This window comes from Liquorilactobacillus nagelii DSM 13675 (assembly GCF_019444005.1).
Classification (GTDB): Bacteria; Bacillota; Bacilli; order Lactobacillales; family Lactobacillaceae; genus Liquorilactobacillus; species Liquorilactobacillus nagelii.
The window spans coordinates 1-57,671 of record NZ_CP049304.1; the positions used below are offsets into that span (position 1 = coordinate 1).

Here is a 57,671-nt window from a genome sequence, read left to right on the forward strand (position 1 = left end):
TTACCAGATGGAGCTGGTCTTTCATCATCAGCATCAATTGAGCTGCTGACTGGAGCTATGGTTGCAGCATTGTTTAATTTAAAAATTCCAATGTTGGATTTAGTAAATTTGGACAGAAAACTGAAAATGACTATATTGGAGTTAACTCTGGAATTATGGATCAATTTGCAGTTGGAATGGGGAAAAAAGATCAAGCAATATTATTAGATACTAATACGTTAGAATATTCATATGCTAGATTAAATTTGGATCAAAATGTAATCGTTATTATGAATACGAATAAGAAGCGAGAATTAGCTGATTCGAAGTATAATGAACGTCGTCAAGAATGCGATAATGCTCTGGCAGACTTACAGCAAAAATTATCAATCAGTTCTTTAGGCGATTTAACAATTTCAGAATTCGATCAGGCTGCTTATTTGATTAAAAATAAAGTTGAACGGCAACGAGCACGACATGCAGTTTTTGAGAATCAACGGACACTTGAAGCAAAACAAGCACTTGATAATGGTGATTTAATGCAATTTGGTCATCTGATGAACGCGTCTCATATATCCTTAGAAGATGATTATCAAGTGACAGGGAAAGAATTAGACACATTGGTACACACTGCTTGGCAGCAAAAAGGAGTTCTCGGAGCTAGAATGACTGGAGCGGGTTTTGGTGGTTGCGCAATTGCTTTAGTAGCTGAGGATTCAGTAACTGATTTTAAAAGAATGTGCCGTGTCTATCAAGAAAAGGTTGGTTATGTTCCTTCATTTTAACGTAGCAAAAATAGCTGATGGAATAGTGAGTTTAAGTAAGTAGGTGAAATAAATGGAGAGAAAGACATTAATTTCGGCTTTTGTTGAGCAAATTATTGCTAAAACAGATTTTAGTCAGTTGGATCAGATTTATTTGTATATCGGATTTTGAATTTAGTTGATGGTGTTGATAAAACAGCGATTATACTGATAAATCATTAATTGAATTGGCGGATTTATTAGTTAACCTTGGTGACACTGAACGAACTGCTGGACAAAAAGAGCTGCTAAAAACTGAACTGCTGAACTTTTTAGTACCAGCACCAAGTAAAGTTAATCAAATTTTTGGAATGAATATCAGCAACAAGGAGTTAATTCAGCTCTAAAGTATTATATCAGTTGAATCAAGCAAGTAATTATATTAAGACAGCTGAGATTAGCAAAAATAAATACTTTCGTTATCAATCAAAATATGGTGAATTGGAGATTACAATTAACCTTTCAAAACCTGAAAAGGATCCGCGTGATATTGCTCGGTTACAAAAGCTTGCTCCGACTAGTTATCCACAATGTCAATTATGTTTTACTAATGAGGGCTATCAAGGAAGAATTGGATACCCTGCGCGCAGCAATCATCGAATAATTCGCTTTGATTTGCTTAATGAGACATGGGGCTTACAATATTCACCATATGCCTATTTTAACGAGCATTGTATTTTTGTTGATCAAAAGCATCAATTAATGAAGATCGATCGATTGACCTTTAGGCGCTTATTAACTATCTTAGATATTTTTCCTGCCTATTTTGTTGGTAGTAATGCAGATTTACCGATAGTCGGTGGTTCAATTTTGAGTCATGAACATTTTCAAGGCGGTCGTCATGAATTTGCAATGGATCAAGCTAAGATTAGACAAACGATAACATTTACAGATTTTGCTCATGTTAAAGCCGGAATCGTTGATTGGCCGATGTCGGTTATTCGTTTGTCTGGAAAAAATGAGGAAGAATTAGTTGAGCTAGCTACTAAAATTCTGAACAGTTGGAAAAATTATAGTGATGAAAAAGTTGCAGTAATTGCAGCTTCAGATCACCAGCCACATCACACTATTACCCCAATTGCTCGTAAACGAGGGGCAGAATATGAACTAGATTTAGTTTTGCGTGACAATCACTGCACCAAAGAATTTCCGGCGGGTGTTTTTCATCCTCATCCAGATGTTCAGAATATTAAACAAGAAAATATTGGATTAATTGAGGTTATGGGATTGGCAATTTTGCCGCCACGTTTACAAAGAGAACTAGCTGAAGTTGAAAGGTATTTGTTACATCAGCCGAATCAAATAGCGGAAAAGCACTTGCATTGGACTGAAAAAATTTTACAACAATACGATGGTAAAATAATTGCAGAAAATGTTACGTCAATTGTCAAACAAGCTCTGGGAGCAACTTTTGTTCGGGTGCTGGAAGATGCAGGTGTCTTTAAAAATGATTCTGTAGGACAAAAGGCATTTAATCGTTTTGTAGATTATGTGAATGAATAAAAAGGAGGTAAAGCGGATGCAAGTTGAGAAAACTTTAATTGGTAATTATCAGGGACAAGATGTTTACAGTTACAAGATTGTCAATGATCAGCAAAATTATATTGAGATTTTCTCTTATGCTGTTACTTGGCATAGCTTCGTAATGAATGGCAAAAATTTGTTGGTTCATTTTGATCAGTTGGCAGATTACTTTGGTACTCCGACATATTTATGTCAAGCAGTTGGACGAGTAGCTGGTAGAATTACAGGTGGCAAGGTAACGTTAAACAACCAAAACTTTCAGTTACCGCAAAACGAAGGAGAAAATACACTGCATGGCGGTCCAAGTGGCTTTTCTTCATATAATTGGCCAGCTAAGATTATTCAAGGTAAAGATAAAGTAGAAATTTGCTTTTCTAAAAAGATTACGTCGGCTGACGATGGGTTTCCTAATGGGTTAGACGTTGAGATAATAATTAGTTTTGACAATTTGAATCAAGTGAGAATGATCTTTAAAGGAAAAGCCAATGGAACGACTATTTTTAATCCAACTAATCATGCGTATTTTAATTTGAATGTCGAGCAAGCTAATTTGAATAACCACAAATTACAAATTGCAAGTAGCCAGCGATTGGAACTGAATCATGCAAAACTGCCAACAGGTAAATTACTCGATAATTCTGATAGTGGTTATGATTTTTCAACTAGCAAAAACTTACTGAAGTCTTTAACTGAAATTAAGCAAAATGAGCTTGATGATGCTTTTATTATTTCGACAAATAAAGAACAACCGGTGGCAACCCTATCTAATCAAGCAACAAATGAAAAAATTCAAATTTTTTCTAATCGGCAAGGATTGGTTGTTTATACGGCAGATTTTAATAATGATGGAGTTTTTGATGCGCTTGCTTTGGAAGCTCAGTCGCTGCCAGATGCAGTTAATCATCCTGAATGGGGAGAAAACACTGTCTTAACAGATGGTCAAAGCAGTATCGCTGAAATAGTTTATAAATATAGTGATTAAAAATAGTTTAGCATAAGTTGTTTAAGTCAATTTCTAACCTAACTACCTTTTATTGGCAGAAACTGGTAAAATAGCCAAAGGTGGAAACTAAATTTCACTGGTTAGAATTAAATAAACTGAAAACTTTCTTGATTAAGGAAGCTGCAACTTAGCTTTTACTTTAATGAAGCTAATTGTTTAGGGAGGAATTAATTATGGCAATTTTAGTTCTCGGAGGAGCAGGGTACATTGGCTCACATACAGTAGATCGACTGGTAGATCGCGGCGTTGATGTCGTTGTTGTTGATAGTTTGGTTACTGGTCATCGGGCAGCTGTTAACTCCAAAGCTAAATTTTATCAAGGAGATATTGCAGATCAGCCATTTATGCGAGATGTTTTTAAAGAAAATCCAGCAATTGATGCAGTGATTCATTTTGCAGCTTTCTCTTTAGTGGCTGAATCAATGAAAAAACCATTGAAGTATTTTGACAATAATACTAGTGGAATGATCAAACTGCTTGAAGTGATGAATGAAGTCGGAGTTAAGAAGATTGTCTTTTCATCAACTGCAGCAACTTACGGAATTCCAGAACAAGTTCCGATTAAAGAAACCGATCCACAACAACCGATTAATCCATACGGCGAAAGCAAACTGATGATGGAAAAAATCATGCGTTGGTCGGATCAGGCATATGGCATTAAATTCATTGCTTTACGTTATTTCAATGTTGCCGGAGCAAAACCGGATGGCAGTATTGGCGAAGATCATAATCCAGAAACTCATTTGCTGCCAATTGTTTTACAAGTAGCCGCTGGTACGCGTGAAAAGCTGCAGATCTTTGGTGATGATTACGACACACCGGATGGGACAAATGTTCGCGACTATGTTCATCCATTTGATTTAGCAGATGCACATATTTTAGCTGTTGATTATTTACGCCAAGGTCATGATAGCACGGCCTTTAACTTAGGTTCATCAACTGGTTTCTCCAATATGGAAATTTTAAAGGCTGCTCGAGAAGTAACTGGCAAACCAATTCCAGCTGAATTAGCTCCACGTCGACCAGGTGACCCTGATACCTTGATTGCTGCTTCGGACAAAGCACGGAAAGTTTTAGGATGGAAACCACAGTTCGATGATATTCATAAAATCATTGAAACTGCTTGGAAGTGGCATGCTACTCATCCAAATGGATACCAAGATCGTTAATTAGAACTTGCACAATTCTTAATCGATATTAAACGCTGTTTTAAAGCTATTTGCAATCTTGTTTTTGATTGTAAATAGCTTTTTTGTGTAATTCCGTACTAAATGCATAAAAAAACATTCTTTGACTAAATGCATTTCCTTTGTAACAGTAATTTCTTTTTGTGAAACTAATAATTATAAATAAAATGATGAATAATTATTGAAAAAAGATAATCCGAGGACTACAATTAATTTACGAACAAAAGTAAACGCTTACATAGATGCAGGAGGATGATAGTTATGAAAGCAGCAAGAATTTATGGTCAAAAAGATATTCGAATTGAAGATATTGAAATTGCTGATCCTAAGCAGGACCAAGTTCAAATAAAAGTTAAATATTGCGGGATTTGTGGTAGTGACTTGCATGCTTACCTAGAGGGATGGGGGTTGCCAACACAACCACATCCATTGACGAAACGGACTGTTCCGGTAACATTAGGCCACGAGTTTTCTGGTGAAGTTGTTAAGGTCGGCAGTAAAGTTACAACACTTAAAGTTGGTGATCATGTTGCAGTTGAGCCATTAATTGCTTGTGGCAAGTGCGAAAACTGTCGTAAAGGTGATTATAATTTTTGTAATCGGGTTCAAGCAGAAGACGGAGCAGGAAATTTTCTTGGCTTTTCCGATGATGGTGGATTTGCGGAATATGCTAATATTAAAGAAATTTTTGCACAAAAAATGCCTGAAGGTCTGAGCTATGAATTAGGAGCTTTAGCTGAACCGACAGCAGTTGTTTTTGAAGCGATAAAAAAATGTGGTTTACGTGCTGGACAGGATGTAGCGATCGAAGGTGCTGGTCCAATTGGACTTTTAACAGCTCTCTTGGCTAAAAGCGCGGGGGCAAATCATGTGTTTATTATTGATTTGGCCCAAGTGCGGCTAGACAAAGCTAAAGAACTGGGCTTCAAACATGTATTAAGCCCAGCAGATGGGGATGTTGTTGCGGCGGTTAAAAAGATTTGTCCGAATGGTGTCGATGTTGCTTTTGAAGCAGCTGGAGTTCAACCGACTTTTGATACCGCACTCAAGTTAGTCAAAAGGACAGGAATTTTGCAGATTGTCGCTTTATTTGGCAAACCAATTACAGTTGATTTGACTAATGATGTAATTATGCAAGGAATTGATATCTACACAACACTTTGCTACAACAATTCTTTCCGACAAGTATTGGGAATTTTGAATAATAATCGTGAATTATTTAGTCAAGTTGTTACTAAGAAAATTAGTTTGGATAATTTGTTGGAAAAAGGTATCAAAGCCTTATCAACTGATAAAGAGCAAGTGAAGATCATGGTCTCTCCTGAAATGTAATTTGAATTTGAACGATAGATAGTTTCATTTGTAAGACTAGCATTCTTTTTAAATATGAATGTTAGTCTTTTTATTATTTCCAAAAAATAAATTGAGCAATAAAAATTGAGAATACAAAAACAATTAATCCCCAAATGAAAGTTCCTGTAAAGGCCCAAATATTTATTCCTAAGAAGATACCAATCATGATGATTGCTTCTGATTTCTGTTCTCGTTTCACCAATGATGTTGAACTTTGCTTAATTTGTTTTTTCATAATGTTAAGTCCTCCTAAAGACAAAATTTTGCTAATTAATTAAATAAGTTTGAATGAGTTAAGTAGATTTAATTACTTGTAATTTATTTTAATTATCTACAATTTCAAACAAAAAATGTTCTTTAATTGTATTGACAATTACATTGTAACCGATTACTATAGGTTTGTGAACAAAATTAAACAAAAACAATCATAATAAAACAGGAGGTGAAAAAGTGGAGACAAAGAAAAATCAGATGTTGTTCGCAAAAAAAGATGTTTTTATTTCAGATCAATCGGGGCAAAAGGGGGTATTTGAAGAAATTTCAAAAACGTTATTGAATGAAGGATTAGTGAAAAATGAATTTTTAGAAAATTTAGTAATGCGAGAAAAAAATTTTCCAACTGGAATAGATTTGTCTGTAGTTGACGTGGAATTTCCTAATGTAGCAATTCCACATACTGAAGGAGAATTTGTCAATGTACGACGTGTGATTCCAATAAAGTTATTAAAACCAATAAGATTTTTTAATATGATTCAACCAGAACAGGAACTTAAAGTAAGTTTCATGTTTATGATTCTAAACAATGATCCTGAAGGACAAGCGAATGTTTTGGCACAGATTATGCAATTCTTAACTACTACATCTAAGGAAAAACTGAAAGAATTTTTTGAAATGAAAGAAACAGATGAAATATATAACTTTTTGAATAATAATTTTGAGTAATAATTTAGGAGGAATGACTTATGATTAAAGTTTTAGCTGCATGTGGGGCTGGAGTAAACTCGAGCCATCAAATTAAAGATGCTCTAGAAACTGAATTTAAAAATAGAGGATATGATCTGAAAGCAGATGCTGTCATGGTTAAAGACATCACAGCTGATATGATTGATAATTACGATATCTTTACGCCGATTGCTAAAACTGATTTAGGGTTTGAACCGAAAATCCCAGTTATTGATGCTGGTCCGATTTTATATCGTATTCCAACAATGGCTAAGCCGGTCTATGACAAGATTGAGGCGGTTATCAAAGAAAAAGGTTTGAAGTAATTTAATTTCACTTTTTAGGAGCGTGAGAAAATGTTACAGACAATAATTCAAGTTTCAAATACGGTTTTTAAACCGATTATCAACTTGGGTGCGGCGCCGATTATGTTAATTGTTTTAACTCTGATTGCTTTGTTGTTTGGGGTTAAGTGGACGAGGGCTTTGGAAGGCGGCATTAAGTTAGCAATCGCTCTTACTGCGATTAGCGACATTATTAACATATTAACGACTGCTTATCAAGTCCCGTTAGATGCTTTTGTAAAATCGACGGGCATTTCATTAAAGATTATCGATGTTGGCTGGGCCCCGTTGGCAACAATTACTTGGGGCTCACCTTATACGCTATTCTTTTTGCTGATTATGATTATTGTAAATATTATTATGTTGGCTTTGAATAAAACAAACACACTTGACGTAGATATTTTTGATATTTGGCATCTTTCATTTACCGCTTTAATGGCGATGTATTTTGGCGCTAATTTATTAGTAGCAACTATTTTAATTATCTATATTGGTGTTTTAAAAATTATCAACTCAGATTTGATGAAACCGACATTCAACGATTTACTGGATGCGCCAGATGATAATCCGATGACTACAACACATTTAAACTATATGATGAATCCTGTTATTATGGTTTTTGATAAAATTTTCGATAATATTTTCCCATGGTTAGATAAATACGATTTTGATTCTGCTGAACTGAATAAAAAGATTGGTTTTTGGGGAAGTCATTTTGCAATTGGATGCTATTTAGGTGTTTTTGTTGGTTTAATTGGTCGTCAAGATCCAAAAGAAATTTTCACTTTAGCCTTTACTGGTGGCGTCTGCTTGGAATTGTTTAGTCAAATTGGTTCTTGGTTCATCGCTGCTGTTGAACCGTTGTCACAAGGAATTTCAGATTTTGCAACAAAACGTTTGAAAGGCCGTCGTTTTAATATTGGACTTGATTGGCCATTCGTTGCTGGACGTGCTGAAATTTGGGCAGCTGCTAACTTTTTGGCTCCAGTCATGCTGATTGAAGCATTGGTTTTGCCGGGCAATCATATCATGCCTTTAGGTTCAATTATCGCAATGGGTGTTACACCAGCTTTATTGATTGTCACTCGTGGGAAAATTATTAGAATGATTATTATTGGTGCGATTGAGATGCCAATTTTCCTGTGGGCTGGAACACTATCCTCGCCTTTCATTACTCATGTTGCAAAACAAGTTGGAGCATTTCCTTCTGGAGCAGCAGGACATCAAATTGCTGAAGCTACTAAAGAAGGTCCAATCGAACAATATTTAGCTTATTTAGTTGGTAAGGCTTCAACTGGCGAAATTTCATTTTTGATGTATGCGGCTCTTGGCTTGATTGCTTATGGTTTGATCTTCTGGTGGTATGCAAAACAAATGAAGAAGCGCAATACAGCTTATGCAGCAGCAAAAGAAGCTAAATAGTTAAGGATGTGTGATCAATGAATCGTACAAAGGAATTAAGTCGAGTGATCAATTGGGCATTAGTAGTAATTGTGATTAATGTAATAGCCATGGCTTTTCCAAACGTTATTATCAAATCGATTGTTACAATTGCAACACTTTATTGTAGTTATAAAGCGATTAATATCAAATATAAATTTTAACTTTGCTTAAAATATGTAATTAATAAAACAAAAATAAACAATTTTATTGACGCGTTTTAAACAAAGTGCTAGCATTTGGCTTATTCAAACAAACAAAAGCAAACAAATAAAAGTAAACTTAAGTCAAATGAGAGGATGAAGAAATTTGTTAAAACGCGAACGCTTAATGACTATTTTAGAAGTTGTAAATGAAAAAGGAATTGTTACTGTAAATGATTTGATTGATCAGGTGAATGTTTCAGATATGACAATTCGTCGTGACTTGGATGAACTTGCTCAAAGTGGAAAGTTAATTCGCATTCACGGCGGTGCTCAAAGTATTGAAAGCGAGGCATCAGCTGAACTTTCACATATTGAGAAAAAGGAAATTCATATTACTGAAAAAATTGCGATTGCACAAAAAGCGGCTACCTTATTAAGAAATAACGATACAGTTTTTATCGGACCAGGAACAACCCTGGAATTAATGTGCAAATATATTGAAGATGTTCAAGATTTGAGAGTTGTAACGAATAGTTTGCCAATTTTTGAAACATTAAAAGATAATCATTCAATTGAATTAACATTGATTGGTGGTACTTATCGCGAACGCTCTGGAGCATTTATTGGCGGTTTGACTAGCTCAACACTTGCACAATTTAAATTTAATCGAGCTTTCATTGGAGTGAATGGAATTCACAATGATAGCATCATGACGGCCAGTATGGAAGAAGGCAGTTCTCAGACAATAGCTTTGAATAATGCTACTCAGAAAATTGTTGTAGCTGATTATCACAAACTTAATAAGGATGATTTTTATAAATTCTATGATTTGTACGATATTGATTGCTTGATAACTAATAAAGAAGCCGGTGAGGAAAAGCTTAAACATTATCAGCAGTATACAGAAGTAATTGTTAGTGATTAAAAAATTTTAGAGATGGAGGATTAGCAATGAAAATCGCATTAGCAGCAGATAAAGCAGGATTTGAACTGAAAGAACACATTAAAAAGTTTTTGACAGATAAGGGATATGATGTCCTTGATTTAACGGCAGCACCAGCAGTGGATTTTGTTGATTCATCTGTTAAACTTGCTCAGACCGTTTTGGCTAAAAAAGCTGATCGTGGAGTGATGTTTGATGAATATGGTGTCGGCTCAGCGATGGCTAGCAATAAAGTTCATGGGATGGTTACAGCAAATGTCACTGAAGAAAATACGGCCCATATGACTACGCAACATAATGGTGCAAAAGCAATTGCTATTGGAGCTGGAATTGTTGGTCCTAAATTAGCTGAGAATATTGTAAAAGCATATTTGAGCGTTAACTATGCAGGTGGACGTCATCAAATTAGATTGGATATGCTGGAGAAAATGTACTAATTAAAAATAATTTTGACGGAGGGAATAGATAATGATTATTGCACTAGGAAACGATCATATTGTTACAAGTGTTAAAATGCAGATTTCAGATTTTTTAAAAGCTAATGGACATCAAGTAATTGATGTTGGTACCTATGACAATACTCGCACGCATTATCCAATTTACGGTTTGAAAGTTGCTGATTTGGTACGTGATGGGAAAGCTGACTTAGGGGTTGTTCTTTGTGGAACAGGTGTTGGTATTTCGACAGCAGCAGATAAGAATATTGGGATTCGCGCTGCTTTGGTTGGTGATGTTGCCTCAGCAAAATACGCTAAAGAAGAATTGAATGCTAATGTGATTTCATTTGGTGGAGCAGTTGTCGGTGAACACTTGGCAGAAGATCTTGTTGCTGCATTTTTAGATGCTGAATATCATGAAACGCCAGAAAATAAGAAATTAATTGAAAAAATTAATCAAGTTGAAGAAGATAATTCTCAACAACATGATAATCCACATTTCTTTGATCATGAGTTGAAATTGTGGTCAGAAGGATACTATCACGATTAAGGAGGGGTAATTAGTGGATGCTTTATTAATTGTTAATGAAGAAAAAAAGAAGTATTTAAAAAATCTTTCAAATGAAAGCGGTGTTATAGCTGCTTTGGCAATTGATCAACGTGGCTCTTTGAAAAAAATGCTGGCACAAGCAGCTGGAAAGCCTAGTAATGAAACTGATATCGTTGAATTCAAGAAATTGATTTCAAGTGAATTAACTCCGTATGCTTCAGCAATTTTACTTGATCCAGAATATGGATTGCCAGCTGCTGACAAAAGAGCTGCCAATGCTGGGTTATTGATTGCTTATGAGAAAACCGGTTATGACACAACTGAACCGGGGAGAATGCCAGACTTATTAGCGGATTGGTCAGCTTTAAAACTTAAAGAGGCAGGAGCAGATGCAATTAAGTTTATGCTGTATTATGACGTTGATGAACCAGAAGAAATCAATCGGAAAAAGCAGGCATTTGTTGAACGAGTTGGGGCTGAAAGTGCAGCAGCTGGATTACCATTTTTCTTAGAGCTGATGTCATATGATGCTAAGATTGCTGATACTAAGAGTAAAGAATATGCAGCAGTTAAACCGCATAAAGTTAACGCTATGATTAAGGAATTTGCCAAGGATCGTTATTTGGTAGATGTTTTGAAAGTAGAAGTTCCGGTAAATATGGCTTATGTAGCTGGTTACAGTGGAGAAAACGAAGCGGTTTATTCAAAAGAAGAAGCGGCAGAATATTTTAAAGAACAAACAAAAGCAACCAATAATGTGCCATTTATTTTCTTAAGTGCTGGGGTCAGTGCTGAACTTTTCCAAGAGACATTGAAGTTTGCAGCAGCAGCAGGATCAAGCTTTAATGGAGTACTTTGTGGTCGCGCAACATGGCGTGGAGCAATTGAACCGTTTGCCAAGGAAGGAAAAGAAGCCGGAAAACAGTGGTTGGATGATCAGGGACGAAAGAATATAGAGGAATTGAATGATGTTTTAAAGACAACAGCCAACTCTTTATTTGAAAAACTTGATTGATGCTTTAAAGAGAAGCAAACGAGTATTTTATCGAGTGCTTCTCTTATTTTTTGACAAAATTAGGGGATGGAAAAATGATTACGATCGAAAATCAATATTTTCAAGCAGAAATTGATTTACATGGTGCACAATTAACACATCTATATCACAAAAAAGCTGATTTTGATTATCTTTGGAATAACTCAGCTTGGAACAAACATGCGCCCTTACTTTTCCCAGCAATTGGTCGTTCTAATCAGGAACAATATTTATTGAATCATCATCCTTATCCAATGCCGCAGCATGGTTTTATTGCCGATCAGGATTTTCAAGTGATTAGCCAGACTAAGAGTAAAGTTTCTTTGCAGACTGAAGCAACAGCAGCAACTAAAAAGTTTTTTCCATTTGATTTTGTTTTGGAAGTAACTTTTGGTTTAACATCAGTGGGGTTAAAAAGTTTTTTTACAGTAATAAATAATTCAAAGAAAGTTATGCCATTTTCATTGGGGTCACATCCAGCTTTTAATGTACCAATAATTTCCAAAACTGAATTTTCGGATTATTATTTGGAATTTGCGGGAGATTTTGAATTACCTTTAAAAGCTTTTGAAATTATAAAAGCTCCTGCTCCATATCGCACAGGAAAGATTGAAACCTTTGCAAACCAAAAAAGAGTTCCCTTAACACATGATTTGTTTTCGAAAGGATTAAGGATTATTGCTAATCAACAAGTTAAACAAGTAAAATTGGCATCAGACAAAACGGAACATCAAATTATTGTTAAACTGGATGATTTTCCAAATGTTTGTCTTTGGACAAAAGAAGATAAAAATCTGTCGTTCTTATGCATTGAACCCTTTAGTGGATTGCCCGACATTTTGGGAGAACCTGTTGACTGGTATACCAAAGAAGCCAATTTACAGTTGAAACCAGCAAAAAGTAAACAATTGCAGTACGAATTACTATTAAAGTAAGAGGATGATTAAATGACCGATGCGAACACTTTAAATAAATTACAACAGAAAAATTCTGAATATCATATTGAACAAATTAATCAAGCTAATTTCAAAGTATATGGCAATGTATTGTCAGATTATGATTTGACAGAAGTAAAAAGTTTCTTTGCTGAAAATGTATCTTACGGAGAAAATGGAAATTCCTATAATCCATCTAATCAAGAATTAGAAAGAATTTCCGTTATTCAAAAAATTGGGAATGATATTTTTGCCGGAATGAATTTCTCAGCCGGAGAATGTACCGGTCAAGCTCAAAGTTTTTCAGCAGTTGAATATCACCAGGGCAGTGAAGTTAATATTATGTTAACTGATGTTGTAATGGTTTTAGGAAAAAGATCGCAAATTCAAAATGGTTTATTTAATGCAGCAACTGAGGCCAGAATATTTTTTATTCCAGCAGGAACGATAATTGAAATGTATAGCGACACACTGCATTATAGTCCAATTAAAGTGGAAAGCAGTGGTTTCAAAGCTGTCGTGATGGTTTTACAAGGAACTAATCAACCATTGCCGGCCGGTTTTAAATCAACTAATCCTTGGATAGTTAAAAAAAATAAGTTTCAAGCAGCGCATGCAACTAGAAAAGACAAATTAGCGGCTGGTAGTGTGGAAGGCGTTTCAGGTAAATTAATCAAATTAGAGCAAATTTAAAAAATGGGGTGAGTAGATGATTTTAACAGTAACGATGAATCCTTCAATTGATATGGCTTATGATTTATCACAATTAAAGTTAGATCAAGTTAATCGAGCTGCTAATGTGCAAAAAACAGCAGGGGGTAAAGGCTTAAACGTTACCCGCGTAATTAATCAAATGGGACAACCAGTAATTGCAACCGGATTGCTAGGTGGGAGATTCGGACAGTTTATTAATGATAAGCTAATTGAAGAAAAAATAGCTGCATCTTTTACAGAGATTGCAGGTGAAACTCGAAATTCAATTGCTTTGCTGCATGATGGCGGTAAGCAAACTGAAGTTTTAGAAAGAGGACCACAAATTGCTTTACGTGAGCGGCAGAACTTTTTGAGTGATTTCAAAGAATTATTGAATAAAGTTGATTTAGTGACAATTTCTGGTAGTTTGCCACAAGGACTTGAAGAAGATTTTTATTCTCATTTGATTGAAATTGCAGCGGAAAATAATGTTGCAGTATTGTTGGATACCTCGGGGCGTTCTTTAAAAAATGCTCTTGGGAGTACTTGCCAGCCGCTGCTGATAAAACCTAATGCAGCTGAACTGGGGGACTTAGTTAATCAAAAGATATCAGATAATGATATAACTGAAGTTGTCGCCGCACTTAAAGACCCACTTTTGGCAAAGCTTAAATGGATTTCAACATCGTTAGGAAGTAATGGGGCGGTGGTTAAATTTGAAAACAAACTTTATCGGGCTGAAATTCCTCGAGTAGCGGCAATTAGCCCAGTTGGTTCGGGTGATGCGTCACTCGCTGGTTTGGCGATTGGTATTAGTTTAGGCAAAACACCAATTGATACAATCAAAACCTCAATGACACTGGGAATTTTGAATGCTTTAGAAGCGGCAACTGGCTGGGTTAATCCTAGCAAATTTACTGAGTATTTTGAACAGGTTAAGGTCACAGAAATTAGATAAACTAATAAAAACGCTATCAGTTATTATTGATAACGTTTTTTTATACATATTTTATAATTAAAGCAGGTGATGATCTTTTTTTGTTCGAACAACATAAGAATCCATTAATATTCTGGTCATTATCTGTAAGGGTAGTCTTGATTGAACCTCGTAATCAGGAAAGTAGGTTGTTTCAGATTTAAACCCTAAAAACAATAAATCAGAAAGACCAGCTAGAGGAGAATACGAATTAGTTGTAAAAACTATTTTTGTAATTTCTTTTTTTTCTAATGACTTGGCAGCATTTACAAGTTCTTTAGTTTGACCATTCAATGAGATGAAAATCACTACACAATTGTACTTAATTTGTTTTGCGACCGTTTTAATTATGTTTGGATCAGTTTGAAGCTCGGCATATTTTCCGACTAACTGTAATTTCATTTGTAATTCTCTTCCAATGGGTTCAGAAAGACCACGTGCAAAGATATACACCATTTTAGAGTTTTGAATTTGTCTGATTGTATCTTCGACTATTCCAATTTCTAAATTTCTTAGCGTATTATTTAATTCAATTTCGTTTTTAAGAATAACGGATTTTATTTCATTATCTGCTTGAGATAAAATTTGATATTTTGGACCGTTTTTTTCTTGACTAAGAATTTGATGTCGAAAAGCGGTATATCCAGAGTATCCTTTTTTTTTCATCGTCCTAACAATTGTAGCTGTAGAAACATTAGCGTATTCACTAAGTTTTACAATTGAGAGTTCACTAATCTCATCAATATGATTTTGAATAAAAGACCAAAGATATTCCTCAGCATTGCTTAATTTCTTCTCCATAGCTAATCCTTTCATGTAAATTGTAAAGTATTTTCGGATTTTACCAAATTATAGTATATAAAAGAAAACATTTTCAAAATATACTATTTAAAATAGAAAATGTAAGGAGTAGATAAATAGAGAAAGGAGAGATTTGAATGATTTATACTATTACTCTTAATCCAGCAATTGATCTTTTTATTGACACCAAAAAGCTGGCAGCAAATAGTGTCAATCGAACTAACGGATATGATCTACAAGCTAATGGAAAAGGAATCAATGTTTCTTTTATTCTAAATAAAATTGGGATTCCAACTACAGCTACAGGAATAGGAGGCGGTTTTACTCTTGAATATATTAAGAATAAACTTCAACTTAATCATATACCATATTATTTTACCAAAAGTCAAGGACTAACTAGAATTAATGTTTTTACCAGAGTCAAAAGTGAAAACAAGGAATATAAATTAGTTAATCCTGGACCAGAAGTAACTTTAGCTGAACAAAAAAAGTTGTTAACTTATTTCAAAGAAAAATTAAAAAAGGACGATCTGATTTGTATTTCAGGTAGTTTCTCTACTGGAATTTCTCCTGACATTTTACAAGACTTTGCTAAATTAGCTGAACAGAAGCAAACAAAATTGGTCATTGATACTAGTTATCAACAAGTTATGGATATTTTACCTTATCATCCGTGGATCATTAAGCCAAATGAAGATGAAATCAAAAAATGGTTTAGTCTGACAGGTCAGGTTGATCAGAAACAATTAGTGAAATTAGGCAAACGGTTAGTTACTAAGGGAGCTCAAATGGTACTGATTTCTTTAGGGTCAAAAGGAGCTTTGTTAATAACCTCAAGTAAAGTTTTTTATGGAAACGCTCCTAAGATTCAAGAGCTGAATACAGCTTGTGCAGGAGATTCAATGCTGGGAGCGTTTATTGGAAATTTAATTAATCAGAAAGGTTTGGAAACAGCGTTAAAAAAGGCGATTGCAGCTGGTAGTGATGCTGCTAGACAAGAGTGGATCACTAATTTTATAACTGCTAAAGAATTGGAAAAACAGATAAAAATCGAATCAAATAATATCTAATTTTTTAAAAGGAGGTTTTAAAAATGGCTAAGTACAAAATTATTGGGGCTACAGGCTGTGCAACTGGAATTGCCCACACTTATATGGCTCAAGAAGCACTGGAACAAGCAGCAAAGAAAATGGGAATGACAATCAAAATCGAAACTCATGGGCAAACAGGGATTGAACATACATTAACTTCAGATGAAATTGCCGCTGCTGATGCAGTAGTTGTCGCTTCTGATATTAATGTTGATGCAGATAGATTTGCTGGTAAGAAAGTGATTATTGTCCCAGTTGCTCGGGCAATACGTGAACCAGATAAATTGATTGAAAAAGCTTTATCAGCAGAAACACCAATTTACAAAGCAAATAAATCTAGTAGTAGAAAACCACATAACTCAGATAGTTCTGCAACAAATGAGAGTGTAGTTACTAAAATCTATACATCATTAATGAATGGTGTTTCGCATATGCTACCACTGGTTGTAGCAGGAGGAGTTTTGATTGCTGTTTCATTTTTCTGGGGAATTTATTCAGCGGATCCTAAATCTTCTCAATATAATCAATTTGCCTATATTTTAAATACAATCGGTAGCACAACAATGAATTTAATGGTACCAGTTTTATGTGCCTATATTGCAGAAGCTATTAGTAAGCGTTCAGGTTTAATCGTAGGTTTCGCAACCGGGATGATTGCTTACAATTACGGTACCGGGTTCATTGGTGCAATTGTTGGTGGCTATTTAGCAGGATATATTGTTATTTTATTACAAAAACTCCTAAAGCCAATTCCAGACAAAGAATTCCGTGGCTTAAAAGCAATTTTTCTTTACCCCGTTCTAGGTGTTTTTATTTCCGGTTTAATTATGTATTTAGTTTCGGCGCCGGTTAAAGCTGCTAATCTCGGTATGATGGACTTTTTAAAGGGAATGCAAAATGCTGATCCCATTATTTTAGGAATCATTATTGGATGTATGTGTGCGTTTGACTTTGGTGGCCCCGCTAATAAAGCAGCTTATTTAACTGGTACAGCCTTATTAGCGCAAGGAAATTATTATTTTATGGCTGGAGTATCTGCCGCGTGTATTGCACCACCTTTAGCTACCGGATTTGCAGTTTTGATGAATTCAAAAGCATATTCTAAAAATGAGCGCAGTGCAGGTTACGTTAACTTTCTTTTAGGCTCAACTCATATTACTGAAGGAGCAATTCCGTTTGCTGCTAAGAATCCGTTTTTAAACATTCCGGCATTTATGGTGGGCTCCTCAATTGCAGCCGTTTTGTCCTATATGTTCAAAATTAGTGACCCAGCTCCTCATGGCGGTTTCATTATTCTGCCACTAGTAAATCATCCATTCTTGTGGGTATTATTCATTTTAATTGGTTCAATCGCTTCAGGAGCCTTACTAGCACTAATCGCTGGTCGGCAATATAGAAAGCATGGTGGTTTGGTTGAAAGCGCTGGTGGAATGGATTTGATTACTGGAGTAGGTTCAGTTGACGAAACTTTTTCAGAAAAGGTTGATGAAAAGCATCAAACAAATATTATAGAAAAAAACAATAGTAATTTGAGCGGAATTTTGAATCATAGAAATGTTTTTCTAAATGTAACAGCTAAAGATCAGCAAGAAGTTTTACATTATTTAGCCAAACAAGCTGTTGACTTAGGTTTAGCGAGTTCAGAAGATTCAGTTTTTGAAAAATATATCAAGCGTGAACATGAAGGTTCTACTGGGATGGAAAATGGAATTGCAATTCCACATGCACAGGACACATGCACAGGATGATACGATCAAAAAATCAAGCCTTTTGATTGTTAGGCTGAAAGATCCAGTAAATTGGAATACTTTTGATGATAAGCCAGTTGATACGATTATTTCATTCTTGATTCCGCAAAAAGATAATGGAACACATTTGAATTATTTATCAAGTACCGCTAAGCTTTTACTGCATCAGGACTTTGTTGATCGGTTAAAAGCTAGTCAAACAGGTGACCAAATTGTTGAACTTTTCAAACAATATAAAGCATAAGATGGGATGGGAAAAAATGAAAAACGATAAGAGAGAATTTTTAAAAAATCTTTCAAATGAAAGCGGTGTTATAGCTGCTTTGGCAATTGATCAACGTGGTTCTTTGAAAAAAATGCTGGCACAAGCAGCTGGAAAGCCTAGTAATGAAACTGATATCGTTGAATTCAAGAAATTGATTTCAAGTGAATTAACTCCGTATGCTTCAGCAATTTTACTTGATCCAGAATATGGATTGCCAGCTGCTGACAAAAGAGCTGCCAATGCTGGGTTATTGATTGCTTATGAGAAAACCGGTTATGACACAACTGAACCGGGGAGAATGCCAGACTTATTAGCGGATTGGTCAGCTTTAAAACTTAAAGAGGCAGGAGCAGATGCAGTTAAGTTTATGCTGTATTATGACGTTGATGAACCAGAAGAAATCAATCGGAAAAAGCAGGCATTTGTTGAACGAGTTGGGGCTGAAAGTGCAGCAGCTGGATTACCATTTTTCTTAGAGCTGATGTCATATGATGCTAAGATTGCTGATACTAAGAGTAAAGAATATGCAGCAGTTAAACCGCATAAAGTTAACGCTATGATTAAGGAATTTGCCAAGGATCGTTATTTGGTAGATGTTTTGAAAGTAGAAGTTCCGGTAAATATGGCTTATGTAGCTGGTTACAGTGGAGAAAACGAAGCGGTTTATTCAAAAGAAGAAGCGGCAGAATATTTTAAAGAACAAACAAAAGCAACCAATAATGTGCCATTTATTTTCTTAAGTGCTGGGGTCAGTGCTGAACTTTTCCAAGAGACATTGAAGTTTGCAGCAGCAGCAGGATCAAGCTTTAATGGAGTACTTTGTGGTCGCGCAACATGGCGTGGAGCAATTGAACCGTTTGCCAAGAAAGGAAAAGAAGCCGGAAAACAGTGGTTGGATGATCAGGGACGAAAGAATATAGAGGGATTGAATGATGTTTTAAAAACAACAGCCAACTCTTTATTTGAAAAATAACATCAATTTTAAATTTTAAGAAGCTAACGACAACAAATAACGTTGATGTTAGCTTTTTTCTGATTTAATTTGATATTTTAAGTTTTTTGCTTAGAATGGAAATGTCAAAAAATTTGTGTAAATGGAAGTTTACATCCTCTGTAAAATTAATTTCTTAATCGAAGAATGATTCAAGTGTATCTTTAACTTGACAGAACTCTAGGTGAATTCTTGCGAAGTTTTATTCTTCGTAAAATAGAGTTTAAAAAAATACCGAACAACAAAATCCTTGAATTTTGCTGTTCGGTATTTTTAGACTATAGGACAATACTTCAAATTTGAATTTTGTTTTTAAAATAGTTACTAGTCTTCTTTGGCTAATAAGGATTGAGCATTGGCTGCAGTTAATGGTAAGTAGTCCAAACCAATAACATTTTGGTCTAAAACTAAAGAATAGTTATCTTTAATTTGTTCTACCAGTTTGTGCAACTCGTTTAATTGTTCCGACTCAAAACGATTGAATGAAAAATTGCGTTTGCGCTTCATTTGGTTCTCCAAGTTTTTATCAAAGACTACATCGAGAAAATGTCCGTTTATTTTATTAGACAAACGCCAAACGGTGCTTTTTTCAGCCCGTGCTTCTGTTCGTTCAATCATCATATCGTTCATTAATAAATCCTCCTTTAGTTCCTCTATGTTAACAGGTATACCATATCATTAATTTCTACTAGTTTCAAGTGAAAAAGCTAAATAAGTAAAAGTTAGCATTTTTAATTATTTGTGGGTATTTCTAAGCTACATCAATGTTTTGTAAGTGAAAATACGTATTTATTATGTTTGGAAATTTTAAGTAGTTGGTGTATATTATTTACTGTACCAATTTGCTGCTGATGCTAAAAAAATAAAAAAGAGGTTTTAAAAATGTCATTTACGCAAGAGCTGTTGCAAGAAAAGTTTCCGACTCGACAAGCTGTAATTACTGAAATAACCAATTTGGAGGCCATTTTAAATTTACCCAAGGCAACTGAACATTTTGTTAGTGATTTACATGGGGAATTTGCAGCATTTGATCATATTTTGCGCAACGGTTCAGGTAATATTAAACAGAAAATTTTTGATAACTTTGCTGGCCAATTAACTCCCAAAAGTATTCAAGAATTTGCTACTTTAGTTTACTATCCAACTGACAAGTTAGAGTTTCAAAAGCAGCAAATGAATGGCGAAGAACTTGACCAGTGGTATTTAGATACCTTTTCCCGGGTTATAAAATTACTTAAGGTTTCGGCTACTAAATATACTAGATCTAAAGTTCGAAAAGCAATGGATCCAAGTTTTGTATATATCACTGAAGAATTACTCTATACTGATCAACAACAGCTGGATAAGCGTAATTATTATAATCGAATTTTGCATAACTTGTTAGAGCTCGGTCAAGCCGATAAGTTTATTGTTGCTACCTGTGATACGATCCAACGGTTAATTGTTGATCATTTGCATGTGATTGGTGACATTTATGATCGTGGCCCACAGCCTGATAAGATAGTGGAACGGCTAATTAAATACCATTCTGTCGACATTCAATGGGGAAATCATGATATTTTATGGGTCGGAGCAATGGCAGGTTCAGCTCTATGTATGATGAACTTGCTGCGAATTTGTGCCCGCTATAACAATTTGTCAATTATCGAGGACAGTTACGGAATTAATTTGCGGCACTTGTCCATGTATGCTGAACACAATTATCAGGATCTGGCAGCCTTTCATCCGCGAATGATTAAAGATGAGCAGCAGCCAAAAGAGAGCGAATTACGGTTGATTTCGCAAATTCAACAAGCAACTGCAGTTATTCAGTTTAAACTTGAAGGACAGCTAAAACAACGCCATCAAGGTTGGAATTTGCCTGGAGTCGGTTTGCTAGACCAAATTGACTGGGAAAAAAATACTATTAAGATTGGTAAGGAGGATTTTCCGTTAGTTAATACTTGTTTTTCAACTGTTGATCATGCACATCCATTTGAGTTGACTGCTGAAGAAAAATCAGTGACTGAAGGACTTTTGAATTCCTTTAGTAATTCAACCGATTTGCGTCGCCATTTAGACTTTTTAATGAAAAAAGGAAAAATGTATGAGACGGCTAATGGCAATCTTTTGTTCCATGGATGTATTCCAGTTGATGAAAAAGGAAATTTTTTAGTCCTTAAATGTCAGCAAGAGAGTTATGCGGGACAAGCATTATTAAGTTTTTTTGAAAAACAATTGCGAAATGCTTATGCTCATCCTGAATGCCGTGATGATTTAGCGACTGATCTAACCTGGTATCTCTGGCAAGGCCCACTGTCACCACTATTTGGTAAACATGAAATGGCGACTTTTGCCCGTTATTTTGTTAAAGAAGAAAAGACTCATTTGGAGCATAAAAATGCGTATTTTAAATTAAGACATCAAGAATGGTTTTGTCGTCAGCTACTACAAGAATTTGGCTTGAATCCGGAAACGGGGCACATTATTAACGGACATACACCGGTGAAAAAAGGCCACCAGCCGATTATGGCCAATAAAAAAATGATTGTCATTGATGGTGGTTATTCAAAAGCTTACCAGCCAACAACTGGAATTGGTGGTTATACACTGCTCTATAATTCCTATGGATTGCAATTGATTACCCATCACCCATTTACTTCCAAAGCGGATGCGATAAAAAATGGTACGGATATTATTTCAACTAAACGGGTAGTTAATCAAGAGCTTAAGCGGCAAACAGTAGCGGACACTGATACTGGAACAGCACTTAAGCAAAAAATTCGTCAGTTGCATCAATTGTTAGCCAACTATGATGAATAATAAGATTATTAACTTTCACAATATAAACTAACAGATTTATCCTAAAAAAGAGTGAGTACGCAAAAAATGCAAACTCACTCTTTTTCTTTTACTTAAGATTAACGCTCAAAACAGTTGTTTGATAATTTATAAATCAATCATGATTTAAATTTGTTACAATAGGACCAAGATATGAATTAGGAAAGGGTGATCTTTTGGGAGCATGGGAAAAATTTCTAAATAATGTGCGGCTACGGCGAGTTGTCGTTTTACTGGTAGTAATATTGGTTCTATACTTAATGCGCAGCCTTTTAAGTTTGATTTTGTTGACATTTATCTTTACTTTTTTAGTGCTGAAATTTGCCGGCTTTTTAAAGCGGAGAGCTCATCTACCAACGGTAACAGGCGTAATTATAATTTACTTGGCCGTTGTAACAGCTCTCTACTTAGCAATAACAATCTATTTTCCAATGATTTTCAAACAAACGGAAGCAATGATCAAATATTTGATTGAATTTTACCAAAAGCCTTCTGTAGATGCTAATGGCTTTTTTAAAATGATCGGTAATTACATTAGTACATCAGACATTGCAGCTCAAATGAAAAATGGGGTTACACTGGTTTTTAAGTATGTAACGACAGTTGGAACAATGGGGGTAACTTTCATTTTGTCATTGTTTCTTAGTTTTTTCTTTACGATTGAGAACCGTCAAATGGCAAGTTTTTCTCGCAGCTTTTTGAGTGGACCGTATGCGTGGTTTTTTCAAGATATTTATTACTTTGCCGAAAAATTTGTTAATACATTTGGAGTTGTTATTGAAACGCAATTTATTATTGCGATTGTTAACACAGTGATTACAACAATTTGTTTAGCGGTTATGCAGATGCCGCAATTGTTTAGTTTATCATTGCTAATTTTTCTGATGAGTTTGATACCAGTAGCTGGGGTAATAATTTCAGCTATCCCGATGAGCGTAATTGGGTATTCAGTTGGCGGGGTTAGGTATGTTTTCTACATTATTATTATGTTACTGGTTGTTCACACATTAGAATCATATGTATTGAATCCAAAACTAATGTCTAATAAGACGGAACTACCGATTTTTTACACTTTTGTAGTATTATTTGTGGCAGAACATTTATTTGGCATGTGGGGACTAATTGTTGGAATTCCAATTTTTACTTTTTTACTGGATATTTTAGGAGTTAAGCCAATTCGTCCAACGAAAGCATACTTGAGGCGATTGAGAAATCACAAAAAGCCTAAGGAGGAAAAATAAAGTGAAAGTAACTGAATTTGTTGAACGCTATGCAGTTGATCGGCGTAATACTGATAGTGTTAAATGGGATTGTCTAGAAAGTGAATTTGGTAGTTCTGATTTATTACCACTATGGGTGGCTGATACGGAGTTTAAAGTTCCTAATGCAGTAACTGAAGCCTTGCAAGCACGTATTTCTCATGGTGCCTATGGCTATTCGCGAGTAGTCAGTGGCTACCAACAAGCATATATTAATTGGCAGCAGCAACGTTACCAGACAGAAATTCATCCAGATTGGATGCGTTTTGGTACTGGAGTAGTTCAATCCCTCAGTACATTGATTAATGTTTTAACTGAGCCCCAAGAAGCAGTAATGGTACTTCAACCAGTTTACTATCCCTTTATGCATGTGATTGAAAATAATCAGCGCAAATTAGTTGTTTCAGAATTAAAGCGCGCTGATCATCATTATGAAATGAATTTTACCGATATTGAGGCCAAAATCAAACAACAAAATGTTAAATTATTAATTAATTGTTCACCACATAATCCGGTGGGAAGAGTTTGGACCGAAAAAGAATTGACCAAGCTGTTAGAAATTTGTCGTGAAAATGAAGTTTTGTTCATTTCAGATGAAATTCATCATGATTTGATTATCGGTGAGCGACCATTTATTTCGGCCTTATCAATAGCTGATGGTCTTTATCGCGATAATATGGTAATGGTTGATTCAGCTTCAAAAACATTTAATTTAGCAGCTTTGCAAAACAATCATTTGGTTATTCCGAATCCACAGTTGCGGACGCGCTATGATAACTATGTTCAACGATTAAAGTCTCCAGCTGGTAGTTTGCTGGGACAAGTCGCAGCAAAGGCGGCATATGAAGAAGGTGCAGAATGGTTGGCCGGGATGCTAGGGCTTATTAAGCAGAACTTTTCGTACCTGAAACAGCATTTGGAGGCTGCTTCGTCAGCAATTGAAGTTTTTGACTTAGAGGGAACCTATTTGGCCTGGGTTGATCTTAGTCAAGTTATTCCACCAAATGAATTGGAAAGAGTTATGAAAAAGGATGCTAAATTAGCCTTGGATTTTGGTAAATGGTTTGGTGAAGGTGGAACTGGTTTTGTCAGAATTAACTTAGCAACAACTCCTGCCAATATTGAATTAGCTGTTAAACGTCTTTTATCAGTTATAAAATAATAAGGATTTTTTTCACATGTTGCATGCGGTTGGTACTATCAATTTTCAGAAATTCATTGTAAAATATGAGATGTAAACAAATAAATAATGAAAGAGGTTTTCGCTAGCTATGACAAAATTAGTATTTATTCGTCACGGACAAAGTGAATGGAACTTGGAGAACCTTTTCACTGGTTGGGTCGACGTTGATCTAAGTGAAAAAGGCGTAGAAGAAGCTAAGGAAGCAGGCCGTAAAATTAAAGAAGCAGGTCTGCAATTTGATCAGGCTTATACATCAGTATTAACTCGCGCTATTAAAACTTTACATTATGCATTGGAAGAATCTGGCCAGCTTTGGATTCCTGAAACCAAAACATGGCGTTTGAACGAACGTCACTACGGCGCATTGCAGGGTAAAAACAAAGCCAAAGCAGCAGAAAAATACGGTGACGAACAGGTTCATATCTGGCGTCGTTCATATGACGTTTTACCTCCATTATTGAGTGCTGACGATGAAGGTTCAGCAGCACAAGATCGTCGTTATGCTGACCTTGATCCACGTGCAATTCCTGGTGGCGAAAACTTGAAAGTTACTTTGGAACGTGTTATCCCATTCTGGGAAGACGAGATTGCTCCTAAATTATTAGACGGCAAGAACGTTATTATCGCAGCACATGGTAACTCATTACGTGCTTTGACCAAGTACATTGAAGGCATTTCTGATGCAGACATTATGGGTGTTGAAATGGCTACTGGTCAGCCAGTTGTTTACGATTTGGATGAAAAATTAAACATCGTTAACAAAACAAAGCTTTAATCAAAGCTGATATAACAGCAAATAGCCTCGGCTTCTTTGAAGGAAACCGGGGCTATTTTTGTACGCTGTGATTGGTGCTAGGATGACTTTTTGTTACTTACTGTAATTTTAAAATGGCAATTGTTGGCAAATGAAAAAATTTAGTTGGCATTTTTTGGACGAGATCTCCAAAGTTTAGTGAAACAGAAAATGAGTTAAAAAAAGTACCCTAATAACCCAAGGTACCCGAAAAATGAGCGTCCTTTATTTTCCGCTATATTTGGTGAAACTTTATATAAAACGCTGGAAAATATAGATAGCTTGTATAAATTAATAAAAAATTTACTTAAAATGAAAGATTCTTTTACGGGAAACGTGAACTTTCATTTATACAAATTTATTGACGCTCATCAATTGCCTACTAATTTTAAAAATTTATGTCATAGTTACTTATCTTTGGAGGCAAAATTAGTTGTATAATCAATAATTAATAAGTTTACCAGAAAATTAATTGAAAGGAATTGATTTTAAAATGAAGATTCAAGAAGGATATATGCCATTTCATCAATATCAGACTTATTTTCGGATTGTTGGAGAAGCTAATCAGGATAAAGCACCATTGTTATTGATACACGGTGGTCCGGGTTCTTCCCATAATTATTTTGAATTAATCGATGATTATGCCAAAACAGGTCGGCAATTAATTATGTATGACCAAATAGGCTGTGGTAAATCATCAATTCCAGAAGATGAATCAATTTATGTCAAAGAAACTTGGGCCCATGAATTAATTGCTTTACGCAAGTATTTGCATCTAGATGAAGTTCATTTATTAGGCCAATCCTGGGGTGGTATGTTGGAAATGTATTATTTAACCAATTATGCTCCCCAAGGAATTAAGAGTGTGATGATCAATGGTTCTCCAGCTTCAATTAAGCTCTGGGTCAAAGAACAGCACCGTTTACTTAAATATTTAAGTTATGAAGATCGCCAGGCAATTGCCGAAGCTGAAAGAACTGGAGACTTTACGGGACCTAAATATTTAGCAGCTAATGACCGTTATATGGAACGTTACTGCTGGGATGATCCTGATGAAAATTCACCGGAGCCTTTAAGAAGACCAACAAATGGGAAAAAAGCTAGTTTAATCGCTGAAGGACCAAACGAATTTACGGAAAATGGAACGATTAGTGATTTTGATGTGACAGAACAACTTAAAAATATTCAGGTACCAGTATTGGTTACGAATGGCACAGATGATTTGTGCACACCTTTGATTGCAAAATTGGTCTATGATCATATTCCAGGAGCCAAATGGCATTTATTTGCTAACAGTCGCCACTTAGCATTACTTGATCAACATGATGAGTTTATTCAGGTCTTAGATCAGTGGTTAAAAGCCAATGATTAGCAGGTAATTTTAATATCATTTTGATTGAGGAGGGGTATGCAAAATAGATTTTGAATTAGAAAATTGTGTTTATTGAAAATAACAAAAAAATTAATCAAGGAGACGATATTATGCCACTAGTACGTTTTGATTTGCAAAAAGGTCGTTCACCAGAACAAATAAAACGAATTTTAGATGTAACCCATACAGTAGTTGTGGATGTTTTCAAGGTTCCTCAAAGAGACCGATATCAGATTGTAACCCAACATGAACCTTATGAGATGGTTATCCAAGATACAGGTCTAGGATTTGAAAGATCTGAAAAAGTTGTCGTTATTTCGATAACGAGTAGTCCACGAAAAAAGGAAGATATAATTAAATTCTATAAAACCTTGGCTGAACGATTAGCGGCTAATCAATTGGTAGATCCGAAAGATTTAATGGTCAATATGGTTTTAAACACCAAGGAAAATTGGAGTTTTGGTTATGGAAAGGCTCAATTTTTAACAGGTGAACTGTAAAATTAAAATTGCATTGAACATTTGCAAGTATTGAAAATGGAAAGTTTGGGATGAAAATTCTCGGATTTGTAGTATCTATGATTATCTGTTTTACGAGGTTATTTTCGCTAACTAATCACCATTTGTCTCACTTTTTAAATTATGATTTTGGATCAATAATATATTCTTGCCAAGTGTGGTCAGAAATAAGTTTATATGAGGAATATATATTTTCCTGGGTATCATATTTTAATAGTGGAATAACATGACTCTGATCAGTATGACCATCAATAAAAAAATGACTTTCTCTATCCCAGAATATTTTTCCCAGATAGTTAGCATTTTGGGCAACTTCATCAGAGTAGACATGACCGGAAATAATTGTTTTTAAAAATTTTCCAGTTGTCGGTGGGTATTTATTAGTAAATGTTTCTGAGGCGGTTATACTTTCCCAATAGTCACCAGCATTTTCATCGATGCCAGCATGGACAAAAATTTGATTAGCAGTTATATAATAACGTTTGGCTTGATATTTTTGCGTAAACCAATTCAGTAAAGGCCGATTTGTAGGGCTTTGCAATATTTTTTGGCGAATTAAATTGTCCAATTCAAAAGCATCCGACTCTTTCATGACCATTGCTACAAGCTTAGAATAGCTCTTAGTTCCGATAAAACTATTAATTGTTTCAAAAAAATCATTGAAATTAAATTGGGGTTCTTTGTTGAATAGCCAATTGTAAAACCATTCATCGTGATTGCCTAATAAAGTAATAATTTGAGTCGGGTATTTTTTTTCGAGCAACATAACTTCGTTTAAAACTTGAAATGATTTTCGGCCGTTGTCGACATAATCTCCTAGAAAAACTAGTTTATTTTCTTTTGACTTTAAATCAACCCGTTTGAGAGTCTGCATCAATTCGGTATAATGTCCATGAATGTCACTCAGTGCATAGATTTTAGCGATTTTTAGTCAACTCCTTAAGGGAAATATTTAAAAGCTTATGCTCTGATTATACTCTTTTTCTTAATTTAAACTATTGTTAATATCAATAAGTTCAATCAAATTAATTAATACCGTTTTAAATCTAACTGGGATATAATTAAAGTAGCGTTAGATGGGATTGCTTTTATTTGTTAACACTTTCACAACTACTAAAAGTAGTATAAATGGAGGGAAGCTATAATGAAATTTAAAAAGGAATTGGTCAACAATAATTTTTCAGACGTAATTTTTAATCGCCATTCTGTTCGGCTTTTTGATCCCAAAGTAAAGATCTCTCGAGATGAGTTACAGGAAATAATTGCTCAGGCAACAACAGCTCCGTCAGCTTGCAATCTTCAGTCATGGCATTTTGTAATAATTGATACTCCAGAGGCAAAAGAAAAACTAAAAAAATCGGTTTTGAAATTCAACTATCCACAAGTTGATACATCATCAGCGATTATTTTTGTAGTTGGTGATACACAATCGCATACGGTTTATCGAGAGGTTTGGCAAAAGGTTTATGATGACCATAAGATAACTAAGGAAAAACTAGACCAAATTTTTGGCACTTTTTTGCCAATGTATGAAAATGCTACTCCTGAATTTTTACAATTGGATGCAACAGTTGATGGTTCAATTGTCGCAACACAGTTGTTATTATTAGCACGTGCACACGGTTATGATGCCAATGCATTTTCGGGTGTTAATTTTAAAACAATCATTCCAACGCTGGGACTTGATGCTAAACGCTATATTCCAATTATGGGAATTGCTATTGGGAAAGCAGCTGAAAAGCCATTGGAAACTACCAGATATGATTCTAAGACGCAAGTTGATTTTTTGTAGAAATTTAGATAAGAAATTATCTGATAGTTAAATAATGTTTTAATTATGTCTAAAAAAAAAAGGTGCTGTTAGCTTAAGTGTTCTTCAAAAGCTAGACTAAAAAGTCTAACATTTGGGGGACACTATTTTTTAGTTAAGGGAAATTTAATATTCTCTAAATTCTTGATATAATTGGAACATAGAAAAAATTATTTTGAACTCTCTAGTAAGGAAGGCTACCATGAACTTTTATTCTTATAAGTATCTAATTCAACAAAATAATCAGCAGAACTTGTTTTATATTGTCAGTGCAGGAGTTGTTGCGCTGATTGTAATCGTCATGGGGTGGCTCTGGTGGCGACATCGAACCGAGATGAAGTATCGCGATCTTTTTGTCATCATGATGTTATTATTACTGTTGATTATCGGTAGCCAAGTTAATGAGTGGCAAAGTGTGAAAAATGATTTTAACCAGAAATCACAAATTATTCAAATTATGCAGCGAATAGCAAAAGTCAAACATGTCAAGAAAAATCAAGTCTGGTCAAATACGACTGATCTAACGGATGGCATGCTAGTTATGATTAATCATCAGATCTATCGTGTAACTATTAATGATTCAGGCAGTAATTTTTCGTTGATGCAAGTGACGTTAACTAGTAATTCAATCAAATATATAAAAACGGAGAAGTAAAATGTTATCATATACAGATATAACAATTAAATTGGCGATTGGTTTACTGACGATTATTTTACAGATAAATTTATCTGGTAAAAGCAATTTAGCACCAATCAATGCCTTAGATCAAGTGCAAAATTATGTTCTTGGTGGTATCGTTGGTGGAATGATTTACAATGAAAGCATTACGGTATTGCAATATATTTTGGTTCTATTGATTTGGACATTGTTAGTAGCAAGCTTAAGGTTTACAACTAAGCATAATAAGTATATTAAATGGTTGATAGACGGTAAACCGCAGACACTCATTAAAAATGGTCGTTTGATTGTTGCAACTGCTTTGAAAAATGGTATGAGTGCGAATGATTTAACTTTTCGGTTGCGAACAGAAGGAATTTCAGATATTAAAAAAGTCAAATTAGCAGTTCTTGAACAAAATGGTCAATTAACAATTACGCAATATGGTGATGATTCGATTAAGTATCCTTTGATTGTTGACGGACAATTAAATGAATTAATGCTTGAAAATACTGGTCATGATTTGAAATGGCTGGAAGGACAATTAGAAAAGCAAAAGTTACAAATCAAGGATATCTATTTGGCAACTTATGTAGATCAACAGTTGAATATTTTTAGTTATGCTGATGTGGAGCATTAAATTGAAACCCAATAAAAAATAAATTGATCAAAAAATACTACTTTCCAAGATAGTATTTTTTTTTTTGCAAACTATTATTATTTGATTGCCATAACGCCGAGATTATTTATTGTCTTGAAGAGTAATTAGAAATAATACTGGCAAACTAAAAAGCAACTTGCAACTGAAACAAGGCAACGTTCAAATCCTAAAATCAGATGAACAATATTATTAGCAGTTTGCCTAATTGAATGATCAGCTTTCTAGGGATTATAGCTAGTAAAATATACCATGATAAATGAATTTTATTGCAATTAGATTTCGAAAGAACAAAAACTTTTTAGTGAAAGCTAACCTTTTGTTAATAATTAACTATACATTTAGAGTGTATAATTATTACTAAGCTTGTAGAAAGAAGTTGGAATAAATGGATAAAAAAACGGCCGTCAAAATTAAACTCAGCGGCCTAGTTTTGATGATTTTTTCATCAATTTTTGGTTTTAGTAATTCGCTAACTGCATTTTATCAAATGGGATATTCGAGTATTATTTGGTATGTTATTACCGCTCTGCTATTCTTCGTACCTTCTGCTTTGATGTTTGCTGAGTATGGGGCGTCTTTTAAGGCTGCTAAAGGAGGAATTTTTTCTTGGTTACGTGGCTCGATTGGTGAAAAGCCCGCTTTTATTGGAACTTTTATTTGGCTAGCAGCATGGGTGGTTTGGTTAGTATCCTCCACTCAATTTCTCTTGGTTTCAGTTTCGACGATGATTTCAGGTCACGATAAAACTCAAACTTGGCATTTATTTGGTTTAAATTCAGACCAGACGCTTGGTTTGTTGGAAGTTATTTTTCTATGCCTAGTTACGCTAATTGCTTGCCGTGGAATTAAGAACATTGCCAAAATTGCTTCATTTTGTGGGGTTTTTACTTTGGGAATTTCGGTTGTTTTTATTGGCTGCAGTTTATTAATTTGGTTGTTAAATCACGGTGCTTTGGCAGAACCGTTAACTAAAACTAGTTTAATCAAATCACCGAATGCTAGCTTTGTTTCGCCAATTGCCATTGTTTCGTTTATTATCTACTCACTTTTCGCTTATGGCGGTTTAGAGACAATGGCAGGGGTGATTGATTCAGTCGATCGCCCAGAAAAAACTTTTCCTCGTGCATTGATCGTTGCGATGCTACTAATGACAGTCATTTATGTTTTGGCAATCTTTCTGTGCGGTGTTAGCACAAACTGGCAAGAAATTTTGGGCAAAAAGAATGTTAATTTGGCCAATGTTGAATATGTATTGATTAATAATATGGGATTGACAGTTGGAGCCAAACTGGGTTTAAGTCATGCTACAGCGGTCAGTTTAGGAAAGATATTTTCACAAATTACAGCAATGAGTGATGTTTTTGGCGGGCTAGGTGCTGCTTTTGTCATGACTTATTCACCAATTAAGTCATTTATTGAGGGTTGTGATCCACGCTTGTTGCCGAAAAAACTAACTAAAATGAATCGCTTCAACATGCCAGCTGCAGCTATGTGGACTCAAACAATAATTGTTAGTTTGATTACAATTTTTATTGCGTTAGGTGGGAGTGCGGCTAATGAATTTTACACGGTTTTAACTGATATGATGAACGTATCATCTTCAGCGCCGTATCTTTTCTTAGTTGGAGCTTTCCCGTTTTTCAAAATGAAAAAAGATCTTGATCGGCCGTTTATCTTTTATAAAGACATACGTGGGACCTGGATAGTTACTGGGATTGTTTGGTTAGTAATTGCGATTGGAATAATCTTTACTTGCATTGAACCAGTACTTGATGGGGACTACTTGACAGCCTTTTGGACGGCATTCGGACCGGTCTTTTTTGGAGTAGTTGCTTGGATCTTTTATACGCGAGCAGAGCACAAACATATCTTAGATAATTAAATAGTAATAACTTTTAGGATTGAATTTGGGTTAATTCGTTAAGCTTTGATAAACAACTTTAGTTAATATTAGCTGGTTCACTATTAAAAAATTTCAGCTTAGCTAAAGTAGGTACTTTAACTAAAATTGATTTATGGAAAATAAAAAGTTAGATCGAAATTAAATTTTTGATCTAACTTTTGTTTATATTGTTAATTGTTTTTGAGTCGATGACGGTCTTGATAACTCACACTAGTTGAAAGCTTTCTGATAATCAAGAATATTCCAAATCCGGCTAATCCGCCCAATGTATTTTGGAGTAAGTCATTCAAATCAAATAAACGGTGTTCCAAGTAAAAGTAAGAAAAGATTAGCTGTGAAGTTTCGATTGTTAGTGAGGTAAAAAATGAAATTTTGAGCATTTTTTTCCAAGAAGCCAAATGTGGCCAAAGTAAACTAATGAAAATAGTTAATGGCAGCAACATAATTAAGTTTCCAGCAATTGTATATTGTGAAGCCGCCGTATATATTGTTTTGTACATTTCTAAAGGATGCCATTCAATATTAGTCAGATAACCGAATCCACCCGCTCCTCGAATCAGATGCCAATATGTCCAAGGAGTATAAATGTTAATGCTGGTAGTTAATTGAGCAACACAAAGTAAGTAGAAAACAAATAATCCTTTGATCAAATTGTGCCAAGTAAATTTAGGAAAGCGGGTTTGTGACCAGAAGACAATCAGTCCCATTATGCCTAAGATTCCTAATTTGAAAGGCGTAATTGTAAAAATTGGTAAATATATTTGAGAGTTGATCAGCATATTCCCACCTGCCTTTTTTTATTTATACTTAGTTTAACGATAAGGTTAGGGGAATTTGCTAATAATTGATGAAAGAATTCTGTTTTTTTTAATAAAACTGTTTAAAATTATTAAGAAGATCTAAAGTGAGGAAAACTCAAAAAAGTGCCATATGGTAACTAGTTGAACTTATATTAGTTTACAAGGGGCATCAGGTGGCTGTGCGTAATTAATTCAAAAGCTTAAGTGGAAACGTTCTTGTTGATTGAAAAGAAAAGCTCATTTTTCTTAACTTGAAAAATGGACTTTTTGCCAACAAATACAATCGTAAATTTAATTAAAATTAGGTAGATGGATGTTAACAATAACGCTGCGATAAATTTTTAGTTTGATTTATGATAACTTTCCGACTTTAGCTGAGATTGGTTAGAAGTCACAACATGGCATCACTGATTTTGAACTAAAACTTGGGTTTGTATTTGTAAAATTTTTTTCAACAAATCTTTTTCAGATTGATTATTGGTTTGTTGGATAAACTTTTGCAAAAGCTCAGTATTAATGTGAGCATCAGTGATTGCACCGCACCTATTTTGAACTTTTTCAGCTAAGCGGTGACTTTTTTTAGCCTTTTTTGGCGCAAATTTGATCAAATAAGTAGAGGCATAACGAAGGGTCTTAGCTTTCTTTCGAATTTGGTGAACTGTTTGGTATTCAGAAAAGTTAACAGCTTGATAACTTTTGACCAACTTTTTGGTTTTGCGCTGAAATTCGTGCTTAATTAATTGAGACCAATCAAAATTAGTTGAAAGTTCTAGTTGATTAAGTTGTTTATTAGCAACGGTTAAGTGATCTACCAGTATTTTCCAGTTATCTTCAGCCAACACTTGTCGCATTGCAACTAAACGTTTTGCATTTACTTGGACCAACAAATGAAAATAAGCTGGTGTATCTAACGGATGATTAAAAGCATAATCACTAATTTCACCAAATAAAACATCTAGTTCGCGCAGGGAGTTCAGCATTTTGGCGGCATTGCTGAGATTCTCGTCTAATATTTTAAAGCTAACCGGGTCAAGTTGAGGCTTGAGAAACTTATATAAACTGCGTAAAGAACGAATAGCTACACGTAAATCGTGGTTGCGATTGGGGTCAAAGGGATTATTAGCAAAACGGATTAAATCAGTTTTGATTGCAGTATTTTGCTGCTGTAAAATTTCAAAAATTGATAGCATAGTTCTTGCCTCCTTTCCAAATAAGGCCACAGACATAAAAGGTGCTGAAACAAGCTTCTTTTGCCTATATCATAACATCTAGAAACCAATTAGTAGTTAAATTTGACTAGACAAAACTTATTGTTACTAGCACAGATTACGGAATTTGATGCTAAAATATAATAGGTGATCTTAATTTATCGATAAAAAGATTAATTTTGGAAGGAAATATTATTTTGCGAAATTTAACGAGATGGCAGTCAAATGTAATTTTACTGTTGACTGCCATAATTTGGGGAACCAGTTATATTTTTATTAAGGAAGCCTTGCAGGGAAACTTGCCAGCGGGCCTCTTAAATGCTTTACGTGGTTTAGTTTTTTCAGGCTTAATGTTTTGCTTTTTTTCAAAATCAATTTGTAAAATAAATCGAACGGATTTTAAAATTGGACTTTTTTCTGGATTAATCAACTTTTTAGGATATCAACTGCAAACAAGTGGCTTGAAGTACACAACTCCTAGTAATAGTGCGTTTTTAACGGCAACTTATATTGTTATGATTCCGTTTGTTGTTTGGTTTTTGCTTAAACGAAAACCATTACCGAAGAGTTTTTTAGCAATTGTACTCTGTTTTCTAGGAACAATTGTTTTGACTAATTCATTTAGTAAGGGATTTTCATTACACTATGGCGATGCATTAACTTTAATCGGAGCCTTTTTTTATGCTTTACAAATTGTTTATTTCAGCAATACAGCCGCTACAGCTAATCCATTTGTCATTGCATTTATGCTGGGGTTAGTTCAACTTATAGCTGGAATCGGTTGGTCATTAAGTTTCGAACTTCATGCTTATGCAGCAATTAATTGGGGACAAGCGTTACCACCGGTTATAATTTTAGGAGTATTTGCTTCTTTTGCTGCTCAGCTGCTACAAGTGATTGGTCAAAGAAATACTGATGCAACTTCGGCTGGTTTGATTTTGATGACAGAGTCGCTGTTTGGAAGTTTATTTTCAGTGGTCGGTGGGTTTGAAGCCCTAACAAATAATTTATTGCTTGGTGGTTTGTTAATTATAGTTTCAATCTTAATCATGGAGATTAATTTGCGCAAAATTATTTTCACGAGAAGAAAACAATTTTTATTTAAAAGCAAGCAGCCGCATGCTAAAGATAAAAATTAATTTTAAAAATAAGAAGGAATCTAAAAAAGCGGTAACTACAAAGTTAAAAGGTTTGACTTTGTAGTTACCGCTTGAAAACAATTTTAATCCGTTTCAAAAACAACCGCTTGATAAGGATGCAAAATTAAATTAGTAGCATCTTGAACTAAGTTGGTTTGACTGTTAAGTAGAAGTGAGCCGGTAGGAAGGGAGACTTTTTGACTTTCGGCAGACAAATTAACGAAAACACTAATTATTTGTTCTCCCAGTTGACGTTGATAGGCGATGACGTCATCAGGAGCCGGGAGTTCAATTAATCTGCCATCGATTAAGGTTGACTGATAGTGCGGATTATGCCGCAATTTTCCCATTGCTCGATAGAAGTTCAGTACAGATGTAGGATCTAAATCTTCATCTGTTACGTTAATTTCTTGACGATCATTTCCCATGTTTAACCAAGGCTGAGTCTTTGAGAAACCGCCAAAGCCGGTATTATTCCATTGCATCGGTGTCCGAGCATTATCACGAGAACGATCATTTAAAAGCTCTAGTGCTTGTTGTGGCTGGAAGCCAGCTTTGAGAGCCATTTGATAATTGTTAATTGATGAAACATCGTTAAATTCAGAAATTTTAGTTCGCTGAAAGTTCTTCATGCCAATTTCTTGACCTTGGTAGATGAATGGAACTCCTGGTAAGAAATAGTACATGGCCGCTAAAGCTTTGGCAGCTTGAGGAGTTTGTTCAGCTTTGTTGCGAATTAGTTTTGATAGTACGCGAGGTTGGTCGTGGTTTTCTAAGACATTGGCCGTCCAGCCACCAGCTTGCTTAATTGATTTTTGGGCCGAAAAGATGGTGTCTTTCAACTCTTTAATCGACCAGTCAGCCTTACCACGATACCATTCATCAACATTGGCAATATCAATATTAAGGTAACTGAAATCAAAAATCATCGAGAAATAGCCATCAGGACCAATGAATTGTGGTAAATCACCAGCCGGAACACCATAGGCTTCACCTACCGTAACAGCATTATATTTATCAAAAGTAGCTGCCTTTAATTCATCAAGGAACTTATTTAAACCAGGTCGGTTTTGCCCCTTTTTAGTTACGGCAACTAAACCATCGTCACCATCAGGCGGAAGGCTTGCCCAGTCAAGATCTTTTTTCAGGTGAGTAATTGCATCAATTCGGTAACCAGCAATGCCTTTATCGAGCCACCAATTGATCATTTGATAAATTGCTTGTCGTAATTTAGGATTTTCCCAATTTAGTTCCGGTTGTTGTGGAGCAAATGTATGAAAATAATAAGTTCCGGGCTCATTGGGGACCTCTGTCCAAGTAGAACCGCCAAAAATACTGCGCCAATTATTCGGAACTTTCCCATCGGTAGTTTTTTTGAAGATATAATATTTACGATAAGGACTGCTTGGATCGGCCAATGCTTGTTTGAACCAAGTATGTTGATCTGAGGTATGGTTGACAACTAAATCCATAATCAATTTGATTCCTCTTTTTTTGGCTTCGACCAACAGTTGGTCAAAGTCAGCCATAGTACCAAATTGCGGATCAATTGCTTGATAATCGGAAATATCGTATCCCATGTCGACCATCGGTGATTGGTAAACGGGAGAAAGCCAAATCATGGTAATTCCCAGTGATTTTAGATAATCTAAATGCTGAATGACTCCCTGTAGATCACCAATTCCGTCATCGTTTGTATCTTGAAATGAACGTGGATAAACTTGATAGACAATCTCACCTTTCCACCAACGAGTATTTGTCATCTAAATCAGCTCCCTTTTTCTCTATCTTATATTTTTTCTTTAATTAATGAAACTGAAAGACTACCAATTAACATTAAAATTCCTGAGATTAAAATCATTGCAGGAAATTTACTTCCAACTGCTGGAAAAATTGCAAACGAAGCGACTGAAGCAACAATTTGTGGTAAGCAAATTGAACCATTGAATAGACCAAGGTAAGTTCCCATATGTGAATAACCATCAAGTGCGTTGGTAACCATAATGAAAGGATAAGCCATCATGCCAGCCCATGAGATACCAATCAGGATAAATGAGAATAACAAGCCAAATTGTGAATGAATGAAGAAAACTGAAATAAAGCCGATTGCACCTAAAAATAATGATAGGGTGTAGCCAAGTTTATTTTTACCAGCCGGAATTTTTGATAAAACCAGTGACCAGATAACAGCAGCAACTGCATAAACGGCTGATAAGATTCCAAACCAATTAGCACCAGCTTGATAACCAGAACTGGTTGGATCAGCAGCATGATAGACTGTTGCCGCAACGCTGCCAGCACCATAAGTCCAAAGATACTGGAAAGCCATCCAGCAGAAAAATTGAGTTAAAGTAACACTCCAAAAAGTTTTCGGTGCTTCTTTTAATAATTGCAGCATACTTTTATTTTTTTCGTTAGCGTTGTCTTCATTTAAAGCTACGCCATGATATTTCTTGTAAGTATCATCATCATATTCATGAACTGAAAAAACTGAAATTAAAGAAAAAATAACCAGAATTACTGCTCCTACATAAAATGAAATTCGAACAGAATCAGGAACTTGACCTGCAGCTGCTGTATTAGCCACACCGATAGCTGTCAAAAGGTAAGGAAAAATTGTTGCTAAAACAGAACCAGTATTGGACAAAAAGCTTTGAATTGAATAAGCATATGATTTTTGCTTTTCGTTGACCATATCACCAACAACCATCTTAAATGGCTGCATAGCAACATTTGAACTCAAATCCATAAATAAAATAGCAATTGCGCCAAACCATAAGGCAGTTGAAGTTTTGAAGCCGAAACTGCCTGAATTTGGTAATAAAAACATTACAATAACTGAGACTAAAGCGCCAACTAGCAAGTAAGGCATTCGCCGTCCAAAGCGTTTACTCCATGTTCGATCAGATAAATAGCCAACGATTGGTTGGACAACCATTCCTGCTAATGGGGGTAAAATAAAGAAGAAGCCAAGCTTGGTTGGATCTGCTCCAAGAGTTTGAAAAATTCTTCCCATTTGAGAACTTTGTAAAGAAAACGCCATTTGAACTCCGAGAAAACCAAAACTTAACATCCAAATGGTGGATAATGGCAAATTAGGCAAAGTAGTTTTATTTTTGTTTTCCATTGTAGATACTCCTAAAATAAATAGTTGAAATCGATTTCACAAATAAATTGTAGCACGCTAATTTTATTTCGAAAACGCTTAAAACTCTGTTAGCGCTAACAAGATTTTTCGGCTAACAGAGTATAGTAAAATAATTTTGGAGGTGAGGTTCATGATAACATTAGCTGATGTTGCCAAAGAATCACATGTTTCAACGATGACGGTCTCAAGAGTGTTGCATCATCCCGAACAGGTTTCAGATGAAGTTAGACAAGCTGTTCAGCAAGCTATTAGCAAGTTAGGTTATAAGCCTAGTCGAGTTGGACAAGCCTTATCACAGCAGCGTCAATTTGCTATTCAATTTCTAATTTTAGAAGATATTCAACAAGTCGATCCATACTATGCCAAACTATTGTTATATATTGCAGATTATTTGCGTGAACAAGGTTATACATTGGAGATTAGTCATGATTTGACTGATCATTCTAGTCAAGTTGATGGAACCTTTGTCAGCGGTGCAAGACAACAAGACTTGCCATTATTAACCAAGTCATCTGATCCGATCGTATCTTATGGTCAGCTTGATCAAACGATTAAATATGTTGATATTGATAATTTCCAAGGCACTTATCAAATGACACACTATTTAGCAAAGTGTGGGTATCAAAACTTGCTTTATTTTGGACTTGATTTGAACGAGGCTTTTGCGATTTCGCGTGAGGAAGGGTATTTGCAAGCCATGACGGAATTAAATAAAATGCCAACTATTTTTCGGATCGATAATACTGAACAGACAGCAGCCAACCTAATCGAGCAATTAATTATAACTGATAATAGTGCGATTGTTGCGGCCACTGATCGGATTGCAATTGGAGCTTTACAACAACTTTTACACTTGGGTATTAAAATTCCCGCTGACGTTGGGGTAACTGGCTTTGATGGCGTCTTTATTAATCAGATTTCATTACAACACTTAACCACGGTACAGCAACCGCTTAAAAAAATTGCCCAATCAATGGTTGAACTGCTGTTAGGAATGATTGAAAAACGCCCTGGAAAGTCAACTTTAATTCCCCCACAATTATCAATTGCACAAACAACCCGAGCATTAGAAGAGAAATGAATCTAATGCGGTCTTGACAAGTTGTTTTCAAAATCCCACTATTATAACTGTTAACTAGTTAACTAATTTTTGGAGGTGGGGGACGGTCACATGAATATAGGACTGTTGTTTAATCAAATTTTTTTGATGTTTTGTTTAATGTTATTAGGCTTATTGGCCAACAAGATAAAATTTATTCATGAACAAACTGCTAATGATTTAACTAATATTTTATTATATTTAGTTTCACCTTGTTTAATTATCAAATCTTTTGAAATTCACTATTCAGCTCAGCGTTTAGATCAGTTATTATTGATTGCCAGTTCAATGCTGATTATCTATTCATTGCAGATTTTGTGCTCAAAGTTGATCTTTCATGCAGTTACGGATCCACGGTTGCAGCGAATTACAAAATTTGGCAGCATCTATTCAAATGCTGGTTTCATTGGAATTCCGCTAGTCAGTTCATTGTTTGGTGATCGGGGTGTTTTTTATGCAGTAGTACCGATTGTCTTTTTTAATCTTTTTAATTGGACTCATGGAGTTGCTTTATTTAACAAAGAAGAAAGTAAAATCGGAATCAAGCAAGAATTTTTTCGGGTCATATTTAATCCTAACATTATAGCAATTTTGCTAGGTGGGTTAATTTTTGCTAGTTCACTGCAACTTCCAGGAATTTTAAAGCAATTGATTAACGATATCAGTGCAATTAATACACCACTATCAATGTTGGTAATTGGTAATAGTTTTGCTAATATCACTTTAAAAGATTGCCGTTTGAGTTGGGCGTTGGCAGCAGCAGTTATTTTACGGAATTTGATCTATCCATTGTTGACAGTAGTGGTTATCTCATTTTTAGGAATTACCGGAATGGCTCAAGCGGCAGTTGTTTTGATGATGGCTTGTCCAGTTGCTGGAATTGTTGTGTTATTTACACTGCAGCAACATGAAGACCCATCGCCGGCAATCACTCTAATGAGTTTATCAACTTTGTTGAGTGTGATCACTATTCCATTAGTATTTATTATCAGTCGGGAATTTTTTTGAAAAAGGAGCTGGAGTATTTGCAAGCAGCAATTCAAAAAGACTTAGCGCATGCGCTTAATCAATCAGCACGAAGGATTAATAATTTATTAAATGAGGAACTGAAAAATTATCATATTTATGCTTCACAATATCAACTTTTGGTCAATATTAAACGCTATCATGGAGAAAGCTCACAGAAATTAGCCCAAATTCTAAATATCAAGCCAGCGGCTGTTAGCCGGACGCTAAAAGTGTTAGTCGATAAAGAGTTGATTACTCGGCAAACAGCAACAGATCACCGAGCTTATCAACTTGAAATTACTAACAAAGGTAATTCTTTATTACAAGAATTGGCAAAGCGAGATACGACTATTTTTGCTAATTATTTTGGCCATTTAACAGCCAGTGAAGTTGAACAACTGTTATCTTTAGTAAAGAAACTTAATTACTGATTTTTAAAAGTGGTTTTTTTGCCGCCAAAATCCCCAAAGGGCAATTAAAATTAATAATAAGGCAATGACAATAGAAATTACTGGTCGTTGAAGGGTTAGATCTCGTAGTAATAAAAGAATGCCACGAATTAGTTTTAAAAGATGATACATAGTAAACCTCCTGAAGTGCTTGTTTTTAGCTCTATTTTAGCATTTTATCTCAACTAAATAATTTATGTTGACTGGAAACTTTGGTGTCGTTAATAATAAAATGGACTTTAGAAAATTTTATATGATAAGAATGAGTAGTAGTTATTTTTTGTTAGATTGAGGGGAATTTACAACTAATGGATGAAAATTATCTGACAGATTTATTTGACCAATATAAGCGGCGTGAAGATTTATTATATCAAAACTGGTTTATTAAAAGTGAACAGCGGTTAAAAGCTTTTAATCAAGTTCGCAAAGGAACAAAAAAAGTTGTTAATACGATTGAACAAGGAACTTTTCCACCAGATCTGAAAGGTTCAGCTTTGGCTGAAGTAATGGATGTAATTGCTGGTCAGACAGAGATTTTTAAGGGAGCAAAACATGCTTTTATGTGGAAACCTAAATTACGAATTCCTGATATCTATGAAAATCGTGAAAATCAATTAGCCTTTGCCCACTTGTTGGCAGCCTTTTTAAATAATAAGCAAGTTGATAAATTGTTGGCAGCTGTAAACATCCTAGCTGAAAAAAAGATTAAAGGGTTAGGACCAGCTGTTGCTAACATCTTATATTTTCTAGAACCAACAATTTTTCCACCATTCAATACGGCAATTGTTCGTGGATATAATTATCTGACAGGATCCAAAATTCGGCTAGGAAAATGGTCAGATTACTTTAAATTACGGGATGGAATTATTGAGATGAATCAATGTGGTCAACTATTTTCCAAAGATTTAGGTGCTATTTCAGCGTTCTTGTTTGATATTGGTAAACTAAATTATGCAATTCCAGAAAATGAAGCGGCCGTTATCAAAGTATCTGTCAGCAAGACTCAAAAAAGGATTAGTCAAAAGTTATCACAAGTTGCGATTAAAAATTTACACCAGCGAATTCAATATTTGTTGGGAACAATAGGAAATGAAATTGGTTATCAGACTTGGATTGCTGCTAACGATCATAGTCGTTTAGTTAATGGGCAGCGTTTAGGTGATATTTCTTTGCCCCAATTGCCTAAGAGCTGTCAAGATTTGCCGAAAGCTTTACAAAAAACGATTAGTTTAATTGACGTTATCTGGTTTGCTAGCGACGGGACACCAAGATGTGCTTTTGAAGTTGAAAAATCAACTTCAATTATGTCAGGAATGAATCGGATGGATGATTTATCAGAAATTAATCAAGCAGACTTGATGATGTACATTGTTTCACCAGATCAACGTGAAGATGAAGTCCGGGCTCAATTCAATCGACCACATTATATGCACAACGTTAATTTGCATGACCATTTACGCTATATTTTATTTAAAGATTTAGAAGACAATGCTCAATTTATGTGCCGTTTTGGTCATGACTTTACAATTCTAGCTCCTATTTCGCATTATGCTAACGGGAAAATAGTCGGTTAACGCTAACTTAGCAAAAAACGCTGCGACAAAAAACTTCAAGCTTGTCACAGCGCTATTGAATACAATTTGATTAAATTTTTTGTTTTACACAGATGCTGGATAATTTACTCATTAAAAATCATAAGTAAAATGTGGTTGCTCAAAACCAGCTTTTCGTTCTTGCCGAATAGCCGCTTGGGCAACTTGATTAAGATAATTGAATGGTTGATTAAATTCAGGTTGAAAGAACATATCAACAAAAGCGAGATCGTCAATGGTATTATGATTTTGAATTGCTAGGGAAATAGTATTAATAGCCGGCATTAAATTCTTATTGCTGTCAAGTTGAGCACCAATTATTCGTCGATTATCACGATTATAAATTAATGAGATATTGAGTTTTGCTTCATTACTAAGATATTCTGGTAGTAAATCAGTTGTTAATGTTACCTCAAAGGCATTCAAATTATAGTGTCGAGCATTTTCAATCGTTAGGCCTGAAGTTGCCCAATAATGTCCCAAAATTTTCAAAGCTGAGGTTGCTTGGGTTCCAGTGTAAGGATAATAATTTTTAAAAATATTATGTGCTGCAATTTTCCCTTGCCGAATAGCATTTGAGGCCAAGGGAATGTATGCATCACTATCAGTTGGATTAAAACGAACTGCTGCACAATCTCCAGCAGCATAAATATTAGGATCAGAGGTTTGTAAATAGTTGTTTAATAAAAGTGCTCCACGATTGTCAGTTTTAAGCTGATTTTTAAGTAGTCTTGTATTGGGAATAAAACCAGTACAAATTACAATCATGTCGGCACTAAAAGTTCGGTTAGCTGTTTTAAGTTGCAAGCTGTGGTCAGCTTTTTCAAAAATATTAGTTATTTGTGTTTGGAGCTGGACTTTGACGCCATGATCTTCCAAAAGTGCAGTAATTCGTGCAGCAGTTTCTTGATTGAAATAATTATTTAAAATTTGTTGATGTGATTGAAAAAGTTGGACTTGGTGACCATTAGTAGCGAAACCTTCAGCTAAACCAACTCCAACATAGCCAGCGCCAACAATTGCAATTCGTTGATTGCTTTCAGCTAAATCGAGCATACGCTGGACTTGTTGATAATTTTTGCATAATAAAACACGAGGATTGTCAATGCCATTAATTGCAGGTAAGCGAACATTGGCGCCGGTTGCAACGATTAACCGATCATAGTCGTCTTGAATAATTGTTTCATTAGTCATATCAGCAGCAGTAATTGTTTTTTTCTGGGGGTCTACTGCTAGGACATTGTGATTGTCGCAAACTTTTACTCCTAAGTTAACCAGTTGAGCTGGTGAAGAAACGAAGGTATCATCCAGTTGCTGCAATGAGTGATTTAAATAAAGAAAAACTCCATCGGACATAAATGAGAAGCCATTAGTTCGTTCGTAAATTGTAACCTGAGTATCAGGATGAATTTCTAGAATTTCTTTAGCGGCAACGAGGCCGGCATGTGTACAGCCAATAATGATAACTTTCATGTTAACTCCATTTATAAAATATAAGATTTTTAAACACCGATTTAATTAATATTATATAATTATTAATGACATTGAGAAAGAATTATTAATTATAGAACCACGCGCATTAAAATAGGAACTGCTGGGGGGAATTTATAATGTATCGTTTTTTTGCACAACCACAAATTAACACCCGTACACGCTCATTAATTGGTTATGAGATGTTGATTCGCGAAGCAGATGCGGCAGGCTGGCGTTTGCCCCAAAGCTTTTCAGCAATTCCGTTAGACGCACAAATTAGCTTAATTAAATTAGCTGGTCGTGAATTAGCGTTAAAAGTAGAATCAATTTCTTTTAATCTCGATCAACAACAGTTTATGAATGATCAGATGGCAGCGGCTTTATGTCAGGCCCAGTTAATGATTTATCCGTTGACGGTCGTAGTTGAATTGACTGAGGATCAAGCGAGTCATGCGATTGATCCGCAAGCATTACAGAAAAGAGTTAGGTTATACCTTAGCTATGGTATGGAACTAAGTATAGATGATGTTAGTACTGGCGAAAATACCTATGAGAAAATCAAGTATTTGTTACCGTTAGCGTCAGAAATTAAAGTCCCATTACAAAATTTTCGTCAAGAAAAACGTGAAGCAGAAATTCCTGGTCAATTAATTTTTTGGCGTCAAATAGCACGCAATCACAATTTACGTTTGATTGTCGAGGGGGTTGAGACGCCCTCTGATGAAGAATTGCTCGATGAACTTGATTTGCCATTACGACAAGGATATTATTACGGGAGACCACATTTATTTAAGTTGCAATAAAATAACGAATATTTTATCGTGTTACTAACAAAAATTAAAACACCGCCGTCAGTCTGGTAATCAGCTACGGCGGTGTTTTGTTTAATCCAAAAAATAATTATATAAATCCCCGATACTTGTTCCTTTGAAATTAACATCTTTTTGATCGGCTACTTTTACATCGACCACTCGATAGTGGTCTTGAAGTGATGGTACCTCAAGTTGCTCGTCAGCTACAAAATCCGCAGGTGATTTAAAATCAATAGTATGTCTTTCTCCATTTATTAGGTAAATGATCTCTAACATAACCAGGATCTCCTTTCTTGATTTGTATTTAGTATACACGCTTAAATCTACAATTAAAAATGTTTTAGCGGATAAACTAAAAAAAGTCTTGACATAAACAATAAAAACTAATACGATATATTTGTGATAAAAAAGGTAACAAAAAAAGGAGAACGACATGACAACTATTAATGGATACGAACAAAGCGATCGCGAAGAAAAACTGGATATTTTAAATTTACCTTCCTTGGAAGCTGAAGCCAAAAAGATTATTCCCAAGGGTGGATTTGGGTACATTAGTGGTGGCTCAGAAGATGAATGGACTTTACATGAAAATACAACAGCTTTTAACCATGTTCAAATTATTCCTCGAGCTTTGACAGATATGGAGCAGCCAACAACAGCAACTTCGGTCTTTGGCATCAATCTTAAAACACCAATTATGATGGCTCCGGCAGCAGCTCAAGGTTTAGCTCATTCTCGAGGTGAAGAAGCCACGGCTGAGGGATTAGCGCAAGCCGGTGGTCTAATGGCTCAAAGCACCTATTCTTCAACTTCGATTGCTGATACAGCAGCAGCTGGTAAAGGTGCACCACAATTTTTCCAGTTATATATGAGTAAGGACTGGGACTTTAATCGGAGTTTACTTGATGAGGCAGTTAAAGCCGGTGCTAAGGGCATTATTTTGACAGTCGATGCTACTGTTGATGGTTATCGTGAATCAGATATTATTAATAATTTCCAATTTCCAATTCCAATGGCAAATCTTGCAAAGTTTTCTGAAGGTGATGGTAAGGGAAAAGGAATCATGGAAATTTATGCAGCAGCTGCCCAAAAAATTGCTCCAGCTGATGTTCGTAAAATTGCTGAATATACTCATTTACCAGTAATTGTTAAAGGAATAGAAAGTGCTGAAGATGCTTTATTGGCAATTGGTGCCGGTGCTCAAGGAATTTATGTATCCAACCATGGTGGACGACAGTTAAATGGTGGACCAGCAGCATTTGATGTTTTACATGAAGTGGCCCAAGCAGTTGATCATCGAGTACCAGTAATTTTTGATAGTGGGGTCCGCCGTGGATCACATGTCTTTAAAGCATTGGCTAGTGGAGCTGATTTAGTAGCTTTAGCTCGGCCAGTAATCTATGGGTTGGCTTTAGGTGGTGCCCAAGGTGTCGCTTCGGTTATTAATCATTTGAATGATGAGTTGAAAATAGATATGCAATTAGCTGGAACTAAAACGATTGAAGATGTGAAGCAAGCAAAACTGATTCGTCACTAATTAATTAGAAAAGCAGGGCTGACATTTCAGTCCTGTTTTTTTTGCTAATTAGTAAGGGTTTTGTTTTAATAGAATTAATTAAAAAGAACAAGACAGGAATGGGTAACCTTGAAAGAAGAACTTAAAAGTTTAGTTCAAGCGATTATGGCTGATCCAGAGAATCAAAAATATACTGAACGCGCAATTCGACCATTATTTACAGTTGATCCGCAAGCAAAAATTTTGATTGTTGGTCAAGCTCCAGGACTTAAAGCTGAGCAAACTCAAAAAATGTGGAACGACGCCAGCGGTAAAAAGTTGCGGCACTGGATGGGGATTACACCAGCAGAGTTTTATTGTCCAGCTAAAATTGCAATTTTGCCGCTTGATTTTTATTATCCTGGTCGAGGCAAAAGTGGTGATCTTCCTCCACGAAAAGAATTTGCTGCCAAATGGCATCCGCAATTGTGGAAGTATCTACCACAGGTCAAGTTGACTTTGCTGGTTGGAAGTTATGCACAGCATTTTTACTTGCGGCAGCCTAACTCAACCCGATTAACAACTACTGTTAGAGAATATCGAAAATATCTACCACGGTATTTTCCATTAGTGCATCCGTCGCCACTGAATTATGGGTGGTTAAAAAAGAATCCGTGGTTTGAAAATGAGGTTGTTTCAGAATTACAATATCGAGTTAAGTCTGTTTTGAATTAAGGTAAAAAAGAGGTTCAAAAATGCAAATCAAATTAGTTAGGATCTATCAAAAGACGTCAAATTTTACTGGTTATCGAATCTTAGTCGACCGTTTATGGCCGCGTGGTATTTCAAAGGAAAGTGCCCATCTAGATCAATGGTTTAAAGAAATTGGTCCAAGTAAAAGTTTACGCCAGTGGTTTAATCATGATCCGGCAAAATTTTATGAATTTCGTGATAAATATTTGCTTGAATTAAAACAAAATCCCCAAGCCAAAACTTTTATTCAGCTTGTTTCACAACAACTGATGCAGCAGGATGTAATTTTTTTATTTGGTGCCAAAGATTTACAGCATAATCAAGCAGTTGTTTTAAAGCAATTTGTTGAACAGCGGTTATCTTGATGTACTTGTATTTTTAAGTGAAATATAGTATTCTTCTTTTGATAACTGAATAGATTTCTTCGGGGCAGGGTGAAATTCCCGACCGACGGTGACAACTAGTAAGTTGAAGTCCGTGACCCGCGTTATGCGGTGGATCCAGTGTGAGTCTGGGACCGACAGTAAAGTCTGGATGAGAGAAGAAAAATTTGATTTTTAATGAGATTTACTGTTTTGGATTTTTGTGTTATCCAGCTCAGTTGAAATCTTATTTAGCTTTCAAAAATTCTGCCCCGCATAAAAAATAATGCGGGGCTTTTTTTGTGGGGTGATTTAAGTTACGAAAAGAGATTATATGCAATTGGCAAGTGAGCTTGCTAAAAAAGGTCAGGGAAAAACTTGGACTAATCCGTTAGTTGGTGCGGTGATTGTTAAAAATCAAGAAATTTTGGCTTGCGGCTTTCACCATCAATTCGGGGAACCGCATGCTGAAATCAACGCACTAAATCAGCTAACGAAGCTTGCGGCCGCTCGTGGAGCAACCATGTATGTCACATTGGAACCTTGCAGTCATTATGGGAAAACACCACCTTGTGCTAAAAAAATAGTTGAGGTTGGCTTTTCTAGGGTAATAATTGGACAACTTGATCCTAATCCTCTGGTTGCTGGAAAAGGTTGCCAAATTTTGCGACAAGCTGGGATTAAAGTTGAAATTTTAAATCAAACTCAGCAATTGAATCCAGCTTATAACTTTTTTTATCGGCATCAGCGTCCTTGGGTTACTCTTAAATATGCAATGAGTTTTGATGGAAAAATCAATGCTCAAAGCGGGGTTAGGAGTATCTTAACTGGTCCAGCAACTTTTGCAGATACGCAGCAATTGCGAGCGCAGCAACAGGCAATATTAATTGGTGAGAACACTTTAAAAGTCGATGATCCACAACTGACAGTTCGCTTAGCTAACCTTTTATATCCGCCAGTCAGAGTTGTTTTAGTTAATGATGCGGATCAACTTGATTTGAGTTTACGATTGTTTAAGTCAACTGCTCCGATTTTGTTATTGAGTCGTAAGAAATCCAAGCGAGAATGGCCGCCACAGGTGACGGTCTTAACCGACGATGAGTGGTCATCACAAAAAGTAATCCAGTTATTATATCAGCGTGGAATCCAGTCATTACTAATTGAAGGTGGTGCACAGATTCAAGCAGATTATTTAGGAGCTGGAATTGTTGATCGGTTGGTTATTTATCTGACTCCTCACATTTTTGGTGGAATAGGTTTACCAGCAGCATTCGGCAAAGCGACTCCTAATTTCATTAACTACAGAGTAATAAATCAGCAACAAATCGGTGAAGATTTTCGCTTTGAACTTATCAGAACTAAGGAGGAGTCAAATGTTTAGCGGAATTATTGTGACACAAGGTCGCTTGAAAGGTTTGATAAAAACTGCTTCAAAGATTAGTTTGACAATTACTGTTTCCGATACTTCCAAACTAGCTAAGAAAACTGGCGACAGCATTGCAGTTAACGGAATTTGTTTAACTGTTACTCAACTTGATGCAACCGAGTTTAGGGTTGATTTAATGCCAGAAACTTTGCGGCGAACCAATTTGCAAAAAATTAGACAAGGAGCATTAGTTAATCTTGAACCGGCTTTATTGCCGACAACTCGGATTGCTGGTCATTTTGTTTTAGGACATGTTGATACAACGGCAATGGTGGTTAAACGAGAAAATGAACAAACAGCACTGATTTTGACTTTTCAAGTATCTAAAAAGTATTTGCCGTTTATCGCTGAAAAAGGATCAATCGCGATTAATGGAGTTAGTTTAACGGTAATGGCAGTTGATCAAAGTGGGTTCAGTGTTAGTTTGATCCCGTTAACTCAACAGATTACGAACTTAGGAAGTTTGCAAGTAGGTGAGCAGGTAAATGTTGAGGTAGATGTTTTAAGTCGGTATCTTTTGCGACAAGAGGAGGTAAGTAATGAAAGCTAAACAAATTATTGAGCGTGTAGAGCAAGCGGTGAATGTTTTAAAACAGGGTGGATTAGTAGTTGTTACTGATGATGAACAGCGTGAAGCCGAAGGAGACTTAATTGGTTTAGCAGAATTTGTCACCCCTACAACCGTTAACAAAATGGTGACGAAAGCACGTGGATTGTTATGTGTTCCATTAGCCCCACAGGTTGCTCAGCGTTTAGGATTACGGCCAATGAGTGCCAACTCTACCGATGCTTTTCATACGGCTTTTACTGTGAGTGTTGATGCTAAAAAGACGGTTACTGGGATTTCAGCTTTTGATCGAGCAACCACAATAAAAAAATTAGCCGATCCAGCAGCTCAACTAACCGATTTTTACCAGCCAGGCCACATTTTCCCATTGATAGCCAAAGAACATGGTGTTTTGGAACGCGGCGGACATACTGAAGCTGCCGTTGATTTAGCAAAATTAGCAGGTGCGCAACCAGTCGCTTATATTATGGAAATTTTAAAAAAAGATGGAACAATGGCTCGTCGCAAAGATTTAAAAGCTTTTGCTGAAGGAATGCAATTACCGTTGATATCAATTGAGGATTTACAAACGTATCGTTATTTGAAAAATATCGATGTTGCAAATTCAGCGGTTCATATTAAGCTCCCCACCCGCTATGGAGATTTTTTAGTTGAAGCATTTACGACATTTGATGGTAAGGAACCGACGTTGTTGATATCTAAAGGAAAGATCAAGCTGGACCAACCATTGCTGCTCCGTTTGCATTCGGAATGTCTAACGGGTGATTTGTTAGGGTCTAAACGTTGTGATTGTGGTGATCAGTTGGAACTATCATTGAAAAAAATTGCGGCTGCCAAAAATGGAGCAGTTTTATATTTGCGACAAGAAGGACGCAGTATTGGTCTTTTGAATAAATTAAAAGCCTATCAATTACAACAACAAGCTAACTTAGATACGGTAGCTGCTAACTTGGCTTTAGGATTTGAAGCCGATCAGCGTGATTATGGAATAGCAGCGGCAATTTTGCACCAAAAAGGAGTTACTCAGGTTGACTTATTGACTAATAATCCCGATAAAGTTAATCAACTTGAAGATTTGGGGATCGAAGTATGTCGACGAATTGGTTTGGAAGGTAAGGTTTATCCTGAGAACTTGGACTATCTAAAAACCAAAAAATCACAGATGGGACATCTACTTAAGGAGGTCAACTAATGAAAGAATATGTTGGGAATTATGATGGAGAAAAGCAGCGAATTGGAATTGTGATTGCCAAATTTAATGATTTAGTAACTAAACGGTTGTTGGAAGGTGCGCGGCAAACTTTGTTTCAAGCTGGAGTGACGGCGGAAAATATTGAAGTTTATTGGGTACCTGGAGCATTTGAGATTCCGCGAACAGCCAGATTATTAAGCGAGTCTGGTCGAGTTAAAGGTATTATTGCTCTAGGAGCAGTTGTTCGTGGTGAAACTGCGCATTTTGATTATGTTTGTGCCGCTGCCGCTAATGGAATTGCCGAAATTTCACTCCAAGGAGCTGTTCCCGTAATGTTTGGTGTTCTAACTACAGATACAATGGATCAAGCATTGAACCGGGCTGGTGGTAAGGCAGGCAATAAAGGTAGTGAATGCGCGCTGGCCCTCTTAGAGATGGTTTCTTTACAACAGCAAATTCAAAAGATTTGATGAAATGCTCAAAAAAGATAATAAACTAGTTGAAACTTAAGTGCCTAAATTATCTATTCAATTCCCGAAGTATTCGCGATGATTGACAAAATCTGGCAGTTATTCGATTGAGCGCAGATTTGAACATATTGAAAAACAACCAATAAGATGTTTTAAAACCTATCTTATGTGTTATTCTCAGATTATAAATCGGGAACAAATAAATCTTTTAGAAAAATAAGTATGCTAAAAAATTATAAATTAATAGCAAAAAAATAATCCGTTTCAGCTTTCTTATTAAGCTGGCGGTTTATTTTTGTTAGTTCAGTCAAATTTTAATGTGACCGCGCTAAATTGATTCAGATTTATAAATACCTTTGTAAATCAGTGAGGTAAAATGAGCCGTTTGACCGTTTATCATTACTACTGCTGAGGTTAGTCGATAATTGACAGTCCGAGTAATTTCAATTGGTTGTGATCGAAGCTCATTATTTCTTAAAAAAATATGATACGATCCGGCTGCTATAATACCGGAGTATGAACCGCTGGATGTTAGCGAGTAACACTGCTGGGTTTGGTCATTTATCAATTTTCCGGTTATTTGGGCTTTTGGCGGTACGGCGACTGAAAATTTGTTAATGTCATGATTGAAGATTATTTTTTGGGAAACAGATTTTCCCGGCAATAACCAACTGGTCTTAGCGTGGTATTGTGAAGAAAGCTGACTTCTTTGAGCGGCAATAATTTGGTTTGTTGCGGTATGCCAGCTGATTAGATTACTCAAAATGACAAGGTTGCAAAGTATGATCGCTCCAAATTTGGCAGTTAATGATTTTTTCCAAGTGAATCGCAATTCATATCCAGGTAAAGTATTGATAATCAGGAGTAAAGGCAATAGCACTTGACCATAACGGCTTTCAGCTTCCCAAATCAGTGTATAAAAGCTAATGTAGCCGACAGCAAGAATAATTGCTAGTTCACGAATGGAATCAAGCTTGGAACGATACTTGAGCTGAAACAAGCAGCGGCTTAACCCGATCAAATAGAGCCAGATAAAGCTACTTCGCATAATTGCTTGGCTTAAGATGTGTACTGGCAGCTGCCATTTTAAATAGAATTTGGGAGCTTGGATAAAGCCGCCGGTGTAAGCGACTTGGAGGGTACTGACATTTAATGAAACAGCAGCTTTTTCGACCCATTGCTGTAATATGCCACCAAGTCCCAAACTGTTTAAACGTTCTGGCAGAGCTTTTGCTAGATATTTTTGTCGGGTGGTCTTAGATGGTAAGCTAATCATTTTTTCAACGTCTGATGTGTTGTACATCCCGTGATCATGTGGATTATAACTCATCCAAACCCAATGAGTCAGCGGGAAACTATAGCGATTGTTAGCTTTAAAGCCGCTGACAGCGTTGACCGCGCTACTGGCAGGAAAGGCTGCAGCAAAAGCAAACCCAATGACGGCCAGCGGAATTATTAATTTTTTCAAGGATTGTTTTTTTTGCTGCAAGAGTAAGCTAAATGTTAAAAATAATCCGGCAACTGCTAAAATTATTAAATTAGGTTTAATTAGTTGACCACAAACAACTAGTCCGAACAAAATAACTGCATTGATAAACTGGGAACTTCTTTTTTGGGGCCAATCAGCCAGGAGTTTGAAAATCAGCAACAATATTACTAAAATTGGCAAGTCTGTGTAATAGACTTGCAGATAATAAGTGTAAGCAAATGGTGAAAATAAAAAAAATGCAGCTATTGCTAACATCTTGGCCGAATGTTTTGAAAATCTTTGGCAAGACTTAAAACTCAAAAAGATAAAACTGTCCACTGTTATCAAAGCTAGCAAGTGCAATGAGATATTTGTGGAAAGGTGAAAGATATTAGTCAGTTTTAACCATAAAGACAGAAAAAAGGTCAAAGAAACGTTATTCGAATAGCGCCAAAAATAGGTAGAATTATCCCAGTCAGGGCGATTTCGACTTAATAATTCAGCCTCATGTAGCACGCGAAAGGGGTCATGATAAACGGTTGCCGGGAAAAAAGTTAAAACTATTATTTGAATAATGAAAATCAAACCCATAATTGAATAGCAGATTTTGAGAGCTGTAGTTTGGGAAAGCGAATTTGCCCAGTGCTTAAAATTTGGCAGACAAAATCCGATTATTAAGCAAATTGCAATAACGATTAATGACGTGCTAATATTTGCTGGATAAAATAAATTTGAAACAATTCCGATAATTAAAGATATTCCCAAGCAAATTATAAAAAATTGTCTAAAAATTTTCATGAAGTATACCTTCCTTAACTAGCTGGTGAGCATGAGTAATTGTTAGTAGCAAATTTATTTTTCCCCTAACACATTTATGGAGAAACAGTATCTGAAACAGCAGCGCTTTGTTTTGATTGAATGAATTTGAAATAAAGTAATCGTGAGAACTCCCACCAAGAAAGTGCGAAGAGAAAACTGCCACAGATATCACTGAAAAAATGAGCTCGTAGGTATAATCGTGTAAAGGCGATCAAAATCAGCCAACCGTTTGCCAACAGCACAGTTGTAAACTGAATTTCTTGATCCTGCAGCCAAGGCACAATCAAGCAGAGGATTGCTAGGACAACGATAGCTGTTGCAAAGGTGTGACCGCTGGGGAAGCTAAAGCCGCTGTCTGGAATAACTTCTTTCGTTGGACGGAAACGGTGGATTATTTCTTTGATTATTACGACAGCTGAACAGCCGCTGAGCTGAGTAAATATTAGCCAAGCGGCATGAGTCAGTCTGTGTTCTTTTAGCCAAATTAACAAAGCAATTATAATGGTCCAGCAAATTGCTAAAACAGGGCTGCCTAAAAGTGCAATTAGACTGATAATTTTTGTCGTTGTCGGTTTTACTTTAGGAGCAATTAAATATTGAGTAGTAGTATCAATGTTTTGAAGCCAAGCGGGCTCTAATTTAACGCTGATTGCTAAAAATATAAATGCAACTGTTGCGAGACTGCCGATAACTAACCATGCTCTACTTTTTCTCATTCAAATCATTTCCTTTTAAAGTCTTATGTGATGTTGTTAAGTTGATGTTTTTTTTGAATTTTATTAGCAAAATGGGCAGTAATGAAATTACGATAATTGCCATCATTAGCAATTCAAAATGGTTTTTCACAAGCGGAATATTTCCAAAAAAGTAGCCACTTAAAATGCCTAAGCTAACCCAGGCAATACCACCGCAGACATTGAAAAAAGCAAATGTATGATAGGGCATCTTGCTGATTCCAGCTGTGAATGGGACTAATGTTCGAATTATCGGGGCAAAACGCCCTAAAAGAACAGCATTTGAGCCATAACATTTAAAAAAATCGTTTGTTTTTCTTAGATAGTTAGGCTTGATCCATTTTGACCATTTGGGTTTAGTGAGCGATTTACCAAAGTGGTTTCCAATTTCAAAGTTCAAACTATCGCCTAAAAAAGCGGCAAATGAAAGTAAAATCAGCAATAACTCAACATTAAAAAATGAATGCGGCAGAGTGGCAATCGAACCACATAGGAACAATAAAGAGTCTCCTGGTAAAAACGGCATTATTACCAGCCCAGTTTCGCACAGAATAATCAAAAAAATGATACTATATGCAACCCAACTACCCTGATCAGCCAAGCTAGTTACAAAGTTGTTTAAATTCAACATTAGTAGTAAAAAACCTCCATTTAGTAAGTTCGTTATTCAAAGACATTTCAAATTGCCTTTTAGTTCGTCATTTTTTCAGGTTTGAACTTTTTTTTAGATAATGCTCAAATTAGTTTGTTTAATGAAATAAGTTAGTTTTCAATTTTCCCAATAACTCAAAGCAGTTAACAAAGATGCGGTTGAACTGATCAAAAAATTTTTTGATGAATATTATTGATAAACAAGCACTATTACCATCCAAAGGAAAACAATTAAACATAGTAAGAAGCGGTACGGTTTGAACATCAAGCAATGGCATGATCGAAATGATTAGAATGATGGTGATCGTTACCGATGTTTATTCATTTAAATAATCACTAACTAGTATTTACCGTGAAAATGAAGTTTAATAATTTTATATTTTTATAAAATTAATTTAAAATCTAATTGGATTGTTTTTAGTCTATGGTTTTGTTGCTGTCTTAAAAAGGTCAGAGTACTGAGAGAATTCTAAAATTCTTTTAGAGTTGTGATGGATTAATTTTATCGACAAAAAAAAGCCCTAGCTGATTGGCATAATAGCTAAGGCAAAAATTAAATTCTTTTAGAAAGCAGTTTTTTATAAATTTAAGATTAAAGAGAAAATACTTCCTTGAGGATGATTATCTTCGACAATTAGTTGGGAATGATTCAGTAAGGATAGCTGTTGTGCAATAGCTAAACCCAATCCGGTTCCAGCAATTGTACCTCGAACATCACTTGCCCGATAAAATCTTTCAAAAATATGTTTTTTATCTTGAGCAGCAATTCCTATGCCGTGATCAGCAACTTGAATAATTATTTGGTCAGCCTCTTTTTTTAAGCTTAATTCAATTACAGAATCTTTAGCTGAGTATTTGCTGGCATTTGTCAAAAGAATAATAATGATTTGGGAAATGCTTTTAGAATGTCCGGTTATTTTAACCTGAGCTGGGATCCGGGTGATTATCTTTTGTGGTGCAAGCTGAGCGATCTCTTGAGCAATCTGTTGGAGGGATGCACTGAGATCATAATTATGATAAATCAAAGTCATCTTATCAGCACGCGATAGTGCCAGCAGATCATCTATTAAAATTGACATTTGTTCCGATTCTTTATAAATATAATGCAGTGAATCTTGAACGATCTCCGGATGGTCACGACCATGTCTCTTGATTAATTGAACATGGCTGCGGATAGTTGCGATTGGAGTTCGCAACTCATGCGCCGCATTTGCAACAAAGTCTTTTTCTTTTTTGGTTTTACTGTACAAATTTGTCAATAAACGATTAAAGCTGAGTGCTAAATTTTTCACTTCTGTAGGAGTTTCTGGGACCGGCAACTTATCGACAGTTTGAATTTTTTTGATAGAAATCGTTTCTGCTGTTTTGGTCAGCTGGCTTAGCGGACCAGTTAACCGCTGAGCAATTACGCGAATATAGAGTGGAAGTGTCAGTAAGATTAAGACTAAAACAACCGCTGTGATAATAATTACTCTTTCCAGAATTTCCAACTGGGAATTTAATTTTGTCCATAGACCATAACTGATTCCCTTAGCATGGCCGGTATTATAGAGCAAAAAACCAACATGTGGTCGATAGTATAATCCATGAATGAAAAAAATTTTTTGCGGCTTAATTTTTAATAGTGACCGAGTACCTGGTGAATAGTAGTTTTGCGTTGTAATATGTCGGCGAGTATTTCGAACTCGGACATAACTGGTACTGGTGTCCAACAGGCTGTTGAAGCGCCACTGTTTCCAGTCATGATCACTATCAATTACTGTTCGCTTTAAGCTTTTAATAATATTATTTGAAGTTGTTCGACTGGTTTCAAGCAGTTGATGACCGACAGCTACACTGGTAATAATACTGAAACCTACAATGACTACCGTTAGCAGCAGGAGAAAGCTTCGCAGCATGATTGAATCGCTGTTTTGATTTTTCTTTAAATGAGTCCGCATTTAAAATTCACTTCCTATCAGTCATCCGTTAAGGAGTAGCCAACACCTCTAATGGTGTGAATTAATTTTTTGCATTCAGGAAACTTATCAATTTTGTTTCGTAAGTAGCGGATATATACATCCACGATATTCGGATCGCCTTCAAATTCACTTCCCCAAACTAAGTCCAATAATTCATTTCGGGTAAAAACTTTGCCGGTTACTTTAAACATTTCGGTTAGTAAGTTGTATTCCCGTTGGGTCAATTGGATGTTATGTTTGCCGCGGCTAATTCGACGTTTTTGGGTGTCCAAGGTTAGATCATCCAACTGATAAATTTGGTAACTAGCCAATGTTTGCCTTGGTCGCCGTAAAACGGCAGTTATTCTAGCTAACAATTCTTCAATGTCGAATGGTTTAGTAACATAGTCGTCAGCACCCCCAGTTAAGCCAGCAACTTTATCTCCAGTATAGTCGCGAGCAGTTAGCATGATAATTGGTACATCATAGTCGCGTCTGATTCGTCTGAGAACACCCAATCCGTCCAATTTAGGCAACATCCAGTCTAAGATGATCAAGTCGATTAAATGCCGGTTTTTATTGAAAGCAGTTAAAGCTGCCAAACCGTCAGTGGCAGTTAAAACTTGATAATTTTCAAATTGCAATTCTTTTTTTAAAGAAGCTACTAAGCCAGGTTCATCTTCGACTAACAAAACAGTTTTGTTCATTAAATAAATCCCTCCAAAATAATTCTAAATACTAATGGATTAAGCGTCGAAATCAATAATGTGTTTAATTTGAAAAGTTTAATTTTTTGATAAAGATAATTATTGTTTTTTTCTTCAAATGCTATTATACCAGTTACTTGCCAGTAGTTTCTGAGGTTTTCTCAGACAGTTTTCATAAATTGTAAGTAGTTCCACAG

General features: G+C 35.6%; 55 protein-coding genes, 3 pseudogenes and 1 riboswitch. Of the genes and pseudogenes, 42 read left to right on the plus strand and 16 right to left on the minus strand.

All coding sequences use genetic code 11. From position 1 onward, the window contains the following. The 5 genes and pseudogenes from G6O73_RS00005 to G6O73_RS00025 form a co-directional block, all read left to right on the plus strand. Window positions 1-807 (plus strand): annotated as a pseudogene (locus G6O73_RS00005) (galactokinase); the annotation flags it as partial. A gap of 9 nt (window positions 808-816) precedes the next feature. After that, window positions 817-2,285, plus strand: a pseudogene (galT, locus tag G6O73_RS00010) (UDP-glucose--hexose-1-phosphate uridylyltransferase). Between the two features lie 16 nt (window positions 2,286-2,301). Continuing rightward, window positions 2,302-3,288 (plus strand): aldose epimerase family protein, encoded by a 987-nt coding sequence (locus G6O73_RS00015; RefSeq protein ID WP_057885354.1) that lies wholly within the window; start codon window positions 2,302-2,304, stop codon window positions 3,286-3,288. A 194-nt stretch (window positions 3,289-3,482) separates the two neighbouring features. Then, window positions 3,483-4,478 carry a UDP-glucose 4-epimerase GalE gene (gene galE / locus G6O73_RS00020; protein ID WP_057885355.1) on the plus strand — a complete coding sequence of 332 codons (996 nt, stop codon included), beginning with the start codon at window positions 3,483-3,485 and terminating at the stop codon, window positions 4,476-4,478. 279 nt (window positions 4,479-4,757) lie between these two features. Further along, on the plus strand, window positions 4,758-5,828 hold the full coding sequence (locus G6O73_RS00025; RefSeq protein WP_057885356.1) for a 2,3-butanediol dehydrogenase: 1,071 nt from the start codon (window positions 4,758-4,760) through the stop codon (window positions 5,826-5,828). A 73-nt stretch (window positions 5,829-5,901) separates the two neighbouring features. Here the strand turns inward: G6O73_RS00025 and G6O73_RS00030 are convergent, their stop codons facing one another. Beyond that, complete coding sequence (locus tag G6O73_RS00030) at window positions 5,902-6,084, minus strand: hypothetical protein (RefSeq protein ID WP_057885357.1); 183 nt, start codon at window positions 6,082-6,084, stop codon at window positions 5,902-5,904. A 236-nt stretch (window positions 6,085-6,320) separates the two neighbouring features. Here G6O73_RS00030 and G6O73_RS00035 point away from each other — a divergent pair, with 236 nt between their 5' ends. The 11 genes from G6O73_RS00035 to G6O73_RS00085 all read left to right on the plus strand — a co-directional run bounded on the left by G6O73_RS00035 (window position 6,321) and on the right by G6O73_RS00085 (window position 14,270). Continuing rightward, entirely contained in the window at window positions 6,321-6,791 is a 471-nt protein-coding gene (locus G6O73_RS00035) for a PTS sugar transporter subunit IIA (RefSeq protein ID WP_057885384.1), read from the plus strand. Window positions 6,792-6,811: 20 nt separating this feature from the next. Then, a complete protein-coding gene (locus tag G6O73_RS00040) occupies window positions 6,812-7,117 on the plus strand; it encodes a PTS sugar transporter subunit IIB (protein WP_057885358.1) in 306 nt (101 codons plus the stop codon). 30 nt (window positions 7,118-7,147) lie between these two features. After that, complete coding sequence (locus G6O73_RS00045; RefSeq protein ID WP_057885359.1) at window positions 7,148-8,557, plus strand: PTS transporter subunit IIC; 1,410 nt, start codon at window positions 7,148-7,150, stop codon at window positions 8,555-8,557. A gap of 17 nt (window positions 8,558-8,574) precedes the next feature. Further along, window positions 8,575-8,739: a hypothetical protein gene (locus tag G6O73_RS00050; RefSeq protein ID WP_157056657.1), complete on the plus strand. Its 165-nt coding sequence runs from the start codon at window positions 8,575-8,577 to the stop codon at window positions 8,737-8,739. A gap of 145 nt (window positions 8,740-8,884) precedes the next feature. Further along, a complete protein-coding gene (locus G6O73_RS00055; protein WP_057885360.1) occupies window positions 8,885-9,646 on the plus strand; it encodes a DeoR/GlpR family DNA-binding transcription regulator in 762 nt (253 codons plus the stop codon). 26 nt (window positions 9,647-9,672) lie between these two features. Continuing rightward, entirely contained in the window at window positions 9,673-10,101 is a 429-nt protein-coding gene (gene lacA, locus G6O73_RS00060) for a galactose-6-phosphate isomerase subunit LacA (protein WP_057885361.1), read from the plus strand. A 31-nt stretch (window positions 10,102-10,132) separates the two neighbouring features. Continuing rightward, window positions 10,133-10,651 (plus strand): galactose-6-phosphate isomerase subunit LacB, encoded by a 519-nt coding sequence (gene lacB / locus G6O73_RS00065; protein WP_057885362.1) that lies wholly within the window; start codon window positions 10,133-10,135, stop codon window positions 10,649-10,651. 13 nt (window positions 10,652-10,664) lie between these two features. Further along, on the plus strand, window positions 10,665-11,666 hold the full coding sequence (gene lacD / locus G6O73_RS00070) for a tagatose-bisphosphate aldolase (protein ID WP_219935186.1): 1,002 nt from the start codon (window positions 10,665-10,667) through the stop codon (window positions 11,664-11,666). Window positions 11,667-11,716: 50 nt separating this feature from the next. After that, window positions 11,717-12,619, plus strand: a complete 903-nt coding sequence (locus G6O73_RS00075) for an aldose 1-epimerase family protein (RefSeq protein ID WP_245002960.1) — start codon at window positions 11,717-11,719, stop codon at window positions 12,617-12,619. Between the two features lie 12 nt (window positions 12,620-12,631). After that, the gene (locus G6O73_RS00080) at window positions 12,632-13,312 is read left to right on the plus strand and encodes a DUF4867 family protein (protein ID WP_057886672.1); all 681 of its coding nucleotides are present in this window, start codon (window positions 12,632-12,634) and stop codon (window positions 13,310-13,312) included. A gap of 16 nt (window positions 13,313-13,328) precedes the next feature. After that, entirely contained in the window at window positions 13,329-14,270 is a 942-nt protein-coding gene (locus G6O73_RS00085) for a hexose kinase (protein WP_057886671.1), read from the plus strand. A 57-nt stretch (window positions 14,271-14,327) separates the two neighbouring features. Here the strand turns inward: G6O73_RS00085 and G6O73_RS00090 are convergent, their stop codons facing one another. Further along, window positions 14,328-15,089 carry a MurR/RpiR family transcriptional regulator gene (locus G6O73_RS00090; protein WP_057886670.1) on the minus strand — a complete coding sequence of 254 codons (762 nt, stop codon included), beginning with the start codon at window positions 15,087-15,089 and terminating at the stop codon, window positions 14,328-14,330. A gap of 137 nt (window positions 15,090-15,226) precedes the next feature. Between G6O73_RS00090 and pfkB the strand changes: the two genes are divergently transcribed. From pfkB to G6O73_RS00105, 3 genes and pseudogenes are all read left to right on the plus strand, one after another. Beyond that, a complete protein-coding gene (pfkB, locus tag G6O73_RS00095) occupies window positions 15,227-16,159 on the plus strand; it encodes a 1-phosphofructokinase (protein ID WP_057886669.1) in 933 nt (310 codons plus the stop codon). Window positions 16,160-16,182: 23 nt separating this feature from the next. Beyond that, window positions 16,183-18,172, plus strand: a pseudogene (locus G6O73_RS00100) (fructose-specific PTS transporter subunit EIIC). A gap of 16 nt (window positions 18,173-18,188) precedes the next feature. Continuing rightward, a complete protein-coding gene (locus tag G6O73_RS00105; RefSeq protein ID WP_219935189.1) occupies window positions 18,189-19,166 on the plus strand; it encodes a tagatose 1,6-diphosphate aldolase in 978 nt (325 codons plus the stop codon). A 342-nt stretch (window positions 19,167-19,508) separates the two neighbouring features. Here G6O73_RS00105 and G6O73_RS00110 read toward each other — a convergent pair whose 3' ends face one another. Then, window positions 19,509-19,814 carry a hypothetical protein gene (locus G6O73_RS00110; protein ID WP_057884668.1) on the minus strand — a complete coding sequence of 102 codons (306 nt, stop codon included), beginning with the start codon at window positions 19,812-19,814 and terminating at the stop codon, window positions 19,509-19,511. 252 nt (window positions 19,815-20,066) lie between these two features. Here G6O73_RS00110 and G6O73_RS00115 point away from each other — a divergent pair, with 252 nt between their 5' ends. The 6 genes from G6O73_RS00115 to G6O73_RS00140 all read left to right on the plus strand — a co-directional run bounded on the left by G6O73_RS00115 (window position 20,067) and on the right by G6O73_RS00140 (window position 27,111). Continuing rightward, entirely contained in the window at window positions 20,067-21,986 is a 1,920-nt protein-coding gene (locus tag G6O73_RS00115; protein WP_057884669.1) for a fructose-bisphosphatase class III, read from the plus strand. A 194-nt stretch (window positions 21,987-22,180) separates the two neighbouring features. Next, window positions 22,181-23,245, plus strand: coding sequence for an AI-2E family transporter (locus G6O73_RS00120; RefSeq protein ID WP_057884670.1), 1,065 nt, complete (start codon window positions 22,181-22,183; stop codon window positions 23,243-23,245). Between the two features lies 1 nt (window position 23,246). Further along, a complete protein-coding gene (locus G6O73_RS00125) occupies window positions 23,247-24,425 on the plus strand; it encodes a MalY/PatB family protein (RefSeq protein WP_057884671.1) in 1,179 nt (392 codons plus the stop codon). Window positions 24,426-24,534: 109 nt separating this feature from the next. Then, window positions 24,535-25,221: a 2,3-diphosphoglycerate-dependent phosphoglycerate mutase gene (locus G6O73_RS00130; RefSeq protein WP_057884672.1), complete on the plus strand. Its 687-nt coding sequence runs from the start codon at window positions 24,535-24,537 to the stop codon at window positions 25,219-25,221. A gap of 511 nt (window positions 25,222-25,732) precedes the next feature. Next, a complete protein-coding gene (pepI, locus tag G6O73_RS00135) occupies window positions 25,733-26,611 on the plus strand; it encodes a proline iminopeptidase (protein WP_057884673.1) in 879 nt (292 codons plus the stop codon). Window positions 26,612-26,721: 110 nt separating this feature from the next. Beyond that, complete coding sequence (locus G6O73_RS00140) at window positions 26,722-27,111, plus strand: tautomerase family protein (RefSeq protein ID WP_057884793.1); 390 nt, start codon at window positions 26,722-26,724, stop codon at window positions 27,109-27,111. A 139-nt stretch (window positions 27,112-27,250) separates the two neighbouring features. On the opposite strand, the gene G6O73_RS00145 is transcribed toward G6O73_RS00140, so the two are convergent. After that, window positions 27,251-28,054, minus strand: coding sequence for a metallophosphoesterase (locus G6O73_RS00145; protein ID WP_083478406.1), 804 nt, complete (start codon window positions 28,052-28,054; stop codon window positions 27,251-27,253). A 219-nt stretch (window positions 28,055-28,273) separates the two neighbouring features. Here G6O73_RS00145 and G6O73_RS00150 point away from each other — a divergent pair, with 219 nt between their 5' ends. From G6O73_RS00150 to yjeM, 4 genes are all read left to right on the plus strand, one after another. Continuing rightward, window positions 28,274-28,921: a nitroreductase family protein gene (locus G6O73_RS00150; RefSeq protein WP_057884674.1), complete on the plus strand. Its 648-nt coding sequence runs from the start codon at window positions 28,274-28,276 to the stop codon at window positions 28,919-28,921. 220 nt (window positions 28,922-29,141) lie between these two features. Continuing rightward, window positions 29,142-29,594 carry a DUF3290 family protein gene (locus G6O73_RS00155; RefSeq protein ID WP_057884675.1) on the plus strand — a complete coding sequence of 151 codons (453 nt, stop codon included), beginning with the start codon at window positions 29,142-29,144 and terminating at the stop codon, window positions 29,592-29,594. Window position 29,595: 1 nt separating this feature from the next. Next, window positions 29,596-30,237, plus strand: a complete 642-nt coding sequence (locus tag G6O73_RS00160) for a DUF421 domain-containing protein (protein WP_057884676.1) — start codon at window positions 29,596-29,598, stop codon at window positions 30,235-30,237. A gap of 406 nt (window positions 30,238-30,643) precedes the next feature. After that, window positions 30,644-32,140 (plus strand): glutamate/gamma-aminobutyrate family transporter YjeM, encoded by a 1,497-nt coding sequence (gene yjeM, locus G6O73_RS00165; protein WP_057884677.1) that lies wholly within the window; start codon window positions 30,644-30,646, stop codon window positions 32,138-32,140. A gap of 191 nt (window positions 32,141-32,331) precedes the next feature. On the opposite strand, the gene G6O73_RS00170 is transcribed toward yjeM, so the two are convergent. Then, entirely contained in the window at window positions 32,332-32,940 is a 609-nt protein-coding gene (locus G6O73_RS00170) for a VanZ family protein (protein WP_057884678.1), read from the minus strand. A gap of 425 nt (window positions 32,941-33,365) precedes the next feature. After that, entirely contained in the window at window positions 33,366-34,151 is a 786-nt protein-coding gene (locus G6O73_RS00175) for a CHAD domain-containing protein (protein WP_057884679.1), read from the minus strand. Between the two features lie 197 nt (window positions 34,152-34,348). On the opposite strand from G6O73_RS00175, the gene G6O73_RS00180 reads away from it, so the two are divergent. Next, complete coding sequence (locus G6O73_RS00180) at window positions 34,349-35,308, plus strand: DMT family transporter (protein WP_235805031.1); 960 nt, start codon at window positions 34,349-34,351, stop codon at window positions 35,306-35,308. Between the two features lie 83 nt (window positions 35,309-35,391). On the opposite strand, the gene G6O73_RS00185 is transcribed toward G6O73_RS00180, so the two are convergent. Further along, a complete protein-coding gene (locus G6O73_RS00185) occupies window positions 35,392-37,071 on the minus strand; it encodes a glycoside hydrolase family 13 protein (protein WP_057884681.1) in 1,680 nt (559 codons plus the stop codon). 26 nt (window positions 37,072-37,097) lie between these two features. Beyond that, entirely contained in the window at window positions 37,098-38,435 is a 1,338-nt protein-coding gene (locus G6O73_RS00190; protein ID WP_057884682.1) for an SLC45 family MFS transporter, read from the minus strand. Between the two features lie 151 nt (window positions 38,436-38,586). On the opposite strand from G6O73_RS00190, the gene G6O73_RS00195 reads away from it, so the two are divergent. From G6O73_RS00195 to G6O73_RS00205, 3 genes are all read left to right on the plus strand, one after another. Then, window positions 38,587-39,537, plus strand: a complete 951-nt coding sequence (locus G6O73_RS00195) for a LacI family DNA-binding transcriptional regulator (protein ID WP_057884683.1) — start codon at window positions 38,587-38,589, stop codon at window positions 39,535-39,537. 90 nt (window positions 39,538-39,627) lie between these two features. After that, window positions 39,628-40,563 carry an AEC family transporter gene (locus tag G6O73_RS00200; RefSeq protein WP_057884684.1) on the plus strand — a complete coding sequence of 312 codons (936 nt, stop codon included), beginning with the start codon at window positions 39,628-39,630 and terminating at the stop codon, window positions 40,561-40,563. 17 nt (window positions 40,564-40,580) lie between these two features. Beyond that, on the plus strand, window positions 40,581-40,994 hold the full coding sequence (locus tag G6O73_RS00205; RefSeq protein WP_057884685.1) for a MarR family winged helix-turn-helix transcriptional regulator: 414 nt from the start codon (window positions 40,581-40,583) through the stop codon (window positions 40,992-40,994). Between the two features lie 3 nt (window positions 40,995-40,997). Here the strand turns inward: G6O73_RS00205 and G6O73_RS00210 are convergent, their stop codons facing one another. After that, the gene (locus tag G6O73_RS00210) at window positions 40,998-41,144 is read right to left on the minus strand and encodes a hypothetical protein (RefSeq protein ID WP_157056627.1); all 147 of its coding nucleotides are present in this window, start codon (window positions 41,142-41,144) and stop codon (window positions 40,998-41,000) included. A gap of 176 nt (window positions 41,145-41,320) precedes the next feature. Here G6O73_RS00210 and G6O73_RS00215 point away from each other — a divergent pair, with 176 nt between their 5' ends. Next, window positions 41,321-42,586, plus strand: coding sequence for a hypothetical protein (locus tag G6O73_RS00215; protein ID WP_057884686.1), 1,266 nt, complete (start codon window positions 41,321-41,323; stop codon window positions 42,584-42,586). A gap of 111 nt (window positions 42,587-42,697) precedes the next feature. On the opposite strand, the gene G6O73_RS00220 is transcribed toward G6O73_RS00215, so the two are convergent. Continuing rightward, window positions 42,698-44,077, minus strand: a complete 1,380-nt coding sequence (locus G6O73_RS00220) for an NAD(P)/FAD-dependent oxidoreductase (protein ID WP_057884687.1) — start codon at window positions 44,075-44,077, stop codon at window positions 42,698-42,700. Window positions 44,078-44,214: 137 nt separating this feature from the next. On the opposite strand from G6O73_RS00220, the gene G6O73_RS00225 reads away from it, so the two are divergent. Next, entirely contained in the window at window positions 44,215-44,880 is a 666-nt protein-coding gene (locus G6O73_RS00225) for an EAL domain-containing protein (RefSeq protein WP_057884688.1), read from the plus strand. Window positions 44,881-44,961: 81 nt separating this feature from the next. Here the strand turns inward: G6O73_RS00225 and G6O73_RS00230 are convergent, their stop codons facing one another. After that, complete coding sequence (locus G6O73_RS00230) at window positions 44,962-45,165, minus strand: hypothetical protein (protein WP_083478409.1); 204 nt, start codon at window positions 45,163-45,165, stop codon at window positions 44,962-44,964. 157 nt (window positions 45,166-45,322) lie between these two features. On the opposite strand from G6O73_RS00230, the gene G6O73_RS00235 reads away from it, so the two are divergent. From G6O73_RS00235 to ribH, 7 genes are all read left to right on the plus strand, one after another. Further along, window positions 45,323-46,426: a lactate oxidase gene (locus G6O73_RS00235; RefSeq protein ID WP_057884689.1), complete on the plus strand. Its 1,104-nt coding sequence runs from the start codon at window positions 45,323-45,325 to the stop codon at window positions 46,424-46,426. 144 nt (window positions 46,427-46,570) lie between these two features. Next, the gene (locus G6O73_RS00240) at window positions 46,571-47,119 is read left to right on the plus strand and encodes a uracil-DNA glycosylase family protein (RefSeq protein WP_057884795.1); all 549 of its coding nucleotides are present in this window, start codon (window positions 46,571-46,573) and stop codon (window positions 47,117-47,119) included. Window positions 47,120-47,139: 20 nt separating this feature from the next. Further along, window positions 47,140-47,502 (plus strand): DUF488 domain-containing protein, encoded by a 363-nt coding sequence (locus G6O73_RS00245; protein ID WP_057884690.1) that lies wholly within the window; start codon window positions 47,140-47,142, stop codon window positions 47,500-47,502. Window positions 47,503-47,553: 51 nt separating this feature from the next. Continuing rightward, a riboswitch (FMN riboswitch) is annotated at window positions 47,554-47,687 on the plus strand. Window positions 47,688-47,833: 146 nt separating this feature from the next. Continuing rightward, the gene (gene ribD, locus G6O73_RS00250) at window positions 47,834-48,880 is read left to right on the plus strand and encodes a bifunctional diaminohydroxyphosphoribosylaminopyrimidine deaminase/5-amino-6-(5-phosphoribosylamino)uracil reductase RibD (RefSeq protein ID WP_057884691.1); all 1,047 of its coding nucleotides are present in this window, start codon (window positions 47,834-47,836) and stop codon (window positions 48,878-48,880) included. Beyond that, a complete protein-coding gene (locus G6O73_RS00255; RefSeq protein ID WP_057884692.1) occupies window positions 48,873-49,475 on the plus strand; it encodes a riboflavin synthase in 603 nt (200 codons plus the stop codon). The genes ribD and G6O73_RS00255 overlap by 8 nt, the downstream gene beginning before the upstream one ends. Continuing rightward, complete coding sequence (locus G6O73_RS00260; protein WP_057884693.1) at window positions 49,465-50,685, plus strand: bifunctional 3,4-dihydroxy-2-butanone-4-phosphate synthase/GTP cyclohydrolase II; 1,221 nt, start codon at window positions 49,465-49,467, stop codon at window positions 50,683-50,685. The genes G6O73_RS00255 and G6O73_RS00260 overlap by 11 nt, the downstream gene beginning before the upstream one ends. Next, window positions 50,685-51,155 (plus strand): 6,7-dimethyl-8-ribityllumazine synthase, encoded by a 471-nt coding sequence (gene ribH, locus G6O73_RS00265; protein WP_057884694.1) that lies wholly within the window; start codon window positions 50,685-50,687, stop codon window positions 51,153-51,155. Before G6O73_RS00260 ends, ribH begins: the two co-directional genes overlap by 1 nt. Window positions 51,156-51,483: 328 nt before the next feature. Here ribH and G6O73_RS00270 read toward each other — a convergent pair whose 3' ends face one another. The 5 genes from G6O73_RS00270 to G6O73_RS00290 all read right to left on the minus strand — a co-directional run bounded on the left by G6O73_RS00270 (window position 51,484) and on the right by G6O73_RS00290 (window position 57,474). Then, window positions 51,484-52,899 (minus strand): hypothetical protein, encoded by a 1,416-nt coding sequence (locus tag G6O73_RS00270; protein ID WP_235805032.1) that lies wholly within the window; start codon window positions 52,897-52,899, stop codon window positions 51,484-51,486. Between the two features lie 596 nt (window positions 52,900-53,495). Continuing rightward, complete coding sequence (locus tag G6O73_RS00275; RefSeq protein WP_057884696.1) at window positions 53,496-54,158, minus strand: phosphatase PAP2 family protein; 663 nt, start codon at window positions 54,156-54,158, stop codon at window positions 53,496-53,498. After that, window positions 54,145-54,807, minus strand: a complete 663-nt coding sequence (locus G6O73_RS00280) for a VTT domain-containing protein (RefSeq protein WP_057884697.1) — start codon at window positions 54,805-54,807, stop codon at window positions 54,145-54,147. Before G6O73_RS00280 ends, G6O73_RS00275 begins: the two co-directional genes overlap by 14 nt. Window positions 54,808-55,405: 598 nt before the next feature. Then, window positions 55,406-56,767 (minus strand): sensor histidine kinase, encoded by a 1,362-nt coding sequence (locus tag G6O73_RS00285; protein WP_057884698.1) that lies wholly within the window; start codon window positions 56,765-56,767, stop codon window positions 55,406-55,408. 17 nt (window positions 56,768-56,784) lie between these two features. Next, window positions 56,785-57,474 carry a response regulator transcription factor gene (locus G6O73_RS00290; protein ID WP_057884699.1) on the minus strand — a complete coding sequence of 230 codons (690 nt, stop codon included), beginning with the start codon at window positions 57,472-57,474 and terminating at the stop codon, window positions 56,785-56,787. Between the last annotated feature and the right edge of the window lie 197 nt (window positions 57,475-57,671).

Coding starts and splice junctions, on each gene's coding strand:
- G6O73_RS00015 (WP_057885354.1), top strand. CDS start 2,302: ATGCAAGTTGAGAAAACTTTAATTGGTAATTATCAGGGACAAGATGTT.
- galE (WP_057885355.1), top strand. CDS start 3,483: ATGGCAATTTTAGTTCTCGGAGGAGCAGGGTACATTGGCTCACATACA.
- G6O73_RS00025 (WP_057885356.1), top strand. CDS start 4,758: ATGAAAGCAGCAAGAATTTATGGTCAAAAAGATATTCGAATTGAAGAT.
- G6O73_RS00030 (WP_057885357.1), bottom strand. CDS start 6,084: ATGAAAAAACAAATTAAGCAAAGTTCAACATCATTGGTGAAACGAGAA.
- G6O73_RS00035 (WP_057885384.1), top strand. CDS start 6,321: ATGTTGTTCGCAAAAAAAGATGTTTTTATTTCAGATCAATCGGGGCAA.
- G6O73_RS00040 (WP_057885358.1), top strand. CDS start 6,812: ATGATTAAAGTTTTAGCTGCATGTGGGGCTGGAGTAAACTCGAGCCAT.
- G6O73_RS00045 (WP_057885359.1), top strand. CDS start 7,148: ATGTTACAGACAATAATTCAAGTTTCAAATACGGTTTTTAAACCGATT.
- G6O73_RS00050 (WP_157056657.1), top strand. CDS start 8,575: ATGAATCGTACAAAGGAATTAAGTCGAGTGATCAATTGGGCATTAGTA.
- lacA (WP_057885361.1), top strand. CDS start 9,673: ATGAAAATCGCATTAGCAGCAGATAAAGCAGGATTTGAACTGAAAGAA.
- lacB (WP_057885362.1), top strand. CDS start 10,133: ATGATTATTGCACTAGGAAACGATCATATTGTTACAAGTGTTAAAATG.
- G6O73_RS00080 (WP_057886672.1), top strand. CDS start 12,632: ATGACCGATGCGAACACTTTAAATAAATTACAACAGAAAAATTCTGAA.
- G6O73_RS00085 (WP_057886671.1), top strand. CDS start 13,329: ATGATTTTAACAGTAACGATGAATCCTTCAATTGATATGGCTTATGAT.
- G6O73_RS00090 (WP_057886670.1), bottom strand. CDS start 15,089: ATGGAGAAGAAATTAAGCAATGCTGAGGAATATCTTTGGTCTTTTATT.
- pfkB (WP_057886669.1), top strand. CDS start 15,227: ATGATTTATACTATTACTCTTAATCCAGCAATTGATCTTTTTATTGAC.
- G6O73_RS00105 (WP_219935189.1), top strand. CDS start 18,189: ATGAAAAACGATAAGAGAGAATTTTTAAAAAATCTTTCAAATGAAAGC.
- G6O73_RS00110 (WP_057884668.1), bottom strand. CDS start 19,814: ATGAACGATATGATGATTGAACGAACAGAAGCACGGGCTGAAAAAAGC.
- G6O73_RS00115 (WP_057884669.1), top strand. CDS start 20,067: ATGTCATTTACGCAAGAGCTGTTGCAAGAAAAGTTTCCGACTCGACAA.
- G6O73_RS00130 (WP_057884672.1), top strand. CDS start 24,535: ATGACAAAATTAGTATTTATTCGTCACGGACAAAGTGAATGGAACTTG.
- pepI (WP_057884673.1), top strand. CDS start 25,733: ATGAAGATTCAAGAAGGATATATGCCATTTCATCAATATCAGACTTAT.
- G6O73_RS00140 (WP_057884793.1), top strand. CDS start 26,722: ATGCCACTAGTACGTTTTGATTTGCAAAAAGGTCGTTCACCAGAACAA.
- G6O73_RS00150 (WP_057884674.1), top strand. CDS start 28,274: ATGAAATTTAAAAAGGAATTGGTCAACAATAATTTTTCAGACGTAATT.
- G6O73_RS00155 (WP_057884675.1), top strand. CDS start 29,142: ATGAACTTTTATTCTTATAAGTATCTAATTCAACAAAATAATCAGCAG.
- G6O73_RS00160 (WP_057884676.1), top strand. CDS start 29,596: ATGTTATCATATACAGATATAACAATTAAATTGGCGATTGGTTTACTG.
- yjeM (WP_057884677.1), top strand. CDS start 30,644: ATGGATAAAAAAACGGCCGTCAAAATTAAACTCAGCGGCCTAGTTTTG.
- G6O73_RS00170 (WP_057884678.1), bottom strand. CDS start 32,940: ATGCTGATCAACTCTCAAATATATTTACCAATTTTTACAATTACGCCT.
- G6O73_RS00175 (WP_057884679.1), bottom strand. CDS start 34,151: ATGCTATCAATTTTTGAAATTTTACAGCAGCAAAATACTGCAATCAAA.
- G6O73_RS00185 (WP_057884681.1), bottom strand. CDS start 37,071: ATGACAAATACTCGTTGGTGGAAAGGTGAGATTGTCTATCAAGTTTAT.
- G6O73_RS00190 (WP_057884682.1), bottom strand. CDS start 38,435: ATGGAAAACAAAAATAAAACTACTTTGCCTAATTTGCCATTATCCACC.
- G6O73_RS00195 (WP_057884683.1), top strand. CDS start 38,587: ATGATAACATTAGCTGATGTTGCCAAAGAATCACATGTTTCAACGATG.
- G6O73_RS00200 (WP_057884684.1), top strand. CDS start 39,628: ATGAATATAGGACTGTTGTTTAATCAAATTTTTTTGATGTTTTGTTTA.
- G6O73_RS00210 (WP_157056627.1), bottom strand. CDS start 41,144: ATGTATCATCTTTTAAAACTAATTCGTGGCATTCTTTTATTACTACGA.
- G6O73_RS00215 (WP_057884686.1), top strand. CDS start 41,321: ATGGATGAAAATTATCTGACAGATTTATTTGACCAATATAAGCGGCGT.
- G6O73_RS00220 (WP_057884687.1), bottom strand. CDS start 44,077: ATGAAAGTTATCATTATTGGCTGTACACATGCCGGCCTCGTTGCCGCT.
- G6O73_RS00225 (WP_057884688.1), top strand. CDS start 44,215: ATGTATCGTTTTTTTGCACAACCACAAATTAACACCCGTACACGCTCA.
- G6O73_RS00230 (WP_083478409.1), bottom strand. CDS start 45,165: ATGTTAGAGATCATTTACCTAATAAATGGAGAAAGACATACTATTGAT.
- G6O73_RS00235 (WP_057884689.1), top strand. CDS start 45,323: ATGACAACTATTAATGGATACGAACAAAGCGATCGCGAAGAAAAACTG.
- G6O73_RS00240 (WP_057884795.1), top strand. CDS start 46,571: ATGGCTGATCCAGAGAATCAAAAATATACTGAACGCGCAATTCGACCA.
- G6O73_RS00245 (WP_057884690.1), top strand. CDS start 47,140: ATGCAAATCAAATTAGTTAGGATCTATCAAAAGACGTCAAATTTTACT.
- ribD (WP_057884691.1), top strand. CDS start 47,834: ATGCAATTGGCAAGTGAGCTTGCTAAAAAAGGTCAGGGAAAAACTTGG.
- G6O73_RS00255 (WP_057884692.1), top strand. CDS start 48,873: ATGTTTAGCGGAATTATTGTGACACAAGGTCGCTTGAAAGGTTTGATA.
- G6O73_RS00260 (WP_057884693.1), top strand. CDS start 49,465: ATGAAAGCTAAACAAATTATTGAGCGTGTAGAGCAAGCGGTGAATGTT.
- ribH (WP_057884694.1), top strand. CDS start 50,685: ATGAAAGAATATGTTGGGAATTATGATGGAGAAAAGCAGCGAATTGGA.
- G6O73_RS00270 (WP_235805032.1), bottom strand. CDS start 52,899: ATGTTAGCAATAGCTGCATTTTTTTTATTTTCACCATTTGCTTACACT.
- G6O73_RS00275 (WP_057884696.1), bottom strand. CDS start 54,158: ATGAGAAAAAGTAGAGCATGGTTAGTTATCGGCAGTCTCGCAACAGTT.
- G6O73_RS00280 (WP_057884697.1), bottom strand. CDS start 54,807: ATGTTGAATTTAAACAACTTTGTAACTAGCTTGGCTGATCAGGGTAGT.
- G6O73_RS00285 (WP_057884698.1), bottom strand. CDS start 56,767: ATGCGGACTCATTTAAAGAAAAATCAAAACAGCGATTCAATCATGCTG.
- G6O73_RS00290 (WP_057884699.1), bottom strand. CDS start 57,474: ATGAACAAAACTGTTTTGTTAGTCGAAGATGAACCTGGCTTAGTAGCT.